Source organism: Phycicoccus sp. Soil748, assembly GCF_001428025.1.
Lineage (GTDB): Bacteria > Actinomycetota > Actinomycetes > Actinomycetales > Dermatophilaceae > Pedococcus.
In genome coordinates this window covers 235,103-285,852 of record NZ_LMSC01000001.1, presented here as the reverse complement: position 1 = coordinate 285,852, position 50,750 = coordinate 235,103, and the positions used below count along the sequence as shown (strand labels likewise).

Annotated in this window: 50 protein-coding genes (1 of these 50 cut by a window edge); 24 read left to right on the top strand and 26 right to left on the bottom strand. The window is 71.4% G+C overall.

The window, feature by feature from the left end; translation table 11 throughout:
• Positions 1–571: 571 nt before the first annotated feature.
• Complete coding sequence (locus ASG70_RS18730; RefSeq protein WP_235531287.1) at positions 572–901, bottom strand: MerR family transcriptional regulator; 330 nt, start codon at positions 899–901, stop codon at positions 572–574.
• 176 nt (positions 902–1,077) lie between these two features.
• Between ASG70_RS18730 and ASG70_RS01375 the strand changes: the two genes are divergently transcribed.
• On the top strand, positions 1,078–1,314 hold the full coding sequence (locus ASG70_RS01375) for an Hsp20/alpha crystallin family protein (RefSeq protein WP_304437965.1): 237 nt from the start codon (positions 1,078–1,080) through the stop codon (positions 1,312–1,314).
• Positions 1,315–2,211: 897 nt separating this feature from the next.
• Here ASG70_RS01375 and ASG70_RS01370 read toward each other — a convergent pair.
• The gene (locus ASG70_RS01370; RefSeq protein WP_056882053.1) at positions 2,212–3,126 is read right to left on the bottom strand and encodes a GAF domain-containing protein; all 915 of its coding nucleotides are present in this window, start codon (positions 3,124–3,126) and stop codon (positions 2,212–2,214) included.
• Between the two features lie 1,101 nt (positions 3,127–4,227).
• On the opposite strand from ASG70_RS01370, the gene ASG70_RS01365 reads away from it, so the two are divergent.
• Positions 4,228–4,782: a hypothetical protein gene (locus tag ASG70_RS01365; RefSeq protein WP_056882052.1), complete on the top strand. Its 555-nt coding sequence runs from the start codon at positions 4,228–4,230 to the stop codon at positions 4,780–4,782.
• An 8-nt stretch (positions 4,783–4,790) separates the two neighbouring features.
• Here ASG70_RS01365 and ASG70_RS01360 read toward each other — a convergent pair whose 3' ends face one another.
• Positions 4,791–5,897, bottom strand: a complete 1,107-nt coding sequence (locus ASG70_RS01360; RefSeq protein ID WP_156399760.1) for a hypothetical protein — start codon at positions 5,895–5,897, stop codon at positions 4,791–4,793.
• Positions 5,898–6,419: 522 nt separating this feature from the next.
• On the opposite strand from ASG70_RS01360, the gene ASG70_RS01355 reads away from it, so the two are divergent.
• From ASG70_RS01355 to ASG70_RS01335, 4 genes are all read left to right on the top strand, one after another.
• Positions 6,420–7,079 (top strand): LamG-like jellyroll fold domain-containing protein, encoded by a 660-nt coding sequence (locus ASG70_RS01355; RefSeq protein WP_056882050.1) that lies wholly within the window; start codon positions 6,420–6,422, stop codon positions 7,077–7,079.
• Between the two features lie 538 nt (positions 7,080–7,617).
• Positions 7,618–8,946, top strand: coding sequence for a cation:proton antiporter (locus tag ASG70_RS01345; protein WP_056882048.1), 1,329 nt, complete (start codon positions 7,618–7,620; stop codon positions 8,944–8,946).
• A gap of 27 nt (positions 8,947–8,973) precedes the next feature.
• Positions 8,974–10,551: a CYTH and CHAD domain-containing protein gene (locus tag ASG70_RS01340; protein ID WP_056882047.1), complete on the top strand. Its 1,578-nt coding sequence runs from the start codon at positions 8,974–8,976 to the stop codon at positions 10,549–10,551.
• Positions 10,552–10,577: 26 nt separating this feature from the next.
• Positions 10,578–11,957, top strand: a complete 1,380-nt coding sequence (locus tag ASG70_RS01335) for a winged helix DNA-binding domain-containing protein (RefSeq protein ID WP_082589936.1) — start codon at positions 10,578–10,580, stop codon at positions 11,955–11,957.
• A gap of 73 nt (positions 11,958–12,030) precedes the next feature.
• On the opposite strand, the gene ASG70_RS01330 is transcribed toward ASG70_RS01335, so the two are convergent.
• Positions 12,031–13,029, bottom strand: coding sequence for a metallophosphoesterase (locus ASG70_RS01330; protein WP_156399759.1), 999 nt, complete (start codon positions 13,027–13,029; stop codon positions 12,031–12,033).
• Positions 13,030–13,173: 144 nt separating this feature from the next.
• Here ASG70_RS01330 and ASG70_RS01325 point away from each other — a divergent pair, with 144 nt between their 5' ends.
• Positions 13,174–13,893 (top strand): hypothetical protein, encoded by a 720-nt coding sequence (locus tag ASG70_RS01325; RefSeq protein ID WP_056882045.1) that lies wholly within the window; start codon positions 13,174–13,176, stop codon positions 13,891–13,893.
• Here the strand turns inward: ASG70_RS01325 and ASG70_RS01320 are convergent.
• The gene (locus tag ASG70_RS01320) at positions 13,839–14,117 is read right to left on the bottom strand and encodes a hypothetical protein (RefSeq protein ID WP_156399758.1); all 279 of its coding nucleotides are present in this window, start codon (positions 14,115–14,117) and stop codon (positions 13,839–13,841) included. The genes ASG70_RS01325 and ASG70_RS01320 overlap by 55 nt on opposite strands.
• 186 nt (positions 14,118–14,303) lie before the next feature.
• Between ASG70_RS01320 and ASG70_RS01315 the strand changes: the two genes are divergently transcribed.
• A complete protein-coding gene (locus tag ASG70_RS01315; protein WP_235531286.1) occupies positions 14,304–14,627 on the top strand; it encodes a DUF2200 domain-containing protein in 324 nt (107 codons plus the stop codon).
• Here ASG70_RS01315 and ASG70_RS01310 read toward each other — a convergent pair.
• The 7 genes from ASG70_RS01310 to ASG70_RS01280 all read right to left on the bottom strand — a co-directional run bounded on the left by ASG70_RS01310 (position 14,624) and on the right by ASG70_RS01280 (position 25,162).
• Positions 14,624–16,432, bottom strand: coding sequence for a SpoIIE family protein phosphatase (locus ASG70_RS01310; protein WP_056882042.1), 1,809 nt, complete (start codon positions 16,430–16,432; stop codon positions 14,624–14,626). The genes ASG70_RS01315 and ASG70_RS01310 overlap by 4 nt on opposite strands.
• A 111-nt stretch (positions 16,433–16,543) precedes the next feature.
• Positions 16,544–17,257, bottom strand: a complete 714-nt coding sequence (gene narI / locus ASG70_RS01305; RefSeq protein WP_056882041.1) for a respiratory nitrate reductase subunit gamma — start codon at positions 17,255–17,257, stop codon at positions 16,544–16,546.
• On the bottom strand, positions 17,257–17,967 hold the full coding sequence (gene narJ / locus ASG70_RS01300; protein WP_082589900.1) for a nitrate reductase molybdenum cofactor assembly chaperone: 711 nt from the start codon (positions 17,965–17,967) through the stop codon (positions 17,257–17,259). Before narJ ends, narI begins: the two co-directional genes overlap by 1 nt.
• Positions 17,964–19,646, bottom strand: a complete 1,683-nt coding sequence (gene narH, locus ASG70_RS01295; RefSeq protein ID WP_056882040.1) for a nitrate reductase subunit beta — start codon at positions 19,644–19,646, stop codon at positions 17,964–17,966. Before narH ends, narJ begins: the two co-directional genes overlap by 4 nt.
• Complete coding sequence (locus ASG70_RS01290) at positions 19,646–23,362, bottom strand: nitrate reductase subunit alpha (protein ID WP_056882039.1); 3,717 nt, start codon at positions 23,360–23,362, stop codon at positions 19,646–19,648. The genes narH and ASG70_RS01290 overlap by 1 nt, the downstream gene beginning before the upstream one ends.
• A complete protein-coding gene (locus tag ASG70_RS01285) occupies positions 23,359–23,949 on the bottom strand; it encodes a hemerythrin domain-containing protein (protein WP_082589933.1) in 591 nt (196 codons plus the stop codon). Before ASG70_RS01285 ends, ASG70_RS01290 begins: the two co-directional genes overlap by 4 nt.
• Entirely contained in the window at positions 23,942–25,162 is a 1,221-nt protein-coding gene (locus ASG70_RS01280; protein WP_056882038.1) for an MFS transporter, read from the bottom strand. Before ASG70_RS01280 ends, ASG70_RS01285 begins: the two co-directional genes overlap by 8 nt.
• A 448-nt stretch (positions 25,163–25,610) precedes the next feature.
• On the opposite strand from ASG70_RS01280, the gene ASG70_RS01275 reads away from it, so the two are divergent.
• The 4 genes from ASG70_RS01275 (at position 25,611) to ASG70_RS01260 (ending at position 29,459) form a co-directional block, all read left to right on the top strand.
• A complete protein-coding gene (locus ASG70_RS01275) occupies positions 25,611–26,042 on the top strand; it encodes an Hsp20/alpha crystallin family protein (protein WP_056882079.1) in 432 nt (143 codons plus the stop codon).
• 180 nt (positions 26,043–26,222) lie between these two features.
• Complete coding sequence (locus tag ASG70_RS01270; RefSeq protein WP_056882037.1) at positions 26,223–27,599, top strand: extracellular solute-binding protein; 1,377 nt, start codon at positions 26,223–26,225, stop codon at positions 27,597–27,599.
• 19 nt (positions 27,600–27,618) lie between these two features.
• Positions 27,619–28,512, top strand: a complete 894-nt coding sequence (locus ASG70_RS01265; RefSeq protein WP_056882036.1) for a carbohydrate ABC transporter permease — start codon at positions 27,619–27,621, stop codon at positions 28,510–28,512.
• Positions 28,509–29,459: a carbohydrate ABC transporter permease gene (locus ASG70_RS01260; protein ID WP_082589898.1), complete on the top strand. Its 951-nt coding sequence runs from the start codon at positions 28,509–28,511 to the stop codon at positions 29,457–29,459. Before ASG70_RS01265 ends, ASG70_RS01260 begins: the two co-directional genes overlap by 4 nt.
• Before the next feature lie 128 nt (positions 29,460–29,587).
• On the opposite strand, the gene ASG70_RS01255 is transcribed toward ASG70_RS01260, so the two are convergent.
• From ASG70_RS01255 to ASG70_RS01240, 4 genes are read right to left on the bottom strand one after another with little or no spacing between them, the layout of a single operon-like run.
• Entirely contained in the window at positions 29,588–30,187 is a 600-nt protein-coding gene (locus tag ASG70_RS01255) for a DUF3618 domain-containing protein (RefSeq protein ID WP_056882035.1), read from the bottom strand.
• On the bottom strand, positions 30,184–30,606 hold the full coding sequence (locus tag ASG70_RS01250; RefSeq protein WP_056882034.1) for a phage holin family protein: 423 nt from the start codon (positions 30,604–30,606) through the stop codon (positions 30,184–30,186). The genes ASG70_RS01255 and ASG70_RS01250 overlap by 4 nt, the downstream gene beginning before the upstream one ends.
• Positions 30,603–31,334: a hypothetical protein gene (locus tag ASG70_RS20245; RefSeq protein WP_156399757.1), complete on the bottom strand. Its 732-nt coding sequence runs from the start codon at positions 31,332–31,334 to the stop codon at positions 30,603–30,605. The genes ASG70_RS01250 and ASG70_RS20245 overlap by 4 nt, the downstream gene beginning before the upstream one ends.
• A 55-nt stretch (positions 31,335–31,389) precedes the next feature.
• Positions 31,390–32,268 (bottom strand): DUF72 domain-containing protein, encoded by an 879-nt coding sequence (locus tag ASG70_RS01240; protein WP_056882032.1) that lies wholly within the window; start codon positions 32,266–32,268, stop codon positions 31,390–31,392.
• Positions 32,269–32,428: 160 nt separating this feature from the next.
• On the opposite strand from ASG70_RS01240, the gene ASG70_RS01235 reads away from it, so the two are divergent.
• The 7 genes from ASG70_RS01235 to ASG70_RS01205 all read left to right on the top strand — a co-directional run bounded on the left by ASG70_RS01235 (position 32,429) and on the right by ASG70_RS01205 (position 38,039).
• Positions 32,429–32,887, top strand: coding sequence for an SRPBCC family protein (locus ASG70_RS01235; RefSeq protein WP_056882031.1), 459 nt, complete (start codon positions 32,429–32,431; stop codon positions 32,885–32,887).
• Between the two features lie 14 nt (positions 32,888–32,901).
• On the top strand, positions 32,902–33,651 hold the full coding sequence (locus ASG70_RS01230; protein ID WP_082589929.1) for a histidine phosphatase family protein: 750 nt from the start codon (positions 32,902–32,904) through the stop codon (positions 33,649–33,651).
• Positions 33,648–34,544: an NAD(P)H-hydrate dehydratase gene (locus tag ASG70_RS01225; RefSeq protein WP_056882029.1), complete on the top strand. Its 897-nt coding sequence runs from the start codon at positions 33,648–33,650 to the stop codon at positions 34,542–34,544. The genes ASG70_RS01230 and ASG70_RS01225 overlap by 4 nt, the downstream gene beginning before the upstream one ends.
• A 119-nt stretch (positions 34,545–34,663) precedes the next feature.
• Complete coding sequence (locus tag ASG70_RS01220; protein ID WP_156399756.1) at positions 34,664–35,110, top strand: hypothetical protein; 447 nt, start codon at positions 34,664–34,666, stop codon at positions 35,108–35,110.
• Between the two features lie 46 nt (positions 35,111–35,156).
• Entirely contained in the window at positions 35,157–36,386 is a 1,230-nt protein-coding gene (locus ASG70_RS01215) for an Nramp family divalent metal transporter (protein WP_056882027.1), read from the top strand.
• Positions 36,383–37,201: a hypothetical protein gene (locus ASG70_RS01210; RefSeq protein WP_056882026.1), complete on the top strand. Its 819-nt coding sequence runs from the start codon at positions 36,383–36,385 to the stop codon at positions 37,199–37,201. Before ASG70_RS01215 ends, ASG70_RS01210 begins: the two co-directional genes overlap by 4 nt.
• Positions 37,202–37,340: 139 nt before the next feature.
• Positions 37,341–38,039 (top strand): HAD family hydrolase, encoded by a 699-nt coding sequence (locus ASG70_RS01205; RefSeq protein ID WP_082589894.1) that lies wholly within the window; start codon positions 37,341–37,343, stop codon positions 38,037–38,039.
• Positions 38,040–38,091: 52 nt separating this feature from the next.
• On the opposite strand, the gene ASG70_RS01200 is transcribed toward ASG70_RS01205, so the two are convergent.
• A complete protein-coding gene (locus ASG70_RS01200; RefSeq protein WP_056882024.1) occupies positions 38,092–38,787 on the bottom strand; it encodes a GAF and ANTAR domain-containing protein in 696 nt (231 codons plus the stop codon).
• Positions 38,788–38,996: 209 nt separating this feature from the next.
• Between ASG70_RS01200 and ASG70_RS01195 the strand changes: the two genes are divergently transcribed.
• On the top strand, positions 38,997–39,671 hold the full coding sequence (locus tag ASG70_RS01195; protein ID WP_156399755.1) for an ANTAR domain-containing protein: 675 nt from the start codon (positions 38,997–38,999) through the stop codon (positions 39,669–39,671).
• On the opposite strand, the gene ASG70_RS01190 is transcribed toward ASG70_RS01195, so the two are convergent.
• Genes ASG70_RS01190 through ASG70_RS01180 form a run of 3 tightly spaced genes read right to left on the bottom strand, consistent with a single transcriptional unit; the run spans position 39,668 to position 41,467 of the window.
• Entirely contained in the window at positions 39,668–40,078 is a 411-nt protein-coding gene (locus ASG70_RS01190) for a VOC family protein (protein ID WP_056882022.1), read from the bottom strand. The genes ASG70_RS01195 and ASG70_RS01190 overlap by 4 nt on opposite strands.
• Positions 40,079–40,088: 10 nt before the next feature.
• Positions 40,089–40,529 carry a helix-turn-helix transcriptional regulator gene (locus ASG70_RS01185; protein WP_056882021.1) on the bottom strand — a complete coding sequence of 147 codons (441 nt, stop codon included), beginning with the start codon at positions 40,527–40,529 and terminating at the stop codon, positions 40,089–40,091.
• A complete protein-coding gene (locus tag ASG70_RS01180; RefSeq protein WP_056882020.1) occupies positions 40,526–41,467 on the bottom strand; it encodes a MerR family transcriptional regulator in 942 nt (313 codons plus the stop codon). Before ASG70_RS01180 ends, ASG70_RS01185 begins: the two co-directional genes overlap by 4 nt.
• Before the next feature lie 689 nt (positions 41,468–42,156).
• On the opposite strand from ASG70_RS01180, the gene ASG70_RS01175 reads away from it, so the two are divergent.
• Positions 42,157–42,612 carry a hypothetical protein gene (locus tag ASG70_RS01175; RefSeq protein WP_056882019.1) on the top strand — a complete coding sequence of 152 codons (456 nt, stop codon included), beginning with the start codon at positions 42,157–42,159 and terminating at the stop codon, positions 42,610–42,612.
• A 73-nt stretch (positions 42,613–42,685) separates the two neighbouring features.
• Here ASG70_RS01175 and ASG70_RS01170 read toward each other — a convergent pair whose 3' ends face one another.
• Positions 42,686–43,771: a glycosyltransferase family 4 protein gene (locus ASG70_RS01170; protein WP_056882018.1), complete on the bottom strand. Its 1,086-nt coding sequence runs from the start codon at positions 43,769–43,771 to the stop codon at positions 42,686–42,688.
• Positions 43,768–44,835 carry a lysylphosphatidylglycerol synthase domain-containing protein gene (locus tag ASG70_RS01165; RefSeq protein WP_162253878.1) on the bottom strand — a complete coding sequence of 356 codons (1,068 nt, stop codon included), beginning with the start codon at positions 44,833–44,835 and terminating at the stop codon, positions 43,768–43,770. The genes ASG70_RS01170 and ASG70_RS01165 overlap by 4 nt, the downstream gene beginning before the upstream one ends.
• 414 nt (positions 44,836–45,249) lie before the next feature.
• On the opposite strand from ASG70_RS01165, the gene ASG70_RS20285 reads away from it, so the two are divergent.
• Together ASG70_RS20285 and ASG70_RS01155 are read left to right on the top strand one after the other, a co-directional pair.
• Entirely contained in the window at positions 45,250–45,840 is a 591-nt protein-coding gene (locus tag ASG70_RS20285) for a phosphatase PAP2 family protein (protein WP_369818858.1), read from the top strand.
• Entirely contained in the window at positions 45,821–46,549 is a 729-nt protein-coding gene (locus ASG70_RS01155; RefSeq protein ID WP_056882015.1) for a response regulator transcription factor, read from the top strand. The genes ASG70_RS20285 and ASG70_RS01155 overlap by 20 nt, the downstream gene beginning before the upstream one ends.
• Positions 46,550–46,588: 39 nt before the next feature.
• Here ASG70_RS01155 and ASG70_RS01150 read toward each other — a convergent pair whose 3' ends face one another.
• The 3 genes from ASG70_RS01150 to ASG70_RS01140 form a co-directional block, all read right to left on the bottom strand.
• Positions 46,589–47,965, bottom strand: coding sequence for a cell wall metabolism sensor histidine kinase WalK (locus ASG70_RS01150; protein ID WP_056882014.1), 1,377 nt, complete (start codon positions 47,963–47,965; stop codon positions 46,589–46,591).
• 104 nt (positions 47,966–48,069) lie between these two features.
• Positions 48,070–48,987 (bottom strand): hypothetical protein, encoded by a 918-nt coding sequence (locus ASG70_RS01145; RefSeq protein WP_056882013.1) that lies wholly within the window; start codon positions 48,985–48,987, stop codon positions 48,070–48,072.
• Positions 48,988–49,010: 23 nt separating this feature from the next.
• Positions 49,011–49,559, bottom strand: a complete 549-nt coding sequence (locus ASG70_RS01140; RefSeq protein WP_056882012.1) for an RNA polymerase sigma factor — start codon at positions 49,557–49,559, stop codon at positions 49,011–49,013.
• Positions 49,560–49,746: 187 nt separating this feature from the next.
• Here ASG70_RS01140 and ASG70_RS01135 point away from each other — a divergent pair, with 187 nt between their 5' ends.
• Entirely contained in the window at positions 49,747–50,058 is a 312-nt protein-coding gene (locus ASG70_RS01135; RefSeq protein WP_056882011.1) for a hypothetical protein, read from the top strand.
• Here the strand turns inward: ASG70_RS01135 and ASG70_RS01130 are convergent.
• On the bottom strand, positions 50,055–50,750 hold the 3' portion of the coding sequence (locus ASG70_RS01130) for a sulfate/molybdate ABC transporter ATP-binding protein (protein WP_056882077.1). Its footprint extends 345 nt past the window's final position; only the last 696 of its 1,041 coding nucleotides appear in the window; its start codon lies beyond the right edge, outside the window; it ends in the stop codon at positions 50,055–50,057. The genes ASG70_RS01135 and ASG70_RS01130 overlap by 4 nt on opposite strands.

The following is a 50,750-nucleotide window of genomic DNA, read 5'->3' as shown; positions in this document are numbered from 1 at the left end:
CAGCGCCTAACCAGACAACGACGAATCACGAGACTCGTACACCACGCCCGGGGACTTGACCCCCGGGCAGACAAACAGGGGGTTAGGGGTTCAAGTCCCCTCGTCGGCTCTCTGACCTGTATGACTTCGCCTGATGCTTGACAGTCGCTTCGGCTGATCCTTGACACTCCCTCATGAGGGAGACGAGCGTGGCGGAGCAGCGGTACAAGGCGGTGTTGGCGGTCATTGCTGATGGTCGCACGGTGGTGGAGGTCGCGGTCCTGGAGCTGAGGCGGATGCAAGCGAGGGGCGCCGGATGTGTAGCCACCCTGCACGGCCGCCCGCCGGCGCCTCTCGCGCAACCCTTCGAACCGGAGGCCTCAACCATCGTGCGTATGGCGCTCGGTGACGATCACGTGCCTTCGAGAAGAAGCCGATGGGGACGGCTGTCGGACGCACCTGTAGTGGGCTCATGACGGCTCTGGGGCGTAGTCCTCGTCGGGGTCGCTGACCACCTCTTGGCTCTGCTCGAGCATGTCCCCGTCGTCGGCGGCCCGCGCGGGTGAGCTGGGCGGCCATTCCCGGTCGGTGGCTACTGTGGAGCTGGCGGGCTGTTCCTGCTCGAGCCAGTCGGCTTCCGGGATCGGTTGATCGTGGTCGTAGGGGGCCATGGCGGAACCTCCTTTTCCTCGCGCAGGCTCGCGTTTTCTCCCTCGAGGTCGAGGACCATGCTGATCCCGGCCAAGTTCAGACCAGCCTCGAGCAGGTCGCCGATCCGCCGTAGGCGGTCGAGGTCGTTGGCGCTGTAGCGGCGTGTCCCCCCGTTCGTGCGCTCGGGCTCGAGCAGGCCCCGGGCCTCGTACAGGCGCAGGTTCTGTACGCCCATACCGACCAGGTCGGCAGCCACCGAGATGCCGTACACGCCCTGATCGTCAGGTGGTAGTCCTGCCATGGAGTTGCCCTTCGTCAAAGATCCTCATTCGAGCCCTTGCGCCAGTATGCCTGTGGTGATAAAAGAAATCTATAGCGGCTACCACAGAAACCAAGTGGGTTCGGTGCTGCTGACGCCACCGGGAGAACACGACGGAGGTGACGACGATGCTGGTGCGCATCGACCCTTTCCGTGAGTTGGACCGTATGACCCACCAGGCATTCGGTCCCGTCGGCACCTGGGCCCGACCTTCGGTGATGCCCATGCACGCGTGGCTCGAGGGCGGCACGTTCCACGTAGAGCTCGACCTACCCGGTGTCAGTCAGAAGGAAATCGACCTGGACGTGGAGCACAGGATCGACATCAGCAGCAGGCACGAGGGCCAGCAGGCCACCAACGCCTGACTCCGGCGGTGAGGGTGATGCACGCGATTTCCAACGAGCCGAATGGCGCCTTGAGCGGCGTCGACCAGGAGTTCTTCGACCTGGTCTACGCCGACGAGGCGCTGCTGCGAAGCGAGTTCGACGCGATCGTGGCCGAGGCGTGGACCACCTGTCCTCCGCCAGTGGGGCGCAGGGCGACCCTCGGGGCGGTGCGAAGGTATCCCCGCCGGCCACCAGTCCTACCCGTCGGTGCGGCCGTCCGATACCGCCCGGCACGCCCCGGTGTCGGTGCTCGGCACCGGCAACGCTCACCGCCCGACCGTGACCGCCAGGCCCGCGGAGCGCCTCGCAAGACCTAGCACCTGCACCGTTCGACCATTGGCTCGATCAACTGGCAAATCCCCAGGCAGCCCGGACGGCCCTGACCTCCATAGCCCCTCGCCTGGGCCGCGTTCCTACCCCTTGCGCCCGACGCACCTCGCGTGGACGCCCGCGCCTCACGGCGTCTTGGTCGCGACCCGGGCGAGGCCGCGCGCCGCTCAGGACCCGCGAGCTGGTCTCACACCCAGTCCGTCAGGAGACGGCGAGGGGCTGCTGCGGCATCCTCGGCGATGCGACAGCACCGCCGGGCCGCGCTGCTGGACCCAGACGGTGTGCCGTCAAGGTCCTACCCGTTGCGAGAGCAGGCAACCCCACGATGAGACTTCGGCTCAACGCCCTATCGCCGGGGACGAAATGGTGGGACCCTCGGCGTGGGGCGTCGCCCGCGTGCAGAGACGTATGCGACGTGACCGCCGCTCCCTTCTCTTCCAGGGGTATGCCTGAGGAGGGTGTGGCGGTCAGCGTAGGCGTGCTGGGCCGAGGGGTGGATGGCATCCGCGGCGTCCTGGCTTCGAAAGTAGACGGCGGGACAGCGGATCAGGCAGCGTGCGGGTTCTCCGGCTCGAGTACGAACCACACGGTCATCCCCCCTGCGTCCAGCTCGGAGCCCCATCGGGTCGACGACGCGTCCACGACCTGCAGTCCGCGACCATGCACGGCGAGCGGGTCGCCCGCGACGCTGCCGGGGTCGACGACGACAGTCGAGCCACCGTCGCGGACAGACGTGGTGAGCACGCCCTGGTCAAGGACCAGGCGGAGGTCGCACCCTGCCTCCGTGTGGAGCAGCGCATTGGTGACCAGCTCGCTCAAGCACAAGATCGCGTCACCAGCCATGACGTCGTCGACACCCCATGCTGCGAGGGTGATGAGCGCGAAGTGCCGGGCAATGCCGACCTCTCGGAGGTCTGCAGCAACCGCCAGGTCGGCTGCCCTGGCGCCGGCTGGCACGGGCTCCGCCGCCAGGGACCTGCTGACGTGCATGGTGGCACGCTGGATGTGGCGAAGTTGTAGTCCCAGTCGTGCCCCTAGGGCCGCCAGCTCGGTCACCTGCGGCTGGTCGAAGCGCTGCGGAGTCTCGAAGAACAGTACGTACGCGCCCAGGACGTGACCGGCCGCGACAACTGGCACAAAGGCGAGAGCCTTGGTCCTAGGGAGCTGGCGGTTGATAAACGCCTCATAACGGGCGGCGAGGTTCTCCAACGAGCCCAGGACCGCCTCGCCAGTGCGAACGGCGTGTACCAGGGGCACGTCCTCGTTCGCGTCGATCTCACACCACTGCGCGTCCCGCTCGAGATCGCGATCGCTGGCGGTGAACAGAAGCCGCCGTCCACCACCTTCGGCCAGTGCGAGCCCAGCGCGATGAACGGCTGGCACGTCAGCAAGCTCCGTGAGCGCGGCCTGCGTCCACGTCTCCCCTTCGGGGACGGGTCTGCTTGCGACGGTGTACGTCACCCATGAAGGCTAGTCGCCCCGGGCACGGATAGGTGGTTTCCGAGTGCGCCGTCAGGGCCATTCCCGCGCCGAGTAGGTTTCGCAGATGAACCGCCGGCCGGCTCGGTGAGCGCCAACAGCATCGCGACGAGCCCTTCCGCACGGCGCGGTCGTTCCTCAAACCGGTTTGACGGATGCGTCACGCGGCACGGCGACCCGGCGTAGTGTCGATGCCACAGCGTCGTCCAGCGGCGCGGCCCGGGAACAGACTCGAGGTACCGCGATGGAGATCGACCCAGCCGTTCCCGCGTCCCGGCCACCACGGTCTCTGACCGAGCTCGCTCACGACGTCCGAGCGGCGGCTACAGAGGTCCGAACCAAGCGCGCCCCACCGGTGAGCGAACGGGACCTCCTTTCCGCTCGAAGAGCGCTTCTGAGAGCGATGGAAGTGTACGCCGATGAGCTCACAGCGCGACGACTACCGATCCCTCGCGTGCTGCACGACGACTTGCGCCTGCAGCAGGAAATCCAACGACACCCCAACGCCTGGGACTGGACCCGTTGAAGGAACGGGCCTCTGGCGGAGAAGGCGGCGACCACGACGGCCGGCAGGGAGGTCCTTAGCGTGCAAGCCTGTGGCTGCACACCACGTCCCGCGTTTGGCAGGACGACAGGGAGGGCCCAACTGGACGCGAGCCCAGCACGGCGCCCCTCTGGTAACGAGCGAGAACGCGCACTGGTGATCGCACGACCCCGTAGGCGGGAAGAGCCACCTCTCGGCAACGCCCTGAGTCGCCGAGACAGAGACCCACGACCTCCTTCGGACGTAGCGGCCAGGTTCCGCTCACCTGCATGAGAGGAACTTTCGAAGGGACGACCTCCGGAGTGAGCTGTGCCAGGTGACTCGGCATCTTCGACCGGTCCCGGCCTGAGGTGACCGTGTGTCGCCTGCACCTCCCTCAGGCTCGCCGGCTCGAGAGCTCCCGTGCACATCCGCATTCCTTCGCGGGACCTTCGGCTCTGACCGAGTCCTCCGGGAGCAAGCGACCGTGACGAGAGGTCATAGGCCGCTTTCGCTACCTGGGAGGACGACATGACACGTATCGCGCGTGCGGGGGTCCGGTGGCCCTGACCGCCATCTGCGCCTTGGCCGCGGCAGGACCGTCTGCCACCCTCCCCTCCGCCGCCGGCCACGAGAGTGCGCCATGGCACGGCGCCACCCTGGCGCAGTTCGGCCCGCCGACCACGCACCCACCGGGCCCCGACGGTCCCGGCTCCTTCAACGCCACCCTGCCCAACGGACGGCGTGTGACGCCGGCGGGCACGAGCGTGCAGGTCGGGCAGAACCCGCTCAACTCCGCCCTGACGGAGGACGGCCGCTTCCTGCTCACCCGCAACGACATGGAACGCAACGGGCCGCCGAAGACCGGTTCAGCGGTCGACCCCCTGGACACCAAGAGCGGCGCGGACGCGGCCCTGAGCCAGTACACCGTCTCCGTCACGGACACGAGCACCACCTACGACACGCAGACCGAGGGGATCGGGACCCTGACCACCCTGTTCTTCCGGTCGCTCGACCTGGCGAAGCACCGGGCCGGCATGGGCGGCGCTGCGGACTACCAGGCACAGCAGAACCGGCTGTTCGCCCAGGCCCGGGAGGCCGTCGAGGAGGGCTGACGGGCTGGTCAGCCGTGCAGGGCTTCCGGCCTGATCACCAGCTCACCGAAGTCGCGTCGAGCCTGCTCGACCAGGCCAGGGTCGGGGAAGCGCCCCTGCCCCCAGGCGCTCTCGTCCGGAGGCTGGTACCAGGCCTCCAGGTCGTGCGCCTGCACCAGCCACCGGTCCGGGGCCACCTCCTGCACCGTCCAGGCGCCGAGGTCAGCAGCCCGATCGAGCTGGCCGGAGCCGAGGACCTGGATCCCTGCGACGTCCAGCACGTGGGTGGACCAGAGGTCACGGCGCAGGATCCACTGCGGGCCGTGCGGCAGGCTGCTCCACGATGGGAAGAGCGGGTTGGCGAGCCAGACCGCAGCGCTGTCGAGGAAGGCGCTGAGTGCCGTGACCATGGCTGCCAACGACTCCGCGGTCCGGGCCCCTGCCTCGTCCGGGGTCACGCTGGTGAACGTCGCCTGTCCCCAGTGCCCGATGTTGGCGGCCCGGTAGAGATCCGGCGGCTGCGAGAGGGCGTGGGCGACCAGCCACTGGTCGGCGTGGCGCAGGTTGGCGTGCAGCACGGCCATGCCGCCGGCGGCGTCGAGGGGGATCGTGGGGCCGGCGCCCCGCACCTCCATGTCCCCACCCACCTGGTCCAACCACCGCAACGTACTCGTGAGCACCTCAGCCGTCGCTGCGGGTGCGACTCCCCACCGGAACTCTGGGACGCCGGACGGGTTCACCGGCAGGTCCGCCAATGGGGTCGCCATGGTGAGTCCTGCGAAAACCGTTGGGGCGACTGGCCTCCCGGGCAGGAAGGAGTCGACGTCGAGCAACGGTGGAGCGCACAGGGTCGCGGTGACGCCGGCGGTGTCCAGCGTGGCTCTGATGGTTTCGACGACGTCCTTCCACCTCGACTCGCCCGGCACGATGACCCACAGGCCGCCCGTCGCCGGGTGGACAGCGGGCTCGCCACCCCAGCGAGCGTCCACGGCTGTGGCCAGCGCGGCGGTGACCGACTGGACGTCGGTCACGTTGGGGTCCTTGAGCGCCACGCGGACCTGGACGGAGGCCGGACCCGTCCGCCGCAGCGCCGTCGTCCGAGCCCTGATCTGCGCAGCCTCCACCGTTACCCCCACGGGACCATGGTGGTGTCGGGGACCAGCGCCGGCAACCAGCTCGGAACAGGGAGTCATCCGACGAGGTGCGCGAAGGCCACGATGTCGTCGACGTAGTGCCCGGTCGTCCGTTGTGGTGCTGGCCGGCAACGCACGGACGGTCTGGGGCGTCGACGTCCTGCGGGCGGATCGCGGCTCGAGCAGGCAGCGGCCGCGTGCGCCGGTGAGCAGATGCTGAGCTCGGCGTGCGACCGGGGCTCTGGTTGAGGGCGTCATGGAGCCGCACCAAGGTCAGGGCGGAAGAGGCCGGACGGCTCCCGGGGCCGCAGCTGCTGGACACCTCGACTCACCCATTGGGCGGAAGTGAACGGCGACGGCTGGGTGCACTCTGTAAGGACGCTGTGGGCGCAGCCCATGGGCCTGGTCTCGCGAGGACGCCGCGCGCACCGGACCTGGAGTCGGCAGGTCACAACGTGCAGTGAGGACAAAGGGAAGGTCGTCTCGATGAGGACGTATCGAGGACTGAGGCGCAACAAGGTCGGCATGACGGGGCGGGGCGTCGCTGTGGTGGTGGCCGCCATCGCGACCATCGCGGGCACCGGAGCAGCCGCGGCATCGGCCGCGACGACCTACGTCTGCCCCCTGACCATCGGTGCCATCTGTGACGGGCCCCTGTCGGGCAGCGTGCACGGGGACGTGGTGACCGGCGACGGGTATGGCTTCAACCTCAGTGGCAACGGCGCTGCAGGCTACGTCCAGGTCGACAACTCGGGAACCATCCCGATGGGGAAGTTCCCCATCAGCTTCTCTGTCGAGGTCAAGGGAGTTGGCGTCCCGTCCTCGTCGGTCGGTGACTACGACGTGGTCCGTGGGACGCCAGCGGGCAACTGGAAGATCGAGGTCGTTGCCAAGAACAACCGCACGACGGCACGGGCCGCCTGCTTCTTCAAAGGGGTCAGCGGCAAAGCGACCGCGGCCGGCGGCCCTGACCTCAACACCCGGCAAGGCCAGTGGACCACCATCACCTGCACCAACACCGGGTCGGCGGTCGAACTCCGCGTGGACGGGGTTCTCGTCAAACGAGTCGCCGTGACGACGGGGACCATCCCGAATCCGGGGCCGATGCTTCTCGGCGCCAAGAACACAGTTGGCGGCGACCAGTTCAGCGGCTACGCAAGGAACATACGGATCGATATCCCCTAGTCCTGGAGCCAGCCACGCTGGTCGACTCGGAGTGGCGACACGGTGTGACCAACGTGGACCTGGACGAGTTGCGATCGGCTGGCGGATCGAGTCCGATGACCGAGCTCGCGTCGGTCGTACTCCCCCTCGCAGAACTGGGTTCGCTCGGACTGCCAGCTGGGGGACTTGGTCCTGNTTCGGGCGCGGACCAGCATTCCATCAGTAGACGCGGCACGCCACGCTCTGCTCTCCATGCCGGGAATGAGCCGGGACGAAGAGCCCGAGGACCTTGCCTCCTGGTTCGTCGATCGGCTTCACCGATCCCGCCTGCGGCCACTTGACGCACACGGGCACGAGCGCGCGGATCGCGTTCGGGACGATCGCCCGTCGCAGCCGCTCCGACGGACCGGGGCCTCGATGCGCGACCCCGGGACTTCCACCAAAGGGATGAGCCGTGGTTCAGCCGGCGTCTACGACGGGCTACGACGCTGGGACGGCCCGGGTGCGGCACCCGCCGGGTTCAATCCAAGGAGCACTCCGAATGCCCTAGGGGGAACCCATGCCCGCCTCCGATCTGGCGCACGTCCTGGTCGCGCTGCTCGTCATCCTCGTGACGGCGCACGGCATCGGTGGCCTGTTCGCGCGGTTCCGGCAGCCGCGAGTGATCGGTGAGATCTGCGGCGGCCTGCTGCTCGGCCCGACGGTGCTCGGCGCGCTCGCACCCTCCGCGGAGAAGTGGCTGTTCCCGTCCGGCACGACCACGTCGACCGTGCTGGGCTGGAGCTACCAGCTCGGCCTGCTGCTGCTCATGTACTGCAGCGGCATCGAGGTGCGTTCGGTGATCAGCCGCCGGGAGGCACGGACCGTCTCGATGGTGCTCGCCTTCGGGACCGTGCTGCCCTTCCTGGCCGGTATGGCGGTGCTGCCCCTCATCGCCGAGCGCGACCTCTACGGCCCGGCCGGCAACCACACCTCGTTCCTGCTCGTGTTCGCCGTGGCCATGGCGGTGACCAGCATCCCGGTCATCTCCCGCATCATGTTCGACCTGGGCATCCTCGGCACCCCGTTCTCCCGCATCGTCATCGGCACCGCGGTGATCGAGGACGTGCTCCTCTACGTCGTCCTCGCCGTCGCCCTCGGCGCGGCCGCCCAGAGCTCCACCTCGGTGTTCGGGCTGCCGACGCTGTTGGGGTTCGAGCCGGGGTCGGCGGCCGACTTCGGCTACCACGCCGGGGCCACCGTTCTCGTGCTCGGACTCGGGCTGCTGCTGGGCCGGCCGCTCTACCAGAGGGCGGCGAACACCCCGGTCAACGTGATCCACCGCCACAGCCCCGCCGCGTTCCAGCTGATGTTCGTGCTCGCCTCGTGCCTGGCCTGCGTCTACCTGGGTATCCAGCCGTTCTTCGGTGCCTTCGTCGCCGGGATCGTCGTCGGGTCTGCGACCGCCGAGCCCAACCCGATCCACGAGGGCGCCACCGTGGCCATCAAGGACTTCGCCTTCGCTTTCTTCGTCCCCATCTACTTCGCGATCGTGGGTCTGCAGCTCGACCTCCTGCACGGCTTCAACCCGTTGTTCTTCGTCGGCTACCTGGTGCTGGCCTGCCTGGTGAAGGCCGTCAGCGTCTATGCCGGGGCGCGCGTCGGCGGGCAGCCGCACTTCGCCTCGGTCAACCTCGCCGTGGCGATGAACGCCCGCGGTGGCCCCGGCATCGTGCTGGCCTCGGTGGCGTTCGGCGCGGGCATCATCAACCAGTCCTTCTACTCCGTGCTGGTCCTGCTGGCCATCGTGACCTCGCTGCTCGCCGGGACCTGGCTCGAACGTGTTCCGCGGGACCGGCTGCTCGGCGCGCCTGCCGCACAGCCGAGCGACGTGCTCCCCGCTCGTTAGCGGTGGCGATCCGCGCGAAGATGGACCATGGGCACGCAGGCCACTCGTCAGGACGAGGTCGAGCGCAAGTACGACGTCGGCCCGGACCTGGCGCTCCCAGTCCTGACGGTCGTCGACGAGGTCGCGTCGATGGGCCAGCAGGAGGTGCTCGACCTCCAGGCGGTCTACTACGACACGGCCGGACTCGACCTCCACCGGCACGGGATCAGCCTGCGCAGGCGCACGGGCGGCGTGGATGACGGCTGGCACCTCAAGCTGCCCCGCGAGGGGGATCGGCGGACCGAGGTCCACCTCCCGTTGGGCCGGGCCGTGCGTACGGTGCCGGCGAAGCTGCTCGAGCCGGTGCGGGCGATCGTGCGTGACCGTCCGCTGCTAGCGGTCGCGACGCTGACGACGCACCGCCTGCAGCAGACCGCCCTGGACGACGAGGGCCACGTGCTCGCGACGGTGTGCGACGACCGGGTCGAGGGGCAGAGCACCCTCGACCCCGACCGACGGTTGTACTGGCGCGAGGTGGAGCTCGAGCTCGGCGACGGGCAACCCGACGGGCTGCTGGCGCGCCTGGAGGCCCCGCTGCTCGAGGGCGGCGCGTCGCGCTCGCAGTCCACGAGCAAGGTGCGCCGGGTGCTCGGGGAGCCCGGCGACCTCGACGGCGACAAGGACTGCGACGGCGACGGCGTACGGGGTCGGCGCCAGGCCCGCCGCCCGCGTCGTGGGCGCAAGGCCAAGGCTGCAACCGTGTTCCTGACACAGGCCGAGCACCACGTCAGAGACCTCTACCGCCACGACCGTGGCGTCCGCGAAGGAGAGCGCGGCTCGGTCCACCAGCTGCGGATCGCTGCCCGCCGCCTCAGGTCGACGTTGGACACCTTCGGGCCCTTGATGGTGCCCGGCTCGACCGACCTGCTGCGCGCGGAGCTCCGGTGGGTGGGTCAGGCGCTGGCGGCCGCCCGGGACGCCGAGGTCCTGCGGCAGGGGATGGACCGCCTCGTCGCCGACCAGCCTGCCGAGCTGGTCCTCGGCCCCGTCTCCTCGCGCATCGACCGGGACCTGGCGAAGGCGCGCGCCGCGGGTGTCGAGGCTGCCGGCGAGGCGATGTCCAGCGAGCGCTACTACCGACTGCTCGACCTGCTCGACGACGCGGTGCGTTCGCCCCGGTGGTCGGGTTCGGCCGGGCGACGCGCTGGTGAGGTGCTGCCCCGCCTGCTGGCCAAGGACGCGCGCGCCGTGCGCAGGGCCGCGCGCCGTGCCCGCGAGGTGCACGGACCCGACCGTGACCTGGCCCTGCACACGGTGCGCAAGAAGGCCAAACGCCTGCGGTATGCAGCCGAGAGTGCTCAGGTGGTGCTCGGCCCCGGGACCGCGAAGCTGGCAAAGCACGCGAAGCAGGTGCAGTCAGCCCTGGGCGACCACCACGACTCGGTGGTCGCGCGAGCAGCATTGCGGCAGTGGGGGATCGAGGCGCACCTCGATGGTGAAAACGCGTTCACGTTCGGGCTCCTGCACGGGCTCGAGCAGGCGCGCGGCCAGGCCGCGGAGGAGTCCTTCGACGTGGCCTTGTCACGCCTGGGGAAGAAACCCGTGCGCCGAGAGCTCCGCCAGTAGACCGTCGCCAGGCTGCCGCCGTGTCCATGCACCCGTCACGGGCCGAGGTCGTCGCCTTCCGGATGGCGGCCCACCGCCTCACCGAGCGCCGTCCCGTGGAGGCCCTGCTCGAGGTGGCGGGCGCGTGCGGGGTCCAGGACAGCCCGCCGGGTTCGGCGCTGACCGCCCTGGGCGCAAGGGTGCGTGACCTCACGCCTGCAACGCTCGACGACGCGCTCACCCGCGACAAGACGCTGCTGCGGACGTGGTCCCTGCGCGGTGCCCCCTACGTCGTGCCGACCGAGCTGGCGTCGGTGTTCACGACCGGCGTCCTGCCGCCGGACGAACAGGCCTTGCGCCACTTCCTTCCGGGAGCGGCGCCCTCGGTGGACCGTCTCGGCATGGGTCTCACCGAGGCGGCGCACCTCACGAGCGTCGAAGTGAGTGTGGTCCTGTCCGGGCGCCGGCTCGCCGTCGACGAGCTCGGAGTGGAGGTCGCGACGCGGGTGGCCCGCAGCCTGGCGCCGCGGCAGCGGGGGGTGTGGGAGTCGGAGGGACCGTATGCCGCGGGCCAGCCGCTCGGTGAGGGAATCGTCCACTTCTGCCTCCGTGTCCTCGCGCTGCGGCAGGTCGTGTGCTTCGGCCCGCGGGACGGCGCCAAGGCGCCGTTCGTGCTCCTCGACGAGTGGCTCGGTCACCCCGTCCCGCCGTTGGACCCGGTGGCGGCACGGGCGGAGCTGCTGCGCCACTACCTGCACTGCCACGGGCCCTCGACCCCCGCGCACTTCGCAGCGTGGCTGGGGTTGCGTGTCGGGGACGTCGGCCCGTGGTGGGCACCGGTGCAGGACGAGCTGACGCACACCCGGTACGGGGGTGGCTCGTGGATGCTCACGCGCGACGTCGAGGCGATGCGGTCGGCGGCGCCGCCGCGAGGGGTCCGGCTCCTGCCGCCGTCCGACCCGTACACGCAGACGCGCGACCGGGACGTGCTTGCGGACCCACGGCACCACCGAGAGGTCTGGAAGGCCGTCGGCTCGCCCGGCGTCGTCCTCGTGGACGGTGCCGTCGCGGGCACGTGGCGTTCGCGCCGGACCGGTCGGACCGTGACCTTCACGGTCGACCTGTTCGAGTCGCTGTCGCCCGCGCTCCTCGGTGAGCTGAACGCGAGACCAACCGGCTCGCGCTGCTGCGCGGCACCTCTGCCGCGGTGGTCCAGCTGCGCTGACGCGGTGCCCGGCCCCTGGCCCGGGCGGCCGCTCGGAGTGGCTAGTCCTCTGGTCACATCTCGTCAGGGCGGCTCATGGCCCGTGGCGCCGTGGGCCGCCCGTGACGGCTCGGGACGTGCCGTCGACGGCGGTGGTTACCCACAAGCTGCGACCGCGGAGGTCGTTGTGCACAGGCCCACCTGTGGACGACACGGTGACTAGTCACCCCGGGGGCGCCGCGGTCGCCGCGCGACGCCGGACGCCGTCGGACCACCCGGACGGGCCAGGCGAGGTGTCAGTGGCAGGCCGTGGAGCCGGTGTCGGTGAAGACCGGGGAGGCGGGGTAGGCCTGCAGGTACTCCCAGTCGTAGCTCGCAGGGTGCAGGGTCAGCTGCAGCACCCCGAACGTCCGGTCGCTGCCGGCCTCGAAGTTGGGCAGTCGGGGTGACTTGAAGGTCGAGTGGCTCTTGCCGCCCATGCCGACGATGAACGCGCGGAGCCCTCGAGCGGTGTCGAGCTGGCTGCTCGGGTTCTGCTGGGCGTAGCGCGCGTACAGGTGGGAGTTGCCCGTCAGGACGACGTCGGCCCCGCCCGCGTACAGGGCGTCGATGAACGGCTTGAACTTGGCAACGGTGTTCCCGTTGGACCAGTAGGGACGGTGCATGACGGCCAGGATGCACGGCTTGCTGGTGGCGGCCAGGTCCTGCCTGAGCCACTGCAGCTGCGGGCTCGTGGACTTGCAGCCACCGATGCTCGCCTCGGTGCACGCGGTGTTGAGGGCCACGACGTGCCAGCTGGTCCCGATGTCGTAGCTGTACCAGCCAGGGCACGCCTTGGTGCACGAACCCTGCTGGGCGCGGCTGGAGAAGTAGGTGAAGTAGCCCTCGGCGCCGGGGGTGGAGCACCCGGAGCCGGAGTACTCGTCCTCGCCCACGATGGGGTAGGTCTTGTCCAGGTACTGGCCCCACGTCTTGTCGTAGCCACCCTGGTAGGAGGCGAGCCGCCCGCAGTTGTACTGGTTGTCACCCGCGGTGAGCACGTAGTCCGCCGGTCCGAGCAGCCCGGCAGTCAGGTCGTCACGGCACTTGGTCGTGCGCTTGCTCCCCGGCTCGCAGGCGATGTCGCCGGCCGCCATGACGACGGGGTCCCCCGTCGCGGCGGCCGCGGCGGTCTGCGTCACCGACGTCGAGGTCGTGGCCGCGTCCGCTGTCGCAGGCAAACCGGCGCCCACGCCGACGGCGGTGCTCGTCGCGAAGCTCAGCGCCACTGCCACCACTACCCTGATCCGCGCCATCGCCCACACCTTTCAGCCGCTTTGTGAGCACTGTGCCAATGCGCGGGCGTCTGCGCCTCGGCCGCGACGACGACCGGCGCTACGGCATCGGTAGGGCACGTGGTGGAGTCCTGCAGACGTGCTCGCCCGGGGTTACGGTGGCGGATGCGTGTTCGCCCCGGACGTCCTCGACCTACCCTTCCCGCCGCCGCCGCCGCGGTCGCCATCGCCGGGCGAGGCCTCGGGCTCCTGTCCTGGGCGGCGGCACTCCTTCGGCGCAGCAAGCCGCTGCACCCCGTCGGCGTGGTGGCCGGCGCGGTCCTCACGGTCGACCCCGCACCCGTCGCCAGCGGCTCCCCGCTGCTCGACCGGCCAGGCGGGCGACGCTGCCTGGTGCGGGCCTCCTACGCCGTCGGCACCGGCCCCGAGCACACCGACATCGAGGGGTTCGCCCTCCGCGTGCTGCCCGTCGACGCCGACGACGCCCGCAGTGACCTGCTCTTCGCCAGCACCGGCGTCGGTCGGTGGACCCGCCACCTGCTCGTCCCGCGGCGACCGGGCCGCCACGGTGCGCAGACGACCCTGCTCCCCGTTCGTGCGGCAGGGCGCCCCTTGGTCGTGCGCCTCGACCCCGTCGACCGCCTCACCCAGCCGTGGCCGGCGCGGTACGTGCTGTCGTGGTCGCACGGTCAGGGCACCTGGCACCGGTTCGCCACGCTGGCCGTGGCATGGGACGGCGTCGATGACGCCCCCAACCGCTTCGACCCCGTCGCGAACCCGCTGCCAGGCACGACGCAGTACGCAGCCGTGGCCAGGCTGCGCGAGCCGGCCTACCGGTCCGCGCGCCTCGCGCGACCGTCGGCGGGCCGGCTCCCCAGGGCGTAGCCGAGGCACCCGGCCAGCAGCACCAGCCCGAGCACCGCGCCGGCCCACGCGACGAGCTCACGGTCGCTGACCACGCGTGGGAGCCGTGACTGCTCCGACAGCGGGGCGTACGCGAACCAGCCGAAGGCCGTGGTGTGCGCGTGCACGGCCAGCACCGTGCACGTCACGAGGACGACGAGCCCCACCGCGGCCACGGCCGCCAGGCGGCTTCGACGTCTCCCCATACGAGGACCGTAGTGGCAGGCGCGGTCGCGGGTCAGCGCCTCTGGGCGGGTCGCCGACGCCGGCTCCCGGAGTAGCATCGCCAACGTCCGCGAAGCACTGGCCGGGCAGCGCGGGAACGCACCAGAGGGGGACGAGCGATGGCGACGCAGCAGTCTGAGAACCGCCGGGCGAACAGGGTCTTCGCCATGAGCCTCGCCTCGGTCTACCCCCTCTACCTGGCCAAGGTGGAGAAGAAGGGCCGCACGCAGTCGGAGCTCGACGAGGTCATCGCCTGGCTCACCGGGCTCGACGAGCCGGCGCTGCACCGCCACCTCGAGTCGGGCACGACGTTCGAGGCGTTCTTCGACCAGGTCGAGCTCAACCCGCGCGCCTCGGCGATCACCGGCACGGTCTGCGGGGTGCGGGTGGAGGAGGTCGACGACCCGCTCATGCAGAAGATCCGCTACCTGGACAAGCTGGTCGACGAGCTGGCCAAGGGCCGACCGCTCGAGAAGGTCCTGCGCGCCTAGAGCGGACGCCCGGGGTGTCGGCGCAGGGCCACCGCGGCCACGTCGTCCTCGTGCGCGTCAGCGCCCATGGTGGCCACGGCCAGTCGCAAGCCGCTCCCCAGGTCGTCGCCCGTCAGCGAGGCCAGGGCCGCCGTGAGCCTCTCCCTGCCCTCGTCGATGTCCTCGGTACGCCGCTCGATGAGCCCGTCCGTGAACAGCACGACGGTGTCGCCGGAGCAGAACCTCACGACGTGCCGACGCCGCCCGCCCTCGAGGACCGCGAGCGGCGGACCGTCGGCGCTGGGCAGCTGCTCGACCGAGGAGTCGGCCCGCAGCAGGATCGGCGCCGGGTGGCCCGCGTTGGCGATGAGTAGCTCGTCGCGCGCCGGGTCGACCAGGACGTAGGCGAGCGTGACCAGCTGCTCGTTGCCGTACTCCGCCAGCATGTGGTCGAGCTTGGCCAGCACCACGTCGGGCAGCGGGTCGTTGGCGATGTAGGCCCGCACGGACGCCCGCATCTGCGCCATCGACGCTGCGGCTTGGACACCCCGGCCCATGACGTCCCCGACGAAGAGGGCGACGCGGCCACCGCTGAGCGCGATCACGTCGTAGAAGTCACCGCCGACCTCCGTGCGTCCCGACGCGGTGTAGCACGCGGCGACGTCGCACCCGGCGACGGCGGGCAGTCCGGCCGGCAGCACGGCGTGCTGCAGGCGGACGGCCACGGCCAGGGTCTCGCTGTGCAGCTCGGAGTTGTCGATGGACACCGCGGCACGACGGGCGAGCTCCTCGGCGAACTCGAGGTCGTCCTGCACGTAGGCCTGCTTCGACTCCGCCCGCACCCAGGTGATGACGCCCAGGGTGCGGCTGCGCGCGACGAGCGGCACGGTGATCGCGCTGTACAGCCCGAGCTCGCGGGCGATGCGCAGGTGCTCCTCGTCACGGGCGGCGGCGACCAGCAGCTCGTCGGTGATCTCGGGGATGAGCTCGCTGGCGCCGGTGCGCATGACCTGCCAGGGACCGTTGGTGGCGGCGGGGTCGGTGGGGTAGCGCTCCGCGAGCTCGTGGGCGTACTCGACCTTCGCCGGGTCGACGTGGGCCACTGCCAGGCGCCTCAGCCGGTCGTCCTTGACCAGGTCGATCGCGCACCAGTCCGCGAAGGTGGGCACCGCGAGCTCCGCCACCCGCGTCAGGGTCGCCTCGTAGTCGAGGCTGCTGGCGAGCTCGGCCGACGCCTCGGCCAGGAACGACAGCTGGGCCTGCCGGGCGGCGGCGTCCGCCTCGGCCCGGATCCGCAGCAGCGCCTGGGCGCAGCTGTCGGCCAGGATGTCGAGGAAGTCCAGCTCTGCCGGCTGGAAGTCGCGGCGCCCGGGAAAGGACAGGCTGACGGCCCCGATGGTGCCCGTCGCGGTGCCGAGCGGCAGGACGAGCAACGACCGGTCGCCCCGGTCGATGCGCGGGGTGTCCGGGAAGGCATCCACGATGGCGTCGCGACCGACGAGCATCAGGCGCCTCCCCGACCGGATGACCTGCGTGGCCGGGTTGGCCATGGACATGGGGTAGGTGGCGTAGGCCTCTGCGTCGCCCTCGTCACCCCCGCGCAGCCCCAGGAGGCGCACGACGTCGGGGCCGACCAGGAGGTTGAGCGAGGCGATGGTGGCACCGACCGCCTCGGCGATGTGCTCGACGACGATCCGGGTGACAGCTTCGGCGGTCGAGGCACGGATCAGCTCGGCGGTCACCCGCGCGAGCCCGGTCAGGCGGCCGTCGAGGGACGCGTCCGCGCGGTCGTCGGCGGTCGGCTCCTCGCGCGACCCGACTGCCATGTCGCCATGATGGCAGGCCCGGGCCGACCGGAGCAGGGGTTCGCCCCGAACCCGACCCGAACCCGACCCGGCTCCGAGCCGGCTCCGAGCCGGCTCAGAACCGGGTACGGCTCAGCGCTCCCAGCCCCGCGCGGGCGCCCGGGTGCCGCGGGAGGCCTCGTCACGGCTGCGGTAGACGATGTAGGGCCTGGTGAGGTAGCCGACCGGGGCGCTGAACACGTGCACGAGGCGGGTGAACGGCCAGAGGGCGAAGAGGCTGAACGCGACCAGCGCGTGAAGCTGGAACCCGAACGGTGCCGAGGAGATCAGCTCCGAGCGCGGCTGGAAGGTGAAGATGCTGCGGAACCACAGGGACACGCCGTCGCGGTAGTCGTAGTCGCCGAAGATGCTGCTGGCCACGGTGTTCCACATGCCGAGGAGGATCACCGCGGCGAGGAAGACGTACATCAGCTTGTCCATGCGGGTCGTCGCCATGAACACCGGCCCGACCGTGCGGCGCCGGTACACCAGGATCGCGAGCCCGGCGATGGTCGCGACGCCGGCGATGCCGCCCAGGCTCACGGCCAGGAAGTGGTAGACGCCCTCGCTGACGCCGACCGCCTCGGTCCAGCTCTTCGGCACGATGAGCCCTACGACGTGGCCGCCGACGACACCGAGCAGCCCGAAGTGGAACAAGGGACTGCCCCAGCGCAGCAGGCGGTTCTCGTAGAGCTGGCTCGACCGGGTGGTCCAGCCGAACTTGTCGTAGGTCCAGCGCCAGTAGTGGCCGACGACGAAGACGGCCAGGCAGATGTAGGGGAAGATCACCCAGGCCAACGTGTCCATCAGGGTGCTCCCACGGGGATGGTCGGGCCGAGCTCGACGGACTCGCTCGGTCGGGGGTTGAGGCGGGGGTCCAGCGCGTACGGCGCGAGGTCGAGCCCGACCTCCTCGGCCGGCGGCCCCTGCGCGACGAGGGCGGCGAGCTTGTCCGCGTCCTCGCCGCGTAGCTCGGGCAGGGTGGCCACCAGGGCCGTGACGACGTCGTGCCAGGGGGAGTCCTTGTCCGCCAACGCCATCCGCAGCACCTCGATGCCCGCGCGGTGGTCGTTGAGCAGCTGCCAGGCGACGTCCTTGTCGTACGACGCCCCGAACTCCAGCACCACGGCCAGGTGGTCGGGCAGCTCGTCGGCCTCGAGCTCGACGCCCGCGCGGTGGTAGGCCTGCTTGAACTGGACCAGGGCCAGGCCGCGCTTGCGGGTGTCGCCGTGCGCGAAGTACGTCAGGTAGAGGCAGCCGCGGCGGGTGACGTCGAAGGTCTCGACGTAGTCGCGCTGCAGCTCACCCACGGGCGTGGCCGAGGCGGTGCGCAGGAACGCCCGGATCGGGTCGCGCACCGGCGCCGGCAGCGAGGCGACGGCCTCGCCCAGCACCGGCAGTCGCTCGTGCCACTGCTCGGTGGGGTAGTCGAGCAGGACCGAGACGACCTGCCACGTGGCTGCGAGGTCGCGGTCGCGCAGGCGCGGGCCCGGGTGGCGGTTGCGGCGCGGGCTCACTGCTGGTCCTCCGGCGGCTTCTTGGGGAACAGGCCCCGCGGGGAGCCCTTGCCGTCCCAGTTGAGGAGGTTGACCCGGCCCCGCGTCCGATCCCGCCCCGGGGCGTCGTCGCCGCTGAGGTCGTCGGCGGTCTGGCGCTGCTTGAGCATCTGGAAGTTCTCGACGGCCACGGGTGTCAGCTCGCCCGACCCCTCACCGAACGGGCCGGACTCGCCCATCATCCCGGGCCCGCCCTCGTAGTCGAGGGAGCACTCGGTGGCGAGCTCCTCGAGCGCGTGGGCCTGCTCCGCGTGGGCGGTGGGGATGACGTAGCGCTCGTCGTACTTGGCCAGCGCCAGCAACCGGAACATGTCGTACATCGACTCCCCGTCCATGCCGACCGCCTCGGGGATCGAGTCGTCGGGGTCGCGGCCGAGGTTGATGTCGCGCATGTAGGAGCGCATGGCGGCGAGCTTGCGCAGGACCGCCTCGACCGGGGCCGGGTCGCCTGCGGTGAACAGGTTTGCGAGGTACTCCACCGGGATCCGCAGCGTCTCGATGGCGGCGAAGAGGTTGCCACGGTCCTCTGCGTCGTGGCCGGTGTCCCGGACCACGTCGACCACCGGCGACAGCGGCGGGATGTACCAGACCATCGGCATGGTGCGGTACTCCGGGTGCAGGGGCAGGGCGACCTTGAACCGGTTGATGAGCGCGTGCACCGGTGACCGTTGGGCGGCCCTCACCCAGTCCTCGGGTATGCCGGCGCGAGTCGCCTCCCGCTGCACCTCCGGGTCGTCGGGGTCGAGCAGCACGGAGCGCTGCGCCTCGTACAGGGCGTGCTCGTCCTCGACGGACGCTGCCTCGAGGACACGGTCGGCGTCGTACAGCACCAGGCCGAGGTAGCGCAGCCGGCCGACGCACGTCTCCGAGCAGACGGTCGGGATCCCGACCTCGACGCGGGGGTAGCAGAACGTGCACTTCTCGGCCTTGCCGGTGCGGTGGTTGAAGTAGACCTTCTTGTAGGGGCAGCCGGACACGCACATCCGCCAGCCGCGGCACTTGTCCTGGTCGACGAGGACGATGCCGTCCTCGGAGCGCTTGTAGATCGCGCCGCTCGGGCACGAGGCGGCGCACGACGGGTTGAGGCAGTGCTCGCAGATTCGCGGCAGGTAGAACATGAAGGTCTTCTCGAACTCCATGACGACCTTGTCGGTGATGCCCTTGAGCATCACGTCGCGCTGGGCGTTGTCGTGGCTACCGCCGAGGTTGTCGTCCCAGTTGGCCGACCAGCTGACGTTCATCGGCTTGCCTGTGATGAGCGAGATTGGGCGCGCGACCGGGAAGTGTTGCTGCGCAGGGGCGTTCAGCAGCGTCTCGTAGTCGTAGGTCCAGGGCTCGTAGTAGTCCTCGATCGACGGGAGCTTGGGGTTGGAGAAGATGTTGGCGAGCTTCTTCCACCGCCCGCCGGCCCGCAGCGCGAGCCGGCCGTTGCGGCCCAGCACCCAGCCTCCCTGCCAGGTCTCCTGGTCCTCGTAGGTGCGCGGGTAGCCCAGGCCGGGGCGGGTCTCCACGTTGTTGAACCAGACGTACTCCACGCCCGAGCGGTTGGTCCACGCCTGCTTGCACGTCACCGAGCAGGTGTGGCACCCGATGCACTTGTCGAGGTTCATGACCATGGCCATCTGCGCCATCACCCTCATCAGTACTGCACCTCCTGGCTGCGGCGGCGGATCATGGTGACCTCGTCACGCTGGTTGCCCGTGGGCCCGAGGTAGTTGAAGGCGAACGACAGCTGGGCGTAGCCGCCGATGAGGTGGCTGGGTTTCATGAGGATCCGGGTGAGCGAGTTGTGGATGCCGCCGCGGCGCCCCGTCTTCTCGGTGAGCGGCACGTCGATGAGCCGGTCCTGCGCGTGGTGCATGTAGACGGTCCCCTCGGGCATGCGGTGGCTGACGATGGCCCGGGCGTTGACGACGCCGTTGCGGTTGACCGCCTCGACCCAGTCGTTGTCCCTGATGCCGACCTTGGCCGCGTCCTTGTCGGAGATCCAGATCGCCTGTCCGCCGCGTGACAGCGAGAGCATGAACAGGTTGTCCTGGTACTCGCTGTGGATGGACCACTTGTTGTGCGGGGTGAGGTAGCGCACCGACACCCCGAGCTCGTTCTGGGTGCCGATCTCGGCCTCTCCGAAGATCTGCGTCATGTCGAGCGGTGGCTTGTAGACGGGCAGCCCCTCGCCGAGCTCCTGCATCCAGTCGTGGTCGAGGTAGAAGTGCTGGCGGCCCGTGAGGGTGTGCCAGGGCTTGAGGCGTTCGACGTTGATCGTGAAGGGGGAGTAGCGGCGCCCGCCCGACTCCGAGCCCGACCACTCCGGGCTCGTGATGACGGGTACGGGTGCCGCCTGGGTGTCGGCGAAGCTGATCATCTTGCCCTCGTGCTCGGCAGCGAGGTCGTGCATCAGCTGCCCGGTGCGCCGCTCGAGGGTCTTGAAGCCCTGGGTGGCGAGGTGCCCGTTCGTGGTGCCGGACAGCGCCATGATCGTCTCGGCGACGTGGCGGGCGTCCTTGAGGGACGGGCGTCCTGCGGCCGTGCCGCCGCGGACGGGACCGTTCTTGTGGAGCAGGTGCTCCACCTCGCGCCGTACGTCGTAGGTCACGCCCTTCTGCGTCGTGCCCAGCTTCTCCATGAGCGGGCCCAAGGCCCCCATCTGGTCGAAGACCGCGCCATAGTCGCGCTCGACCACGACGAGCTTGGGCATGGTCCGCCCCGGGATCGGCTCGCACTCGCCCTTGGCCCAGTCGAGCACCCGCCCGTGGGGGGTGGCCATGGCATCGGCGGTGTCGTGCAACAGGGGCACGGACACGACGTCCTTGCGCACGCCGAGGTGCTTGGCCCCGAGCGGTGCGAACGCCTCCGCGATGCTCTGGAAGGCGTCCCAGTCCGTGCGGGTCTGCCACGGCGGGCTGATGGCCGGGTTGAACGAGTGGATGAACGGGTGCATGTCGGTGGTGTTGATGTCGTGCTTCTCGTACCAGGTGGCGGCCGGCAGGACGACGTCGCTGAAGATCGTCGAGCTGGTCATCCGGAAGTCGACGGTGCACAGCAGGTCGAGCTTGCCCTTGGGCAGGCCGTCCTCGTCGGGCACCGCCGAGACCGAGCTGTCGGTGCCCAGCAGGTGCTTCAGGAAGTACTCGTTGCCCTTGGCCGAGGAGCCGAACAGGTTGGCACGCCACATCATCAGCACCCGCGGCCAGTTCTCCGGGGCGTCCGGGTCCTCGCAGGCGAAGCGGAGCGCGCCCGACCTCAGCTGCTCGACGACGTGGTCACCGACGGGCTTCCCCGCGGCCTCCGCCTCGTCGGCGAGGTCGAGGGGGTTGCGGTCGAACGTGGGGTAGGACGGCATCCACCCGAGACGAGCCGACAGCGCCAGCTGGTCGTGGGTGCTCATCCCCTCGAAGATCCCCGTACCCGTGGCACCCGCCAGCGAGTCGGCCGTGTAGTGGTCGTAGTGGAACTGGTCGGTGTGCAGGTACCAGTACGCCGTCTGGATCATCTGCCGCGGCGGGCGCACCCAGTCCAGGCCGAACGCCATCTGCGCCCACCCGGTGATCGGCCGCGCCTTCTCCTGCCCCACGTAGTGCGCCCAGCCACCGCCGTTGCGCCCCTGGCACCCGGTGATCGTGGTCAGCAGCAGCATGCACCGGTAGGTCTCGTCGGAGTGGAACCAGTGGTTGGTCCCGGCGCCCACGATGATCATCGACCGGCCGCCGGTGTCGGCGGCGTTCTGCGCGAACTCGCGGGCGATCCTCGCCACGGCAGCGCCGGGCACGCCCGTGACCGGTTCCTGCCAGGCCGGCGTGTAGAGCCCGTCGGCGTCGTCGTACCCCGAGGGCCAGGTGCCCGGAAGTCCTTCTCTCGCAACGCCGTACTGCGCGAGCAGCAGGTCGAAGACGGTGGTGACCAGCTGGCCGCCGACCCGGCGCACCGGTACGCCGCGTCGGACCACCTCCGAGGCTCCCCGCGGCAGGTCGAAGCGTGGGAGGTCGACCACTGCGGTGTCGTCCCGGCTCTGCAGCAGGCTCAGGGCCGGCACCACGTCGCCGAGGTCGAGGTTCCAGAGGCCCTCGCCCTCGTCGCCGAAGCGGTCGCCGAGGGTGCCGTTCGGCACGACCGGCTCGCCGGTGACAGAGTCGACGAGGACGGTGCGGAAGGCCGCGTTCTCCGTGCGTGCCCGCTCGCCGCCGAGGTCCGCGGCAGTGAGGAACTTGCCCGGCCGCAGCGGCCGCGCGCCGTCGGTGGCGCGCCCGTCGTCGGCCGCAGGCGCGCCGTACTCCTCCAGGCAGACGAGGAAGGGCAGGTCGGTGAAGCGGCGGGTGTAGTCCTCGAAGTAGTCGACCTGCCGGTCGACGAAGAACTCCTTGAGCACCACGTGGCCCATGGCCATGGCGAGGGCCCCGTCGGTGCCGGGGGCGGCGGGCAGCCACTCGTCGGCGAACTTGACGTTGTCGGCATAGTCCGGCGCGACGACGACGACCTTCTGGCCGCGGTACCGCGCCTCGGCCATCCAGTGGGCGTCGGGCGTGCGGGTCACCGGGACGTTCGAGCCCCACATCACGAGGTAGCCGGCGTCCCACCAGTCACCGGACTCCGGGACGTCGGTCTGGTCTCCCCAGATCTGCGGCGAGGCCACCGGCAGGTCGGCGTACCAGTCGTAGAAGGACAGCATCGAGCCGCCGATGAGGGAGGTGAAGCGGGCGCCGGAGGCGTGGCTGACCATGGACATCGCCGGGATCGGCGAGAAGCCGGCGATCCGGTCAGGCCCCCAGGCCTTGATGGTGTGGACGTTGGCGGCGGCGACCATCTCGGCCGCCTCGGTCCAGGTGGCACGGACGAGGCCGCCCTTGCCACGGGCGGCCTTGTAGCGACTGGCCTTCTCGGGGTCGCCGACGACGTCGGCCCACGCCAGCACCGGGTCGCCCAGCCGGGCCTTCGCCTCCCGGTACATCTCCAGGAGCACCCCGCGCACATAGGGGTAGCGGATCCTGGTGGGGGAGTAGGTGTACCAGGAGAAGGCAGCGCCGCGCGGACAGCCGCGCGGCTCGTACTCCGGTCGATCGGGACCGGTGGTGGGGTAGTCGGTCTGCTGGGACTCCCAGGTGATGATCCCGTCCTTGACGTAGACCTTCCACGAGCAGGAGCCGGTGCAGTTGACGCCGTGGGTGGAGCGCACGACCTTGTCGTGGCTCCAGCGGTCGCGGTAGAAGGCGTCGCCGGCGCGGCCACCCTTGGCCGTCATCGTGCGCCCGTCGGCGGACACCTCCGCCCGGGTGAAGAAGCGGCGCGTGCCCACGAGGGCCTCGGTGAGGGGCCCGTCGATCCCGGGCCCGCTGGACGTCGACCTGCTCGTGGTGGTCAAAGGACGGCGCCTCCTGCTCGGCGGGTCAGGACAGGGTCGTGCGGGTGGTCGTGCGGGTGGTCGTGCGGCTGGTCGTGCGGCCGGTCGTGCGCGTGGCCGTGGCGGTCGGACGCCTCGGTCCGGGCAGCGGAGAGGCCTGAGCCGGCCAGCGCGCGGGCGGCCTCCACCGAGGCCCACCCCGACTCGTCGAGGACCGACAGTGAGGCGGGGAAGAGCCCGTCCTGCTCCTTGAGGATGTGGTCGCGCAGGCGCTCCATGGCCTCCAGCAACCGGGGAAGCCAGCCAGGGCCGGGGGAGGTCGGGGACGCGGCTTCGGCCAGGACCGTCTCGATCTCACTGTGCTCTCGCTGGAGGACAGCGATGTGGCCGGGGAAGTCGTGGGCCAGGTGGGGGAACAGGCCGTGCTCCTCGACCGCGGTGTGGGGTCGCAGGATGGCGCTGATCCGCCGCGCCACCACCGCTGCCCCGTCGACGTCACCCTCACGGACGGCCACCCGGACGTGGGCGATCTCGGCGACGACGGCGTCGTGCTCGCGGGTGAGCTCGGCGATGGCAGCGATGTCCTGGCAGCCGCAGTACTCACACACGGGCGACACCGACCTCGCGGGCCCTGGCTGTCGAGCGGACGATCGTCAGCGACAGGGCCAGGCACCCGAGGGCCACCAGCGCGAGCAGGACCAGCCCGAGGCCGTAGGAGCCGCGGCTGGCGTAGACGCTGCTCATGATCAGCGGAGGCACGAAGCCGCCGAGGCCACCGGCCGCCCCGACGAGCCCGGTGACGGATCCGACCTGTGCGGGCGGCGCGCTCCTCGCCACGAGCGCGAACGTCGCACCGCTGCCGGCTCCGAGGGCGGCGGCCATCGCGAGGAACGCGATGGTGCCGACCGGCATGAGGTCGGGGGTCGTGGCCTGCAGCGCCGCACCGGCGGCGACAACCGCGAACACCCAGGCCAGCACGGTGACCGCGCCGACCCGGTCGGCGAGCCAGCCGCCCACCGGGCGCATCACCACGGCCAGGACCACGAAGCCCGCCATCCGGTTGGCGGCGTCGGCCTGCTCGAGGCCGTAGGCGGTCTTGAGGTAGGCCGGCAGGTAGACGGAGAAGGCGACGTAGCCGCCGAAAGCGATGGCGTAGAGGACGCACGCCTGCCACGCGATGGGCAGCCGCGCGGCAGCCCCGAGGCGGCTCAGCACCGAGGTGGTCGGGACCACGCGCCCCGGTGCGTCGCGAAGGAAGAGCCAGGCCAGCGCTGCATACGCCACGAGCGCGAGCGCGGTGATGAGGAAGGGTGCCTTGTCGCCCACCCCGGTGACCAGGCGCACGGTGGTCAGGGCGCTGACCGCGGTGCCGCCCATGCCGGCGCCGAAGACGCCGATCGCGAACCCGCGCCGCTCGGGCGGGAACCACGCGTTGACGAGCGGCACCCCGATGGCGAACGCGGTGCCGCCGATGCCGAGGAAGAAGCCGCCGACGAGCAGCCCCGCGAGAGAGTCCTGGCCCAGCAGGCCGATGAAGAGCACCGGCACGACGGTCGCCAGAGACACGATGGGGAACATCACCCGGCCGCCGAACCGGTCGGTCAGGGCGCCGACGGGGATGCGACCGACCGAGCCGACGATGACCGGGACGGCCACCACGAGGGCCTGCTGCCCCGAGGACAGCGCGAGCAGGTCCTTGAACCGCGGCCCGAGCGGGCTGAGGAGGGCCCACGCCCAGAAGTTGATGGCGAAGCCGGTCGTGGCGAGGACCAGCGCACGCGTGGGCGTGCCCGCCGAAGTGGCGGCGGCGTGCTCCCTCATCGCTCGTCCTCCCTGCCGGAGTGCCGCGCTGCTCTCACCTTCGGCCCCTTTCTAGCCCAAAATCGCTCGAATAGGGAGGCCTTCCACGACCTCCGCCCAGAGCCTCGCGGCAGCGCGGGGCCGGTACGCGGGACCAAGGGCCCGACTTCGTTGCGCCCCGGGACGGCCCGTTCGGCCGGCTGGTCAGCGCACCCGTGGGCGGCGGGCCCTCTGTGCCGCACGCAGCTCCCGGTTCTGGGCCCCGAGGTCCCGAACCATGCCGATGCCGGCAAGGTTCAGCCCGGCCTGGAGCAGGTCACGGATGCGCCGCATGCGATCGAGCTCGTCGGCTGGTACTTGCGTCCAGCTCTGCCAAGTGCTAGAAGAAATCTATACCAGATGCCACAGATCGCGGCCCGATCCGTGGCAGTGGAAAGCATCAGGACCAGAAATGACGGAGGTGGAGACGATGCTGATGCAGACCGACCCGTTCCGAGAGCTGGACCGGCTCACCCAGCAGGTGTTCGGCACCCAGGGGACGATGGCCCGCCCTTCGGTGATGCCGATGGATGCGTGGCGCGACGGCGACGTGTTCCACGTCGAGTTCGACCTGCCGGGCGTCGACCCGGACTCGATCGACCTGGACGTCGAGCGCAACGTCGTCACGGTGAGGGCGGAGCGTCCCTCGCGTGCCAGCGACGCGGAGGCCATCGCAGCGGAGCGGCCCCGGGGGGTCTTCAGCCGGCAGCTGGTGCTGGGGGACAACCTCGACACCGAGCACATCTCGGCGCAGTACGAGGGCGGGGTGCTGAGCCTGCAGGTCCCGGTGGCGGAGAAGGCGAAGCCGCGCAAGATCGCGATCACCGGCACCGCCCAGGGGCGTCGGGAGATCCACGCCTGAGGTGAACAGGGAGGTGCCGGGAAGGGCGCCCGCCGGCTGCCGGTGGGCGCCCTTCGCGTGGCGGTCTGCACGGGGCCGCTGCGGGGCGCAGGGCGAGAGGCGTTTCTCCACCGGAGGGCGGGGTAAGAGCCGCGGGAAGGGGTCGTCAACCAGGGTGGCCCTGCGACGGAGGTGCCCTCGATGACCCGCAGACGACTCGCCGTCCTCAGCCTGGTGCCGATCCTGCTCGCCACCGGCTGTGCCGGCGTGGGGAGCAAGAGCTCCGGCGGGGGCGACAGCTCGGGGAAGTCCGGCAGCACGTGGTCCGGGACCCCGTCCGGCAAGCTCAACATCATGGGCTTCGGGGGCGAGGACGAGGTGGCCCAAGCCCGCATCAGCGCCTTCCAGAAGGCCTACCCGGACGTCAGCGTCACCCACAACAAGGGTGACTTCGACGCCCAGCAGTTCCTCACCGCGCTCGCCAGCGGCAACCCGCCGGACCTCGTCTACATCGACCGCAACCTCATCGGCACCTACGCCGCGAAGGGCGCCCTCCAGCCGTTGTCCGACTGCGTCTCGGGCCAGCAGGTCGACACCGGGCAGTACCGGCCGGCGGCCATGCGGTCGGTCACCTACAAGGACAAGCCGTATGGCATCCCGGAGTTCTACATCGTGTCCGTCGACCTCGTCGACGCCAAGACGGTCAAGGCGGCCGGCCTCACCGTCGACGACATCCAGACCAAGGACTGGGCCGCGCTGAAGGCGACCTCCGCCAAGCTCTACGAGGGCTCGGGCAGCAAGATCAAGCGGATCGGCTACGACCCCAAGCTGCCCGACTCCTTCCCGCTGTGGGCTGCCATCAACGGCGCCGAGATCGTCAAGGCCGACGGGTCTCCGAACCTCAACGACCCCAAGGCCGTCGAGGCCCTCGACTTCGCCCTCGGTCTCGTGAAGGACCAGGGCGGCTGGGGCAACTTCAAGGCGTTCCGCGACTCCTACGACATCTTCGGCGAGAAGAACCCGCTCACGGTTGGCTCGATCGCGGCCTTCCCCATGGAGAACTGGTACGTCAACGTCCTGCGCGACTCGCGCAAGGCCGGCCTGCAGCTCGGCGCCGCCCCCATCCTGGGTCGCGACGGCAAGCCGGTGAGCACCCTCGGCGGCCAGGCCTGGGCGATCCCGAAGGGCGCCAAGAACCCCAAGGCCGCGTGCGCCTGGGCCAAGACGATGACCACGACGGACACCTGGATGAAGGCCGCCGAGGCGCGGATGGCGACGGTGAAGAAGGACGGCAGCTTCTTCACCGGTCTGTTCACCGCCAACAAGCAGGCCGACGACCAGATCCGCGAGAAGTACCTCACCAAGGCCCCCGACGCCGGCTTCGAGCAGGCCATCCAGGCGTTCTACGCCACCCTCGACTCGGCCAAGGCGCTCAACCCCTCCCCGGCGGGCGCGGAGATCGACGCGGCGTGGAAGAGCGGCGTGGCCCGGGCCCTCGGTGGCCAGTCCGCGAAGGCAGCACTGGACCAGGCGCAGAAGGAGGCCCAGGCGGCGTACTCGAAGGTCTCCGGTGGGTAGAAGAGCCTCCCGCAGCGCGGTGAGCCGGCACGAGAGCCGGGGAGGCTGGTGGTTCATCGCGCCGTGGATCGTCGGGTTCCTCGTGTTCACGGCGGGGCCGATGGTCGTGAGCCTGGTGCTGTCGTTCACGGACTACTCGCTCGTCGGGCAGTCGCACGCTGTCGGGCTCGAGAACTACCGCGACCTCTGGTCCGACCCCCGGGTCAGGACGTCCCTGGCCAACACCTTCACGTATGCCGCGATGTTCGTGCCGCTCGGCACGGCCGTGGCCCTCGGGCTGGCCATGCTGCTGCAGCGGGTCGGGCGGATGGCGGGCTTCTTCCGCACGGCCTTCTACCTGCCGGTGATGACTCCGGCCGTGGCGGCGGGCGCGATGTTCCTGCTGCTGCTCAACGGACAGCGTGGCCTGGTCAACGAGGTGCTCGGGTGGGTCGGCATCGACGGGCCCAACTGGACCACCGACCCGGCGTGGCTGAAGCCGTCGCTGGCCGTGGTGAGCCTGTGGACCGTCGGCGGCAGCATCGTCATCTACCTCGCGGCGTTGCACAACGTGCCGCGGCAGCTGCACGAGGCGGCCATGCTCGACGGCGCCGGACCCGTGCGCCGCTTCTGGCACATCACGCTCCCGATGATCTCCGGCGCCCTGTTCTTCACCGTCATCACGCACACCATCGCGGCGATGCAGATGTTCGACCAGGCCTACACGATGTTCTACGGGCCACAGCAGAAGGCGACCGCCTCCGACGAGTCGCTCGTCTACATGGTCTACCTGTTCCAGAACGCGTTCCAGTTCTTCAAGATGGGCTTCGCGTCGTCCATGGCCTGGCTGCTGTTCGTCATCATCCTGCTCATCACCGCCCTGCAGTTCCGGATCGGCAACCGGTTCGTCTACTACGAGGGGGAGAGCCGATGAGCGCCCTGGACGAGTCCACCCCACCTGCAGCCGCGGCGGCCTCTGCCGGCAAGGACGTGGGACCGGGCACCGGGTGGGGTGAGGGTGCTCCGTCGGCCCCCTCGCGCCCGGGTCCCCGTTCGTGGTCGTGGTGGTCGCCGCTGCGGCTGGCCCTGCTGTGGCTGGCCACGGCCGCCTTCGTCTACCCGCTGGTCTGGCTGGTCAGTGCGGCGCTGAAGCCCAAGTCCCAGGTGTTCGACAACAGGCTCATCCCGTCCGACGTGCAGTGGCACAACTTCGTCGAGGTGTGGCGGGCCGGCCCGGTCCTGCAGTGGCTCGTCAACTCGGTGGTCGTCGGCCTCATGGCCGCGACGACGGTGACGCTCTCGAGCGCGCTCGTGGCGTTCGGGTTCGCCTACTTCCGCTTCCGCGGCCGCGGGCTGGTCTTCGGCCTCGTGCTGTCGACGATGATGCTGCCCGGGGCGGTCACGATGATCCCGGTCTACCTGATCTGGAACCACCTGGGCATGGTCGACACCCAGGTCCCGCTGTGGGCCCAGAACCTGTTCGGCTCGGCCTTCTACATCTTCCTGCTGCGCCAGTTCTTCCTCGGCATACCGCGTGAGCTCTTCGAGGCAGCCCGCGTCGACGGCTGCAGCTACTTCGGCATGTTCCGACGGATCGCGCTGCCCCTGGCCCGGCCTGCGCTCATCATCGTGTTCGTCTTCGAGCTGCAGGCGAGCTGGTCGGACCTGATGAAGCCGCTCATCTACCTGCAGACCGAGAGCTACTTCACGATGCCGCGTGGCCTGAAGCTCATCGTCGACAGCTTCGCCCTCTCGGGCGAGTACCACTGGGAGATCGCGATGGCGGCCACCCTGCTGGCGACGCTGCCGATGATCATGATGTTCGCGTTCGCCCAGCGGCACATCCTTGACGGCATCGCCACCAGCGCCAAGCAGGGCTGAGCGCCGCAGCGCCATACCGAGCGCAGCCTCACCGAGCGCCGCCCCACCGAGCGGCGCCGGACACGAGGAAGGGCGGGAGCACCAGCTCCCGCCCTTCCCCTTCGTGAGCGGCGTACCGCTCCATCCACCTACTGCGTGGAGCGCACCGTCTCGGCGGAGGACTGCGCCTGCGACTTCACGTCGTCGGCGGTCGACCTGCCCTCCTCGGTGACGTTCTCCTTGGCCTCCATGGCCGTCTCCTTGACGCTCTGGGCCGCGTCCATGGCCGGCTCCTTGAGCTGCTGCGCCGTGTCCTGGGCGACGCTCTTGGCCTCCTCCACGAGCGGCTGAGCCTTCTCCTTGACGGCGCTGGCCGCCTGCTTCTCCTTCTCGGAGGCAGGCAGCATCGAACCGATGAGCCAACCGGCGCCGAGGGCGATCAGGCCAGCGGCGAGGGGGTTGCCCTCGGTGCGGCGCTTCGCACCGCTGGCCGCGGCCATGGGTGCGTGACCCACGGTGGAGGCGGCGCCCGAGACGCTGGAGGCGGCGCCGGAGCCGGTGCTGCCCACGTCGCCGGCAACGCCCATCACGCGCTCCTTGACCGATGTCGCCGCTCCGGCGACCTTGTCGGCCTGGCGACGGGCGACGTTGGACGGGCTCACGGTCTCGGTGAGCGCGTTGACGTCGCTGCTCAGCCGGCCGCGGGTGTCCTCGATCTCACGACGGATCTCATCAGGGTTGTTGGTCATCGCTTGTCCTCGTTCCCTTTCAGCGCGTCGGGGATCTCGCGCGCGGTGGCTTGCGTCTGTGGAATTCCCTTGACCTGCTTGAGCTTGCTGCGTCCCATGGCGGCCAGGACCGCGGCGATGACGGCCCAGATGACCGCGACCACGACGGCGGACCAGCCGCGCCCGATGGCGCTGCCGAGGCTCCACCAGAGGGCGATCGACAGGAAGAGCAGCACGAAGTGTCCGGCGACGCCGGCACCTCCGAGCATCCCTGCGCCCGTGCCGGCCCGGGTGGCCGACTCACGCAGCTCGGCCTTGGCCAGCTCCGTCTCCTGCCGGATCAAGGTGGAGAGGTCTCGGCTGATGTCGGCGAAGATGTCGCCGACGTTGCTCAACGACCGGTTGGACGGGTCGTCCAGCCGGGGGTCCTGGTGGCTCATCGGGGGAGCTCGCCCGCCTCGGGAGCGGTCCCGCCGACGGGACCGTCGACCCCCGTGATGCCACCCGCCTCGACCACCGGGTCGGTGACGGGGTGCGGCGCGGCCGGGGTGACCGTGCCGGTGGGGGAGCCGTAGGCGGAGTACCCGGCGGTGCTGTGGTCGACCGGGACCGGGGCGGTGGCGGTGTAGCCCTCACCGGCCGGGCCGCCGGTGGACGAGCTGCCGCCCTGCTGGTCCTGGTGCTCGGCCACGAGGCCCCGGCTCAGCCGGCCGCCGACAAGGCCGACCACCGCAGCGGCGGCGAGGAAGGTGCCGGGCCGCTGTCGAGCGAACTGCTTGACCTCCGACACCAGGGAGCCGGGGTCGCGCTGGTCGAGCCAGCTCGCGACGTCGCCCATGCGCTGCGACGCCTGGTGCGCCAGGTCGCTGGCGACGCCCTGCTGCTCGGAGCCGCGGGCCATGCCCGACAGCTCCTCGCTGAGGGAGCGGAGGCCGTCGGCCACCCGGGTCTGCTGCTGGGCGCTCTGCTCCATCAGCTGGCTGCGGGTCTGCTGCCACAGCTCCTTCGCCTGCTGACCCGTCTCCTGGGCGACGTTCTTCGCCTCGTCCTTGCCCACCTCGGCGACGTGCCGTGCGCCCTCCTTGGCCTGCTGGCCGGTGGCGCGTGCCTCGTCCTTGGCGACGTCGGTGGATGTGGTGGTGCCGGTGGTTCCGTATGTCTCGCTCATGTCCATCCTGTTCTTTCAACGAGTGCTGGACGCGCGGTCTCCTCGACCGCGGCTGTCACGGACCTACCCGCCGACGACGCGCCGAAACCTGACGGAGGGGAGGCAGGTCCACCGGCTCCGGTGCCAGGCCGAGCGCCTCGAGCAGGGCCCGTGCGTCGTGCGGGGCATGGCCCCGCGCGTCGTTGTCGAAGTAGACGTGGACCTCGAGGCCCTCGTCGGCCCAGCCGCTTACCCGGTCCGCCCACGTCGCCAGGGCCGCGGGCGAGTACCCGCTCGTGTACAGCTCGGTGTCTCCGTGCAGCCGCACGTAGACGACGTCCGAGGTGACCGCGTCGAACATCGGCCAGGTGCCCGCACTGTCGGACACCACGGTCCCGATCCCGTGCGCGCGCAGCAGGTCCACTGCCTGGGACGACCGGAAGCTCTCGTGGCGTGGCTCGAGCACGTGGTGGATCGGCGTGCTCACCGGGGCGGTCGTCAGGACACGGTCACCGGTGAGGTTGGGGCCGTGGCGGGCGGCGAGCGACGCCGCGGCGTCCGTGGTGCGCGGCAGCAGCTCGAAGAACGCGGCGAGCCGTTCCTCGTCGAACGCCGTGCGCGCCGGCAGCTGCCACAGGACCGGGCCCAGCCGGTCGCCGAGCGCCAGGACGCCGGAGGCGAAGAAGTTGGCCAGGGGCGTCTCCACCTCCATCAGCTGGCGCAGGTGCGTGATGAACCGGCCGCCCTTCACGGCGAAGGGAAAGCCCTCGGGCGCCTGGGCAGCCCACGCGGCGTAGCTGCTGGGGCGCTGCAGGGAGTAGAAGGAGCCGTTCACCTCCACCGCGGTGAGCAGGCGGCTGAGGTAGGCGAGCTCGTCACGCTGGCGCAGCCCCGTCGGGTAGAAGTCGCCACGCCACGAGGGGTAGCGCCATCCGGAAGTGCCGATGCGGATCATCCCTGCCTCCTCTCGCCTCCAGCTGTCGTGCCGCTCCTGTGGTGCCCCACCGCCCCGGTGCCAAACCGGCGCACCGCCGCACGGGCGTTTGTCGGCACGGGGACCGGGTAGCGACAGGGAAGAGCTTGACATCCCGCTGCCGCCTGACGAGAGGAGACCCGTGACCACCGCCGAAGCGCACATCGACGTCGCGAGCGACATCACCACCGTCTACAACCAGTGGACGCAGTTCGAGGACTTCCCCCTGTTCATGGAGGGGGTGGACGAGGTCACCCAGCTCGACGACCGCCACCTGCACTGGAGGGTCAGCATCGCGGGGGTGCACCGCGAGTTCGACGCCACGATCACCGAGCAGATCCCCGAGGTCCGGGTCGCGTGGAAGGCCGACGGCGAGGTGCAGCACGCGGGAGTCGTCGACTTCCACCGCGTGGAGGACCGCAGGACCAACGTGTCGCTCCAGCTCGACCTGGACCCGCACGGCCTCGTGGAGCACGTGGGCGACGCCCTGGGCGTCATCGAGCGACGCGCCAAGGGCGACCTCAAGAGGTTCCGCCTCCTCGTGGAGAGCAACCAGGAGGCCACCGGCAGCTGGCGCGGCGAGGTGCCGCGGGAGGGCTGATCACGATGCTCGACATGCAACGACTGGGGCCTGCACGACTCGTCCTCGTGCGCCACGGAGAGAGCATCGGCAACCTCGCCGACCGCGCGGCTCGCGGCGCCGGCGCCGCCCGCCTCGAGCTCGACGCGAGGGACGCGGACGTCCCGCTGTCGGACACCGGTGTGAACCAGGCCCGGGCGCTCGGCCGGCACCTCGCCGACCTCCCCGAGACGGCGGTCCCGACCGCGGTGGCGAGCTCGCCGTACCGCCGCAGCGCCGACACGGCGCGGACGGCGATGGAGACGGCGGGCCTGCGGCTGCCCGTCCACCACGACGAGCGCCTGCGCGAGCGCGAGCTCGGGGTCTTCGACGGGCTCACCGGCACCGGTATCCGGGCCGAGTACCCCGCCGAGGCGGCCCGCCGCGAGCACGTGGGGAAGTTCTACTACCGGCCCCCGGGAGGGGAGAGCTGGTGTGATGTCGCCCTGCGCGTGCGGTCCTTCCTGCGCGACGTCGGCGCCCGGCCGGCGACGGACCGGTTGTGGATCTTCACCCACCAGGCGGTCATCACGTGCTTCCGCTACGTCCTCGACGGGATGGACGAGGAGGCAGTCCTGGCGCTCGATGCGAGGGTGCCGATGCCGAACGGGTCGACCACCACCTACCACCGCGGACCCGGCGGTGTGCCCGCGCTCGTGGACTACGCCTCGGCTGCCGCGGTGCGGGCCGAGGGCGAGGAGCCCACGCAGGAGCGCGAGCACGCGGGCAGGGGACCGGTCCCGTGAGCCGCGACGTCCGGGACCTCGACCCCGCCGCGCTGGCGCGGTGGCCGTTGCCCGACGCCTCCGGGGGCAAGGAGCAGCGGGGCCGGGTCGTCGTCGTGGGCGGGAGCCGGCACACGCCCGGTGCGGTCCTGCTCGCGGCCGAGGCGGCGGTCCGCGCAGGCGCCGGCAAGCCGCAGGTCGCCACGGTCGGCAGCGTGGCGGTGGCGGCCAGCGTCGCCCTGCCGGAGGCCTTCGTGACGGCCCTGCCGGAGACCGATGAGGGCGAGATCGCCCCCGAGGCGGCGGAGCACGTCCTCGAGCTGGCGGCGGACTGCGACGCGGTGCTGCTCGGGCCGGGGCTCCTGTCGCCGGAGCGCGCGTGCGCCTTCCTTGAGCAGGTCGTGCCCCACCTGCGCTGCCCCGTCGTGGTGGACGCCCTGGGCATGGCCTATGTGACCGCGCACCCCGACGGCCTGGCGCACCTCGAAGGACGAGCCGTCCTCACCCCCAACGAGTCGGAGCTCGCCGAGACGCTGGGGCGCGATGCCGACGAGGTGCACCATCGCCTGGTCGAGTCGTGCGTCGAGCTCGTCGAACGCACCGGGGCGACCGTCGTCACCGGTGGCGAGCAGACCGTCGTCGCGGCGCCGGACTCGCGGACCGCCTGGAGCCTGGCCGGTGGTGTCCCGGGCCTCGGCGTGGCCGGGTCGGGCGACGTGAAGGCCGGAGTGCTGGTGGGGCTGCTCGGTCGCGGCCTGCCGCCCGAGGGCGCGGCGGCCTGGGCGGTCGCCCTGCACCAGGCTGCCGGCCGAGCCGTCTCCGACGAGGTCGCCCCACTGGGGTTCCTCGCTCGGGAGGTCCTGGCGGCGGTGCCCCGGGAGATGGCGCGCCTCGCGGCGGCCACAGGGTCGTGAAGGGAGCCGGGTGATGAGCGCGACAACCCCATGAGCGACGGGTTCGCCCTCGGGCTCGCCTGGCTGGTCTTCCTGGCGATGCTGGTCGCGCTGGCCACCGTCCTGTTGAGGCGGCGGCCGTGATGCGCAGACGAGCGACGTACGTTGTGGGCTGCGCCGTGGTCCTGCTGAGCGGGTGCATCGCCCCCGCCCTGGACTCGGGCGCCTTCGAGCAGAACGCCAAGAGCGCCCTCGAGTCCGCATCCAGCGAGACCTCGACGGCCCGGCTGGCCGTCGACGGCCTGCTCGCGGGGAAGTCGACCAGCGCCTACGCCGACACGGTGGTGACGGACAGCGAGAACGCCATGGGAGGCGTGGAGACCAGCTTCGGCGTGGTCGACCCGCCGAGTCGCCGCCAGGACCAGCTGCGCGACCAGGTGCTGACCCTCCTCGGCAACGCCGACGACGCACTGGCGCACACGCGTATCGCGTTGCGGCGCAACGACCGGAGCGGGCTCAAGGCCGCGCTCGGCGAGCTGGACGCGAGCACCTCAGAGCTCGCGCGGGCCCGGAAGGCGCTGGGATGACTGCGGTGCACCCACCGCTGCCTGCGGACGAGGGAGGTGAGGACCGGTGAAGCGGGTCTTCGCCATCGCGCTCGGCATCCTCACGGCGATCGGCGGGTTCGTCGACATCGGTGACCTCATCACCAACGCCCTGGTGGGCTCACGGTTCGGCATGTCGCTCGCCTGGGTCGTCGTGGTGGGGGTGCTCGGCATCTGCGTCTTCGCGGAGATGTGCGGACGGGTCGCCGCTGTCAGCGGCAGGGCGACGTTCGACCTCATCCGCGAGCGGCTGGGGCCCCGGGTCGGCCTCACCAACCTCGTGGCCTCGATGCTCGTGACGTTCCTGACCCTGGCCGCGGAGATCGGCGGGGTCGCGCTCGCCCTGGAGCTGGCCACCAGCGTCAACCGGTTCCTATGGATGCCGGTGGCCGGGGCCGCGGTGTGGGTGGTGCTGTGGCGCGTGAAGTTCGCGGTGCTGGAGAACGCGTTCGGGCTCGCCGGACTGTCCCTCGTGGCCTTCGCCGTCGCCGTGTGGGCGCTCGGCCCCGACTGGGGAAGCCTGGCACAGGGTGCGCTCGATCCGACGGTGCCGGCGAACGAGTCGCACCCCGTCTACCTCTACTACGCCATCGCGCTCTTCGGGGCGGCCATGACGCCGTACGAGGTGTTCTTCTTCAGCTCCGGCGGTGTCGAGGAGAAGTGGTCACCGAAGGACCTGGGCACCATGCGGGCCAACGTCTTCATCGGCTTCCCCCTCGGCGGCCTGCTGTCCCTCGCGATCGCCGCGTGCACGACACTCGTCTTCCTGCCACGAGGCATCACGGTCGACACCCTCGGGCAGACGGGCCTGCCGGTGGTGCTGGCCCTGGGGAAGATCGGGCTCGCCTTCCTGCTCCTGGGCTTCTTCGCGGCCACCTTCGGCGCTGCCTGCGAGACAGGGCTCTCCGTCGGCTACAGCATCGCCCAGTACCTCGGCTGGCAGTGGGGCAAGTACGTCGAGCCGTTGCGCGCTTCCCGCTTCCACACCGTCCTGCTCATGTCATGCATCGGTGGCGTGGCCCTGCTCCTGACCACCGTCGACCCCGTCATGCTCACCGAGTACTCCGTGGTGTTCAGTGCCGTCGCGCTTCCCCTGACGTACTTCCCGATCCTCGTGGTCGCCAACGACCGGACCTACATGGGTGAGCACGCGAACGGGCGGCTGGCCAACGGCCTGGGCGTGGTCTATCTCGTGCTGGTGGTGCTCGCGTCGGTGGCGGCGATCCCCTTGATGCTCGTGACGAAGGCGGGGCAGTGACTCCGGGCCGGGGCCGCGCCGTCGACCTGGTGCTGCGGCTGATGGACCACCAGCTCGTCGGCCCCAGCGGAGCCCTGCTCGGCAACGTCGACGATGTGGTCCTGCGCGAGGACCGCAGCGGGCTGCTGGTCGTCGGGCTGGTGACGGGGCCTGGTGCGCTCGGCCCTCGACAGCCGGGCCTGCTCGGGCGCTCGATCGTGGCCGCGTGGCGGCGGCTCGACCCTCGCGAGCGGCCTCGACCGCTCATGGTCCCGATGTCCCACGTCCGGGACATCGGATCGGCCGTGACGGTCAGCGACCATGCCGAACGCGTCCTGCACGAGGCGGCCGGGCTGGAGCAGTGGCTGCGGCAGCACGTCATCGGCAGGATCCCCGGCGCCAAGGCCGGTGACGACCGGCTGGCGGGCACCGCGACCTACGCCCCGGACGCGCACGAGGAGCTCGACCGGCCCGAGGGGACGCGGCTGCTGAGCACGCTGGTGGGCGCCGGCGTCGTCGACCCGGGTCGCACCTCGATGGGCACCGTCTGCGAGGTGCGGGCCGAGGCGTTCGAGCAGAGCGGCCCGGAGGTGGGGCGCCTGCGGGTGACCGGGGTCGTGTTCGGTCCGCGCACCCTCGGGGGCGAGCTCGGCTACCGCACCCTCACCGACCAGGGTTCTTGGCCCCTTGCCCGGGGATTCAGGTGGTGGCACCGTGACGACCACGAGGTGCCCTGGGGCCAGGTCGACGCGGTCGACTGGGAGGGACGCCGCCTCGTCCTCCGGGGCCACGGGGGGTGGCGGCACCCCCTCGGTGTCAGCGGTGCCGGCGGGTGACCCCACCTGCGTGCACGTTTGAGCGCGGCACGCGTGGGGCAGAGTGCCCGCGACGATACCGCTGCGGCGAAGGCCGCTGGACCCGAAGGTGCCTGATGATCCACTCCCCGCCCCTCGTGCGTGACCGCCGGTGAGCCAGATGCCGGGACAGCCAGCCTTGCGGGTGCCCCTCGGCATCGTCTTCGACCTCGACGGCACCCTGGTGGACACGACCTACATCCACACGCTCGCGTGGTGGCAGGCCTTCCAGCTCGCCGGCCACGTCGTCCCGATGGCCAGCCTCCACCGGTCCGTCGGGATGGGCCCCGACCAGCTGATGCCGCACGTCTTGGGGGACGGGCGTGACGAACGGCGCGACGAGGACCTCGTCAAGGCGCACGACGTCCTCTTCGCGACGTGGCACGAGCGGGTCGAGGAGCTGCCGGGCGCCTGCCACCTGCTGTCGTGGTGCCACCACCAGGGCGTGACCCTCGCGCTCGCCTCGTCCACGGGCGGGCGCGACCTGGAGGCCATGCTCGGCGTGCTTGAGCACCCCGACCTGGACGTGGTGGTGACGTCCGAGGACGTCGAGCAGTCCAGGCCGAGCCCGGACCTCGTCCAGCTGGCGATCGAGCGGATGGGCCTGCGGCCCAAGGAGGTGCTCGTGGTCGGCGACACCGTCTGGGACGTCGAGGCCGCCAGGGCGGTCGGCGCGCGGTCGGTAGGCCTCGAGTGCGGCGGCACCAGCGAGGCGGAGCTCCGGGCAGCGGGGGCGACCTGGGTCTTCAGGGACCCCGAGAGCCTTTGCCAGGAGCTGGTGGAGGTGGCCGGACCGGGCCGGGAGGCTTGGCCCGCCTGAGGCGAAGGAGGCGCGTCCGTCGGGACTGGCGAGGCTGGCGGACAGGGCCCAGTCACAGCACTCGGCTCTTGACCAGGATCCTGGCGAGTTCGGCGTCGTGGATGCCGGCACGCTCGGCACCCTCGTGCAGCCGTCGAGCGGCCACTTCGGCGCTGATGCGGTGAGCCGCCATGAGCATGCCGATCGCTTGCTCTGTCACGTACTGGTCCATGAGCCGCTGCGGCGCTTGCTTCGCCCGACGCACGGCGGACAGCGACAGCTCGGCGTTGGTCACCGCGCCATCGGCCCAGCCGCCGCACTGCGCGGCAAGCTGGTCGTGCAGGCCCTCGAAGGCGGTGGGCGTGCTGCCGTAGAAGTTGACGCCGCCCACGACGGTGCCTTCCCCCATCAGGGGGATCGACAGGCTGCTCTCGACGCCGACGGTGTTCTCCGCCCTCGCGAACAGGAGCCAGCTGTCCTCGTCCAGGGGGTCGGAGACGCCTGCGGCTATGGTGCTTGCCTGCTCCATGGCGCGGACGCACGGTCCGTCGTCGACGTACTGCACTGCGTCGAGCGCTGCCACGTCGAGGCTGCTTGCGGCCCAGGTGAAGGACAGTCCCTCCCGGAGGTAGGACAACGTCAGGCCCATGCAGTCCGGGGCGATCGTGGCCACCCGTGAGGCCATGGCGTTGAACTGGGCAGTCATGTCCTCGTCCTGGAAACGGGACATCTCGGTCAGGGCGAAGCGGGTCTCCCGGATCGGTTCCATCGTCGTCGGAGTCCTTCGTGCGAGTGTCTGTCGATGCCCCTGTACCCGCGACTGCCGTCCGGTATGCACCACCTCTGAGACGGCCGCGTGACCCTCGGTCTGAACCCTTGTCGGGTCCCGTCAGCCCGTCGTATCGTGGGCCCCGGTCAAGAAGTGGCCTTCTCGCTTGAGACATCCCCGGGGCAGGGTCGTCCATGTAGGAGGAAGCCGTGGCACGCCTGGAAGCTGCGCACAGTGACGGTCAGACCATGTACTTCGAGTACGAGGCCGAGAGCGCTCGCTGGACCTGGTCGGCCGGGCTGCGAGCCCTCCACGCCCTGTCCGCTGGTGAGGAGCCGACCACCGAGCTGATGCTCGAGAGGATGGCCGAGGAGGACCGGGCAGTCATGCTGTCGCGGTTCAAGAGCCATCTCGAGCAGCCCGGACCGTACTCCTGTGCCTACCACATGACCGATGCCGGCAACCGGCAGTGCAGGCTCCTGTTCGTGGGGCAGAGCGAGGCGGTCGACGGGAAGGTGAAGCGGCTCAGCGGCTTCGTCGTCGACCTCACCGAACCGATGCGCGAGACGGCACGGGCGGCGGTCGCGGCCTCGGTTGAGCACCGGGCCGCGATCGAACAGGCCAAGGGTGCCCTGATGCTGAGCTTCGGTGTCGAGGAGGACATCGCGTTCGACCTGCTGAGGGCCTACTCGAGCCGGCACAACATCAAGCTGGCGGTGGTGGCCGAACGCATCGTCGCCGGGCTCTCGGACCCCGCCTTCAGCAGGGACGAACCCGTGCGGAGCCTGCTCGACATCGTGATCAGCCTCTCCGGCGGCGCACCAAGCGGCGCCGGCCACGGTGCCCGGCAGGTCGTGGAGCCAGCTGGCGGCTCGGCGGGCTAGGCGGTGGGCGCCTGGGCGATGCGGACCGTGTTGCCCGAGGGGTCGCGGAACGCGCAGTCGCGTGGGCCCCACGGCTGGTCGATCGGCTCCTGGAGGACCTCGGCGCCCGACGCGCGGACCGTCTCGAACGTCGCATCGACGTCGTCGGAGCGGAAGACGTAGTTGGGCAGGACGCCCTTGGTCAGCAGCTCCTGGAGCGCGTCGCCGTCGGACTGCGAGCGTCCGGCATGGGGCTCGGACAGGACGATCTCCAGACCGGGCTGGGCGTCGCTGCCGAGGGTGACCCAGCGGTACCCGCCCGAGGCCACGTCGTTGCGGACCGCCAGTCCCAGGGCTCCGCCGTAGAAGGCGATCGACTCGTCGACGTCGTTGACGGTGATGTGGCAGTACTGCAGCGCGATGCTCATGGCAGCGACCCTAGGCAGCGGGGTGGCGCTGCGCTTCTCCGATCCTGCTCGATCCGCGACGGACCGGTCGGGTGTGCGCCTTCGCGACGCAGGAGGGCATGGCGTTGACCGCGTGGTGCTCTCGCCGCCGGTAGGCCGTGGGGCTCTCGCCGACGATCTCCGAGAACCGTGAGCTGAACGAGCCGAGCGAGGTGCACCCGACCTGCATGCACGCGTCGGTGACGCTGACGCCCTCGCGCAGCAGGGCCATGGCCCGCTCGATGCGGCGCATCATCAGGTAGCTGTAGGGGGTCTCGCCGTACGCGGCGCGGAAGCGGCGCGAGAAGTGCGCCGGGGACATGAGTGCCCGCTGCGCCATGGTCGGGACGTCCAGCGGCTTGGCGTAGTCGCGGTCGATCAGGTCGCGCGCACGGCGCAGGTGAGCCAGGTTCTCCAGCTCCTGCGGGGTCATGTCCGCACGGTAGCACCGGGTGTGGGGGCTGCCAGGAGCGTTTCGGTGGCTCCTTCGAGGGTGTGCACCCGGGTCACCGTGACCGTGCGCGCGGGGGCAGGGAGGTCGACCGGCCAGCCCGGCCCGCCGAGCACCACGTCGAGGGGCCAGCCGACGGCCGCCAGGACCTGCCAGAGCCGCTCGTCGACCTGGCGCGCGATCGACGCCCAGAGGAAGATCCTCGAGGGGCGGCGCGCCATGAGCAGGTGCTCCAGCGCCTCGGTAGGCACCCGGGCGCCGAGCCCGAGGGCGGCGACCCCGTGGCGGGCGAGCTCGGCCTCGACGGCCAGGAGTGGCAGGTGGTGCTGCTCCTCGTCGGCGCAGGCCAGCACCACGAAGGTGTCGGTCGTGCGGGGCCGGTTGAGGCGGATGACGGTGCGCAGCTCGGTCGCCAGGACCTCGCTGGCGAGGTGCTCGCACTCCACCCCGAGCGAGCCCCCGCCCCACTGGTCGCCCATCGACCGCAGGGCCGGCGCGAAGACCTCGGTCCAGGCCGTCACCAGGTCGTGCTCGCGCAGGCACCGCTGGTAGATCCGCGACAGGCTCTCGGCGTCGAGCGACAGGGCCGCCGAGCAGATGGCCTCCACCGTGCCGTGCCTGACGGGAGATCCCGCCTGTGGCCGGTCGCTGTCGGTCTCGATCGTGAGGCGCTCGCTGTCCATCGAGAGGGCGACCCGGGCCGCGCTCTGGGCCGGGACCCCCCGGGCGGTGAAGCGGGCCATCACCCGGACCCGGTGGATGTCCTCCTCGCCGTAGCGCCGGTGGCCACCCTCGGTGCGCTGCGACGGGCCGACGCCGTAGCGCCGGTCCCACGTGCGCAGCGTGGCCGCGGAGATACCGAGCCGATCCGCGACGGTGCCCACCGACCACTCGACGGCGCCCACGAGGTCATCCGGCATGCGGATGCCCCCATCGGGCGAGCCCCGTGGGCACGGTCGACAGTGGGCCCGGCCTGAACTCGGTGACCACGACATCCGATCTGACGTTTGGTGCCCGGTGACCCGTCGGCGGGTGGTGCACCACCGACGACCCCTGCTCGGGCACTCCGAACCCTATAACTTCTTCAAGGGTGTTGCACTGCGAACAAGTTCTGCATAGGTTGTGAATCACTTCGGTTCGCGCCTCGAGGAGAGAGACCCCCACATGAGCAGCATCAAGAGACTTCCCAAGCCGCTGTTGAGCTCCTACGAGTGGCAGACCGACGGCGCGTGCCGCACGACGGATCCCGACGAGTTCTTCCCCCACGAGGCCGAGCGCGGCAACCGCCGGCTGAGCCGGGAGCAGCGCGCCNGCGTGAGCCGTATGGCGTGTGGGGCGGCACCACGCCCGAGGAGCGCCTGGCCATGCAGCGCGGCGTCGCCGTCTGACCGCACCCTCCTTCCGTCGCGGAGCAGGTCCTGCGCGCGAAGCCGGGCCTCGCAGACGACCGGACCCCGTCCTTCCCGGACGGGGTCCTGCCATGTCCGGTGGCGGCGGGCCCCGGGTGAGTCATGGCGCGGACGCCGGGTCACGCGTGCACACAGCCCCGTCTCAGGAGCGCCGACCTAGCCTCGCAGGCAGCACCACCCCCAAGACCGACGGGACACCGATGAGCTCGCTGGACGGCCGGCCGCCCCTGATGGCGGCCACCAGTACGTGGGACGACTGGCTGGCCCTGCGCTCCTTCCCCTCCGGTGACCCGCGCGACGCCACCGCCAAGGAGCGGCTGGCCGTGGAGCTGACCGCAGGCCTGTGGCCGCTCGTGGACTTCTCCGACCCGGCGACGCGCAGTGCGCTGCGGGAGCTGTTCGCGGAGTACGAGGACGACACCGCAGGAGCCCCCACCACCCGGCGTGACCCGGTCACCGCCCTGCGCCGCGTGGTGCCCCTGGAGGGAGTCGAAGTCGGTCGGCACACCGGCCAGGCGAACCCCCAGGTCGTCCTCACCGTGACGTCGACCGGTGGCCTGCAGCAGGAGTTCCGTCTCGACGTGGAGCGGGCCCGGGTGCTGGCCGAGCTGCTCTACGAGCGGGCGCTCGACACCGACACGGACGCCGAGGCGTGACCTTCTGGCCTGACCTGCGGGGCCTGGCCTGGGGAGCTGACCTGCGAGGCTGGACCGGCCTCCAGGTCCGCCGCTAGGCGACCGGGACGCAGAGACAGGCGTGCTCGACCGCCCCGGCGGCGGCATACGCGTGCTCGTTGCGGTGCAGGACGTTCTCCCAGTCCAGGGCGGGCACGGTCGCCCGGTTGTGGGCCGCCATCCGCCCGCGGGTGACGGGGTCGGCGCACAGGTCGGCCAGCTGCTCGGCCATCTGGGCGTCGCTGCCGGACAACAGGCCGTCGACACCGTGGTCGACGAACGCGCCGACACCCGTGTGCTCCCGGGCGAGGACGACGAGCCCGGCCGTGCGGGCCTCCAGGGCGGCGATGCCGAATGACTCGAGGGTCGCCGGCGCGACGAAGACGTCGGCGTCGGCGTACAGCGCCCGGATCTGCTCGTGGGAGAGGTTGCCCGGCGCGTGCACCCAGGACTGCATCCCCCGCGCGGCCACCTCGCGGCGGAAGGCCCGGTGCTGGGGGCCGTCACCCACCACCACGGCGCGGATGGCTGTCGCAGCGGGCACGTTCGCCCGGGCCTGCTCGAGCACCGACACCAGCCGCAGGGGCCGCTTGCGCCGGTGCATGCGGCCCACCGCCACGACGGTCACCTCCGGCCGAGGCCGAGGGTCGGTGTGAGGTGCCCAGAACGCCGTGTCCACGGCGTTGGGGATGACCAGGACCTCGCGCTCGCGCAGGGCTCGGCGCACCGGTCGGGCGGCGGCATCGCTCACGGCCGCCCACTGCACGGGGCGCCCGGTCCACCCGCCGAGCACCGCGGCGGCCCGGAAGGCCGGCCACGCCGCGCCCCACATCGAGTGCACGGTGGCGACGGCCGGCACATCGGCGCGCGCTCCGTCGCCCACCGCGCGCATGGCCAGCGGTGACCAGGCCGAGACGTGACCGTGCACGACGTCGGCCTCGCGCAGCAGGGCCGTCAGCCGCCCGGGCCGGCGGCAGACGCCGGGTGTGCCGGGAGCCGGCGGCGTGTCGGGCCCCGGCGTCCTGGTGAGCACGGTGACGTCGTGACCGGCGCGCGCCTGGGCGCTGGCCAGCTGGTCCACCATGACCTCGATGCCACCGAGGGTCGGGCCGAACGTGTCGGTGGCGTGCAGGATCCTCACGCGGGGAGCCGGAGCGCGGACCGAGGCGGGGTGCCCGTGGTGCCAGCCGCACGGGCCCGGACCAGCAGCCAGAGGCCGAGCCAGAGCCCACCGATCGGGATCTCCAGGACGAAGGTGAACGCGCGGTAGAGCAGCACGCCGGCCACCACCGGGAGCGGGCTGGCGCCCAGGGCCACCAGGGTCCCGGCGGTCCCCGCCTCCGCCAGCCCTGTCCCACCGGGCGTCACGGGGGTGAGGCTGAGGAGGCGTTCGACGGCGAGGCCGGCCAGGACGGCATACACGGGGACCGGTGCCCCCGCCGCGTGCAGGCAGGACCACAGCAGGGCGGCGAGCAGGGTGAGGTAACCCGCCATCCCGAGCGTGAGCTGGGGCCACGTCCGGCTCACGACGCCCCGGATGCGCAGGCGGGTCTGCAGCAGGGCGGCGGCGAGGCGGTCTCCCCGTTCGGCTCCCGACCGCGGCATCGCGCGTCGGACCGCGGCGGTGACGAAGCGGGCCACCGCGGTCGCCACCCGGTCGCTGCGCAGCGCAGTGACACCGGCGGCGACCAGGACCAGGAGCAGCAGCGACGCCCCGAGCGCGCCCGCGCGCAGCCCGCGCGTGGGCAGGCCCCCGGCCGCCAGCAGGCCGACGAGGGCGACGAGCGGGAGGGCGAGCTTGGCGAGCACGTCCCAGGCGTTGGTCACGACGAGGTACGCCGCGAACGACCGGTCCCGGAACCGCCAGGCGCGCGCCATGCTGCAGTTGAGGGCGACGCCGAGCGCTCCGCCCATCGGCGCGACGTTGGACACGGCGCTGCCGGTGAGGCTGAGGGTCAGGGCGCGGCGGCGGCTGAGGCCGGGCAGTGCGCCGGTGAGCACGAACGAGTGGACGAGCAGCCCGCACGCCCACAGGCCCGTGAGCCCGGCGAGGCGGTGGGGGGCGATGCCGCCGATGAGGTGGGCGGCCGCAGACCACGACACCCCCGACGTGCGCGGCAGCAGCCACCACAGCACCCCGGCGCCGAGCGCCAGCGCGACCAGCGCCTTGCCCGCCGTCCGGAGGCGGGTGCCTCGTCGTGCCACCTGCGCCTCCATGGTCAATGCCGGTCAGTCCCGCCCCTGGGGGCCCGCCCCTCAGGGCACGTGGTGCCCCACGATGACCGCCACCCGCTGAGCAGTTGCTGAGGACGGACGTGTCTGAGCTCGCACGGGCGGGGTGGCTCTGCGCTGACGCCTGCCGCCGGCTCCCCGTCCTCAGGAAGCGCTCAGGGGCGGCCGCGACTCTGGAGGTCAGCAACCTCGACAGGAGTGCCCATGAGCACCGTCCCCACCNCCCTCGCTGCAGCCGGCGTCGCGGCCCTCGCGGCTGCTGCCGTCGCGGGGCTGGTGGACGGTGTGGGGGAGCACGGCGACCTGAGCGCCTACGACCCCACGGTGACCGCCGACGCGGTCCACCTGCGCACGCCCGTCCTGACGATCCTCGCCGAGGTCGTGACCATGGTGGGCAGCGAGGTCGCGGTGGGACTTCTCACCGCGGGTGTCGTGGTGTGGCTGGCCGTGCGGCGCCGGGACCGCCTGCGGGCGCTGCACTTCGGGGCGACCATGGCCGTGTCGGCGGCGGTGACCCTCGGCGTCAAGCACCTCGTCGGCCGTGGTCGGCCGCCGGCCTCCGTCGTCCTCGGCCCGGTCGACACCGGCTACTCGTTCCCCTCGGGACACACCTTGTTCTCGACCGTGTTCTTCGGCCTGGTGGCGCTCCTGGTCGCCGACCGGCTCGCGGAGCACCGTGGTGGGCGTGCCCTCGCCCTGGCGGGCTGGCTCGTCGCGTCGGTGACGGTGGGCGCGAGCCGCATCTACCTCGGCTACCACTGGTTCACCGACGTGGCCGCCGGCTGGGTGCTCGGCGTGCTCGTCCTGGCGCTCGCGGTCGCGGCGCTCGGCCTGCTGCACCACCGCGGCGCAGCCGGGCGGTCCGCTGCGCCCCACGCGGAGGCCGACGTGCCTAGTCTGGGACGCGACCGTGGAGCAGGCCTGGAGCCGGTGGCCGGCGCAGTGGAGGGGGTCGACGATGCGCGTCCTGCTCGTTGAGGACGAGAAGGCCCTGGCGGAGACCATCCGCCGAGGCCTCACCAACGAGGGCTTCGTCGTCGACGTCGCCCACGACGGGGTGACCGGCCAGTGGCTCGCCACCGAGAACCCGTACGACGTCATCGTCCTGGACATCATGCTTCCCCGCCGCCACGGCTACGACGTCCTGAAGAACCTGCGCGAGCTGCAGATCTGGACCCCCGCGATGATGCTGACGGCCAAGGACGGGGAGTACGACCAGACCGACGCGTTCGACCTCGGGGCCGACGACTACCTCACCAAGCCGTTCAGCTTCCCGGTCCTCGTCGCCCGCCTGCGCGCCCTCGTACGGCGCGGTGCCCCGGTCCGTCCGGTGGTGCTCGCGGTGGGTGGTCTCGACCTCGACCCGAACAAGCGCATCGTCCGGCGCAACGGTCACCGGATCTCCTTGACCGCCAAGGAGTTCTCGGTGCTGCAGTTCATGATGCGACACCCCGAGGTCGTGCTGTCCAAGGCGGAGATCCTCGACAACGTCTGGGACCAGGCGTTCGAGGGCAGCGACAACATCGTCGAGGTCTACATCGGGTACCTGCGCCGCAAGATCGACGTGGCGTTCGGCGTCACGTCGCTGGAGACGGTGCGGGGCATGGGCTACCGGTTGATGCCGGTCGAGGGTGGCGCACCGGTCGCGGAGCGCGCCGCGACCGCAGGCGAGGGCGCGCGCTCCTGACGCGCCGTCACTGGCTGCCAGCCGTCCTGGCCGGGGCCCTCAGGCGTCCACCGGTGGTCCGGCCGCCGGCAGGCTGATCTCGAACCGGCACTGCCCGCCCGGCGTCTGCGTGGCCCGCACGGTGCCACCGTGGGCGGTGACGATGGTGCGCACGATCGCCAGGCCCAGCCCGCTGCCGCCGCTGTCGCGCTCGCGGGACTCCTCCAGGCGCGCGAACCGGTCGAACACCTGCTCGCGCCGGTCGGCCGGGATGGGCGGTCCGTCGTTGTCCACCGTCACCACGACGTCGTCCGCCGTGGACGACACGGTGAGCTGCACGCCGCCCTCGGTGTGGCGGGCGGCGTTGTCGACCAGGTTGCGCAGCGCCTGTGAGAGCTGGACCCGGTCGCCCTGCACGCGGGCCGCCGCGATCGTCGCCACGACGGGGACGTCGCCGGTGGCGCGCAGGCGGCGTACCTCGGCCTCGACCAGGTCGTCGACGTCGACCTCCTCCAGCGAGAGGGGGAGGCCGTCGTCGGCCTTCGCCAGCGTGAGCAGGTCGTCGACGAGACGCTGCATGCGCAGGGCCTCACCGTGGATCACCTCGTCACGCGTCGGGTCGGGGTGTGACGTCCCGGCGGGCGACACCTCGATAGCCGCGCGGATGGTGGCGAGGGGGCTGCGCAGCTCGTGGGAGGCGTCGGAGATGAAGCGTCGCGTGGTGGCGTCGGACTGCTCGAGCCGCGCCAGCATGAGGTTCATCGTCTCGGCGAGCCGGGCGATCTCGTCGCCGGTCGGCGGCACCGTGATGTGCCCACGCCCGCGGACCCGGGTGATGCGCGCGACCTCGCTGCGGATCCGCTCGACCGGCTGCAGCGCCTGCTGCACCGCGCGGCTGATGAGGAACAGCAGCAGGGCGAGCAGGGCGGAGGCGCCCAGCGCCAGCAGGATCGTCGCGGTCCGCACCGTCTTCGCCTCGACGTCGAGGGGCGTGCCGACGACCACGACGTATGCCGCACCGCTGGGGTCGCGCGCCCCCTCCACGACGATGGCGTACGGCTCACCCAGCTCGCCGGGGATGCCGGCCACCTGGTCCACGTCGATGGCGCCCGGGGCGGGCCTCAGCGACGTGATGGCCGACAGGCTCAGGGCCTGCTCGGAGGAGGTGACGACCCGGCCGTCCGCGTCGAGGACCTGGAGCAGCGAGCCCTGGCTGGGGATGTCGCGCAGCGCCGTGGCCGCCGGCTGCTCGCCGTCGTGGATGACGGAGGCCACCTCGGCGGCCTGCACCCGGGCTGCGTCCTGGGCCGCGCTGAAGAGGACCCGGTCGAGCGCGGTCGCGTAGGCAGCCACCCCGAGGACGATCACGAAGGTCACCGCGGCGGCCGACGCCACCAGGACGCGACGGTGCAGCGTCCAGGCCTGCCACCGTCGCACCAGCTCGTCCGCCCTTTCCCGGGGTGTGCAAGGAGGCTAGCAACGGCAGGACGCTGCCCGGCGCCGGTGCTGTGGTCCGCGAAGGTCCGGCGCTCAGCCTGCCCTCAGGACGTGACCGTCACCGCGGGCCGGGACGGTGTCGTGAGGGAGGGGGTCGGGGCGCTCGTCCGCGGCCTGGCCGTAGGCCGGGCGGAGGGGCTGGCGCTGTGGCTGGAGCTGTGCGGCTTGGTCGGCTTGGTCGGCTTGGCGGGCTTGGGCGCCTTGGTGGACTTGCCCTTGCCCCCCGAACCGGGCGTGGAACCGTGGCTGCCCCGGGCCTTGGCGGCAGCGTTCCCGGGGTGGGGCACGTTCGCGCAGTAGCCGGCGATCTTGCCCTCGCCACCAGCGGCCTCGGCGAGGTTGCGGAAGGCGACGGACGTGTCCGCGGTCGCGGTCGTGCCGGCCTCGGCCTGGTGGTGCGCCCAGGCGTTGCACAGGCCGAAGGCGGCCGGCCCCTTGGCGTCCGGTCCCACCGCTGCGGTGGCGGACCCGGATCCAGTGCCGTCCTTCTCGCTCTCGTCGGCGTCGTCCGACTGGTCCGCGTCGTCCGGGGCGTGCGTCGACGCGGCGGTCGTGGTCGTCGAACCCGTGGCCAGCGGCAGCGCCTCGGGGGCGTGGGAGGGACCGAGTGCGGAGGTGGTGAGCACCACCGCGCCCACGGCTCCGAGTGCGAGGGCGGAGCCGGCCACTCCCGCCAGGGTCCTGGCGCCGAGGAGTGAGGACAACAGCAGCAGGCGGCGCGGGCGGCTGCTGGTGCGCATCGAGAAGGCGTCGGTGTAGGTGGTCATGGCCGCCCGGTAACCGGTGAGCTCCGACGCAACGGCAGGACCGGTCAACGCGTGCACCAGGTCGGCGGCACGGTCCGTCCCGGGGGCGGTGTCGGCCGGCCGGTGTCCACGCAGCAGCGCCTCCACCTGCCCGTCGGACAGGTGGGGCAGGTCGGCGTCGTCCGCCACGGGGGGCTCGAAGTCGTTGCTCGTCACGGGGAGTGAAGCGCCGCCCCGGCTCAGTGCGTTACACCCTCGCGGCTGAGCCTGGCGGCCAGCGTCCGCAGCCCCCGATGAGCGGCGACGCGGACCGCGCCCGGGCTGCGCCCCAACATCGCCGCGACGGTGTCGACCGGCAGCTCGGCCAGCACCCGCAGGGCCAGCACCTCCGCCTGCAGCGGCGGCAGTGTGGAGAGCAGCCGCAGTGCCTCGGCGGCACCATCCGTCCCGTCGGACGGTCTGGGGTCCGGTCGCGCCGCGAGGTGGTCGAGAGCGTCCGGACCCGAGGTCTGCGGTCGGCGCGCTCGGCGGCGCGCGTCGTCCAGTGCTCGCCGTCGGGCGGTGGTGAACACCCAGGCGTGCCAAGCGGTCTCGTCGCCGCGAAAGCGCTTGAGTCCCTTGACCACGCTGACCCACGTCTCGGCCGCGAGGTCCTCGGCCTGCCGTCCCGGCTCCATGCGCAGGTAGCGCACCAGCCGCGGGTTGAGGTCGATCCAGAGGCGTGAGAAGGCCGCCTCGTCACCGGCCTGAGCGCGGGCGAGGACCTCCGCGAAGTCCTCGCGAGCCACGGGCCGAGTATGCGGCGACGCCGGCAGTGTGGGTCGGGTCTTCGCCCGCGGCTCGGCCGTTCGGGGGAACTCGGGCAGGGCGCTGAGCGAGACGTTGCGATTGACGCCCCGGACAAATCGGACGATGATCACAAGGCTTCAAGCAGTCGGAGCCCCCATATCGCCGTGCGAGCAAGGAGGCCTGCCGATGACCGATTTCCTGGAGTCGGTTCGTCCGATGGAGCCCGCCCCGCCTGCGGAGCCCACCACCCTCGTGGAGCCGTCCTCCCTCGTCGAGGCCGCAGCCCTGGCGGAGTCCCTCCCGGTGGCCGACGAGGCGCCGGCCGAGCCGTCGGTCCGTCAGCTGCTCACCGAGCTGGCCCACCTCGAGGACGTCGTGCGCACCGGCGGCCACCTCGACGGCGAGGTCGACGACGCCGCGGCCGAGGCCGAGGTGATGGCGGCGATGGCCCGCGAACAGGCCATCATCGACGAGCTGCACCGCCGTACCACCACCTAGGCGGGGTAGACCGCCACCTCGCTGGCCTTCACGGTCAGCACGGCCTCGTCGCCGACAGAGAGGCCGAGCTCGGCGAGGGCCGCGGGCGTGACGTCCGCGGACAGGTACGGGGTGTGCACCCGTACCTGGTGCCCGTGCGGCTCCAGGTCGGTCACCCGCGCGCGGACGGTGGTGCGGGGGCTGCCGTGCGGGGCGTCGCGGTAGACACCCACAGCGCTGGGGCTGAAGACCGCGACCGCGGCCTCCCCGTCGGGTACGGAGTCGTCCGTGAGGCCCTCGACCCTCAGTCCTTGCGGGGTGGTGACCGCGGTGCTCGCGCCGGACGTGGAGGCGGTGCCGCGGACCAGGTTGAGCCCTGCGATCCGGGCGGCGAAGGCGCTCCTCGGGCGCGACAGGACCCGGGTGGTCGGACCCTGCTCGACGACGCGCCCCGACTCGAGGACCGCGACGTCGTCGGCGAGCAGCACGGCGTCGAGGACGTCGTGGGTGACCACCACCGTGGTGCGGTCCCGAAGCACCCGGCGCAGGAGCTGCCTGATGGCGGGGGCGGCCTCGACGTCGAGGGCCGACAGCGGCTCGTCGAGCAGCAGCACCTGCGGCTCGGTCGCCAGCGCCCTGGCGATGGCGACCCGTTGGGCCTGTCCGCCCGAGAGGGCCGTCGGTCGGCGCGGCCCGAGGTCGGACGCGTCGAC

What these genes read in the sequence shown, in the direction of transcription:
- ASG70_RS01375 (WP_304437965.1), top strand. Translation starts at nt 1,078, where the DNA reads ATGCTGGTGCGCATCGACCCTTTCCGTGAGTTGGACCGTATGACCCAC.
- ASG70_RS01355 (WP_056882050.1), top strand. Translation starts at nt 6,420, where the DNA reads ATGACGGGGCGGGGCGTCGCTGTGGTGGTGGCCGCCATCGCGACCATC.
- ASG70_RS01345 (WP_056882048.1), top strand. Translation starts at nt 7,618, where the DNA reads ATGCCCGCCTCCGATCTGGCGCACGTCCTGGTCGCGCTGCTCGTCATC.
- ASG70_RS01340 (WP_056882047.1), top strand. Translation starts at nt 8,974, where the DNA reads ATGGGCACGCAGGCCACTCGTCAGGACGAGGTCGAGCGCAAGTACGAC.
- ASG70_RS01335 (WP_082589936.1), top strand. Translation starts at nt 10,578, where the DNA reads ATGCACCCGTCACGGGCCGAGGTCGTCGCCTTCCGGATGGCGGCCCAC.
- ASG70_RS01330 (WP_156399759.1), bottom strand. Translation starts at nt 13,029, where the DNA reads ATGGCGCGGATCAGGGTAGTGGTGGCAGTGGCGCTGAGCTTCGCGACG.
- ASG70_RS01325 (WP_056882045.1), top strand. Translation starts at nt 13,174, where the DNA reads ATGCGTGTTCGCCCCGGACGTCCTCGACCTACCCTTCCCGCCGCCGCC.
- ASG70_RS01320 (WP_156399758.1), bottom strand. Translation starts at nt 14,117, where the DNA reads ATGGGGAGACGTCGAAGCCGCCTGGCGGCCGTGGCCGCGGTGGGGCTC.
- ASG70_RS01315 (WP_235531286.1), top strand. Translation starts at nt 14,304, where the DNA reads ATGAGCCTCGCCTCGGTCTACCCCCTCTACCTGGCCAAGGTGGAGAAG.
- ASG70_RS01310 (WP_056882042.1), bottom strand. Translation starts at nt 16,432, where the DNA reads ATGGCAGTCGGGTCGCGCGAGGAGCCGACCGCCGACGACCGCGCGGAC.
- narI (WP_056882041.1), bottom strand. Translation starts at nt 17,257, where the DNA reads ATGGACACGTTGGCCTGGGTGATCTTCCCCTACATCTGCCTGGCCGTC.
- narH (WP_056882040.1), bottom strand. Translation starts at nt 19,646, where the DNA reads ATGAGGGTGATGGCGCAGATGGCCATGGTCATGAACCTCGACAAGTGC.
- ASG70_RS01280 (WP_056882038.1), bottom strand. Translation starts at nt 25,162, where the DNA reads ATGAGGGAGCACGCCGCCGCCACTTCGGCGGGCACGCCCACGCGTGCG.
- ASG70_RS01275 (WP_056882079.1), top strand. Translation starts at nt 25,611, where the DNA reads ATGCTGATGCAGACCGACCCGTTCCGAGAGCTGGACCGGCTCACCCAG.
- ASG70_RS01270 (WP_056882037.1), top strand. Translation starts at nt 26,223, where the DNA reads ATGACCCGCAGACGACTCGCCGTCCTCAGCCTGGTGCCGATCCTGCTC.
- ASG70_RS01260 (WP_082589898.1), top strand. Translation starts at nt 28,509, where the DNA reads ATGAGCGCCCTGGACGAGTCCACCCCACCTGCAGCCGCGGCGGCCTCT.
- ASG70_RS01255 (WP_056882035.1), bottom strand. Translation starts at nt 30,187, where the DNA reads ATGACCAACAACCCTGATGAGATCCGTCGTGAGATCGAGGACACCCGC.
- ASG70_RS01250 (WP_056882034.1), bottom strand. Translation starts at nt 30,606, where the DNA reads ATGAGCCACCAGGACCCCCGGCTGGACGACCCGTCCAACCGGTCGTTG.
- ASG70_RS20245 (WP_156399757.1), bottom strand. Translation starts at nt 31,334, where the DNA reads ATGAGCGAGACATACGGAACCACCGGCACCACCACATCCACCGACGTC.
- ASG70_RS01240 (WP_056882032.1), bottom strand. Translation starts at nt 32,268, where the DNA reads ATGATCCGCATCGGCACTTCCGGATGGCGCTACCCCTCGTGGCGTGGC.
- ASG70_RS01230 (WP_082589929.1), top strand. Translation starts at nt 32,902, where the DNA reads ATGCAACGACTGGGGCCTGCACGACTCGTCCTCGTGCGCCACGGAGAG.
- ASG70_RS01205 (WP_082589894.1), top strand. Translation starts at nt 37,341, where the DNA reads ATGCCGGGACAGCCAGCCTTGCGGGTGCCCCTCGGCATCGTCTTCGAC.
- ASG70_RS01200 (WP_056882024.1), bottom strand. Translation starts at nt 38,787, where the DNA reads ATGGAACCGATCCGGGAGACCCGCTTCGCCCTGACCGAGATGTCCCGT.
- ASG70_RS01190 (WP_056882022.1), bottom strand. Translation starts at nt 40,078, where the DNA reads ATGAGCATCGCGCTGCAGTACTGCCACATCACCGTCAACGACGTCGAC.
- ASG70_RS01185 (WP_056882021.1), bottom strand. Translation starts at nt 40,529, where the DNA reads ATGACCCCGCAGGAGCTGGAGAACCTGGCTCACCTGCGCCGTGCGCGC.
- ASG70_RS01180 (WP_056882020.1), bottom strand. Translation starts at nt 41,467, where the DNA reads ATGCCGGATGACCTCGTGGGCGCCGTCGAGTGGTCGGTGGGCACCGTC.
- ASG70_RS01175 (WP_056882019.1), top strand. Translation starts at nt 42,157, where the DNA reads ATGAGCTCGCTGGACGGCCGGCCGCCCCTGATGGCGGCCACCAGTACG.
- ASG70_RS20285 (WP_369818858.1), top strand. Translation starts at nt 45,250, where the DNA reads ATGGTGGGCAGCGAGGTCGCGGTGGGACTTCTCACCGCGGGTGTCGTG.
- ASG70_RS01155 (WP_056882015.1), top strand. Translation starts at nt 45,821, where the DNA reads ATGCGCGTCCTGCTCGTTGAGGACGAGAAGGCCCTGGCGGAGACCATC.
- ASG70_RS01135 (WP_056882011.1), top strand. Translation starts at nt 49,747, where the DNA reads ATGACCGATTTCCTGGAGTCGGTTCGTCCGATGGAGCCCGCCCCGCCT.